The sequence below is a fragment of the Sphingomonas sp. SORGH_AS_0789 genome (genome assembly GCF_031453055.1).
GTDB lineage: Bacteria > Pseudomonadota > Alphaproteobacteria > Sphingomonadales > Sphingomonadaceae > Sphingomonas.
Genome location: NZ_JAVIYV010000001.1, coordinates 2,706,954 through 2,763,196, shown reverse-complemented (window position 1 = coordinate 2,763,196; position 56,243 = coordinate 2,706,954). Strand labels below are relative to the sequence as shown.

General features: G+C 68.1%; 51 protein-coding genes and 3 tRNA genes (1 of these 54 only partly in view). 27 read left to right on the top strand and 27 right to left on the bottom strand.

Features of this window, described 5'->3' with window-relative positions:
* Positions 1-1,436 carry the 5' portion of a DNA mismatch repair endonuclease MutL gene (gene mutL / locus QE360_RS12725; protein WP_309702009.1) on the bottom strand. It extends 352 nt beyond the left edge of the window, so 1,436 of the gene's 1,788 nt are visible here — the first part of the coding sequence; its start codon is at positions 1,434-1,436; its stop codon lies beyond the left edge, outside the window.
* Positions 1,437-1,569: 133 nt separating this feature from the next.
* On the opposite strand from mutL, the gene QE360_RS12720 reads away from it, so the two are divergent.
* From QE360_RS12720 to QE360_RS12685, 8 genes are all read left to right on the top strand, one after another.
* A complete protein-coding gene (locus QE360_RS12720; RefSeq protein ID WP_261267979.1) occupies positions 1,570-2,610 on the top strand; it encodes a rod shape-determining protein in 1,041 nt (346 codons plus the stop codon).
* Between the two features lie 24 nt (positions 2,611-2,634).
* A complete protein-coding gene (gene mreC / locus QE360_RS12715; protein ID WP_309702007.1) occupies positions 2,635-3,504 on the top strand; it encodes a rod shape-determining protein MreC in 870 nt (289 codons plus the stop codon).
* A complete protein-coding gene (locus QE360_RS12710; protein ID WP_309702005.1) occupies positions 3,501-4,025 on the top strand; it encodes a rod shape-determining protein MreD in 525 nt (174 codons plus the stop codon). Before mreC ends, QE360_RS12710 begins: the two co-directional genes overlap by 4 nt.
* Positions 4,026-4,027: 2 nt before the next feature.
* Positions 4,028-6,100 carry a penicillin-binding protein 2 gene (mrdA, locus tag QE360_RS12705; protein WP_309702004.1) on the top strand — a complete coding sequence of 691 codons (2,073 nt, stop codon included), beginning with the start codon at positions 4,028-4,030 and terminating at the stop codon, positions 6,098-6,100.
* On the top strand, positions 6,097-7,209 hold the full coding sequence (rodA, locus tag QE360_RS12700; RefSeq protein ID WP_307099534.1) for a rod shape-determining protein RodA: 1,113 nt from the start codon (positions 6,097-6,099) through the stop codon (positions 7,207-7,209). Before mrdA ends, rodA begins: the two co-directional genes overlap by 4 nt.
* A 116-nt stretch (positions 7,210-7,325) precedes the next feature.
* Positions 7,326-7,401: transfer RNA gene (locus tag QE360_RS12695), tRNA-Lys, on the top strand.
* 77 nt (positions 7,402-7,478) lie between these two features.
* Positions 7,479-7,841 carry a DUF6481 family protein gene (locus tag QE360_RS12690; protein ID WP_307099536.1) on the top strand — a complete coding sequence of 121 codons (363 nt, stop codon included), beginning with the start codon at positions 7,479-7,481 and terminating at the stop codon, positions 7,839-7,841.
* Complete coding sequence (locus tag QE360_RS12685) at positions 7,838-8,509, top strand: spermidine synthase (protein WP_309702001.1); 672 nt, start codon at positions 7,838-7,840, stop codon at positions 8,507-8,509. Before QE360_RS12690 ends, QE360_RS12685 begins: the two co-directional genes overlap by 4 nt.
* A 49-nt stretch (positions 8,510-8,558) precedes the next feature.
* Here the strand turns inward: QE360_RS12685 and QE360_RS12680 are convergent, their stop codons facing one another.
* The 6 genes from QE360_RS12680 to QE360_RS12655 all read right to left on the bottom strand — a co-directional run bounded on the left by QE360_RS12680 (position 8,559) and on the right by QE360_RS12655 (position 14,036).
* A complete protein-coding gene (locus QE360_RS12680) occupies positions 8,559-8,750 on the bottom strand; it encodes a DUF4169 family protein (RefSeq protein ID WP_309704172.1) in 192 nt (63 codons plus the stop codon).
* Complete coding sequence (locus QE360_RS12675; protein WP_309704170.1) at positions 8,750-10,129, bottom strand: phospholipase D-like domain-containing protein; 1,380 nt, start codon at positions 10,127-10,129, stop codon at positions 8,750-8,752. Before QE360_RS12675 ends, QE360_RS12680 begins: the two co-directional genes overlap by 1 nt.
* Before the next feature lie 154 nt (positions 10,130-10,283).
* The gene (locus QE360_RS12670) at positions 10,284-11,327 is read right to left on the bottom strand and encodes a sulfate/molybdate ABC transporter ATP-binding protein (protein ID WP_309701999.1); all 1,044 of its coding nucleotides are present in this window, start codon (positions 11,325-11,327) and stop codon (positions 10,284-10,286) included.
* The gene (cysW, locus tag QE360_RS12665) at positions 11,324-12,169 is read right to left on the bottom strand and encodes a sulfate ABC transporter permease subunit CysW (RefSeq protein ID WP_309696189.1); all 846 of its coding nucleotides are present in this window, start codon (positions 12,167-12,169) and stop codon (positions 11,324-11,326) included. The genes QE360_RS12670 and cysW overlap by 4 nt, the downstream gene beginning before the upstream one ends.
* The gene (gene cysT, locus QE360_RS12660; protein ID WP_309701997.1) at positions 12,166-12,996 is read right to left on the bottom strand and encodes a sulfate ABC transporter permease subunit CysT; all 831 of its coding nucleotides are present in this window, start codon (positions 12,994-12,996) and stop codon (positions 12,166-12,168) included. Before cysT ends, cysW begins: the two co-directional genes overlap by 4 nt.
* A gap of 5 nt (positions 12,997-13,001) precedes the next feature.
* Entirely contained in the window at positions 13,002-14,036 is a 1,035-nt protein-coding gene (locus QE360_RS12655; RefSeq protein ID WP_309701995.1) for a sulfate ABC transporter substrate-binding protein, read from the bottom strand.
* A 205-nt stretch (positions 14,037-14,241) separates the two neighbouring features.
* Between QE360_RS12655 and QE360_RS12650 the strand changes: the two genes are divergently transcribed.
* Entirely contained in the window at positions 14,242-15,681 is a 1,440-nt protein-coding gene (locus QE360_RS12650) for an NAD-dependent succinate-semialdehyde dehydrogenase (protein WP_309701993.1), read from the top strand.
* A 161-nt stretch (positions 15,682-15,842) separates the two neighbouring features.
* Positions 15,843-15,918: transfer RNA gene (locus tag QE360_RS12645), tRNA-Lys, on the top strand.
* 56 nt (positions 15,919-15,974) lie between these two features.
* Here the strand turns inward: QE360_RS12645 and QE360_RS12640 are convergent.
* The 3 genes from QE360_RS12640 to QE360_RS12630 all read right to left on the bottom strand — a co-directional run bounded on the left by QE360_RS12640 (position 15,975) and on the right by QE360_RS12630 (position 20,996).
* On the bottom strand, positions 15,975-16,409 hold the full coding sequence (locus QE360_RS12640; RefSeq protein ID WP_309701992.1) for a hypothetical protein: 435 nt from the start codon (positions 16,407-16,409) through the stop codon (positions 15,975-15,977).
* Positions 16,410-16,448: 39 nt separating this feature from the next.
* Entirely contained in the window at positions 16,449-18,086 is a 1,638-nt protein-coding gene (locus QE360_RS12635) for a S10 family serine carboxypeptidase-like protein (protein ID WP_309701990.1), read from the bottom strand.
* 324 nt (positions 18,087-18,410) lie between these two features.
* The gene (locus QE360_RS12630; protein WP_309701988.1) at positions 18,411-20,996 is read right to left on the bottom strand and encodes a M1 family metallopeptidase; all 2,586 of its coding nucleotides are present in this window, start codon (positions 20,994-20,996) and stop codon (positions 18,411-18,413) included.
* A 141-nt stretch (positions 20,997-21,137) separates the two neighbouring features.
* Here QE360_RS12630 and QE360_RS12625 point away from each other — a divergent pair, with 141 nt between their 5' ends.
* Positions 21,138-22,115 (top strand): nitronate monooxygenase family protein, encoded by a 978-nt coding sequence (locus tag QE360_RS12625; protein WP_309701986.1) that lies wholly within the window; start codon positions 21,138-21,140, stop codon positions 22,113-22,115.
* Between the two features lie 99 nt (positions 22,116-22,214).
* On the opposite strand, the gene QE360_RS12620 is transcribed toward QE360_RS12625, so the two are convergent.
* Positions 22,215-22,676, bottom strand: a complete 462-nt coding sequence (locus QE360_RS12620) for a DUF1465 family protein (protein ID WP_309701984.1) — start codon at positions 22,674-22,676, stop codon at positions 22,215-22,217.
* 75 nt (positions 22,677-22,751) lie between these two features.
* Positions 22,752-22,949, bottom strand: coding sequence for a YdcH family protein (locus QE360_RS12615; protein ID WP_307099560.1), 198 nt, complete (start codon positions 22,947-22,949; stop codon positions 22,752-22,754).
* Positions 22,950-23,156: 207 nt separating this feature from the next.
* Here QE360_RS12615 and QE360_RS12610 point away from each other — a divergent pair, with 207 nt between their 5' ends.
* Positions 23,157-23,312 carry a YdcH family protein gene (locus QE360_RS12610; protein WP_307099562.1) on the top strand — a complete coding sequence of 52 codons (156 nt, stop codon included), beginning with the start codon at positions 23,157-23,159 and terminating at the stop codon, positions 23,310-23,312.
* Between the two features lie 136 nt (positions 23,313-23,448).
* Here the strand turns inward: QE360_RS12610 and QE360_RS12605 are convergent, their stop codons facing one another.
* Both QE360_RS12605 and dksA read right to left on the bottom strand, forming a co-directional pair.
* Positions 23,449-23,814 (bottom strand): PilZ domain-containing protein, encoded by a 366-nt coding sequence (locus QE360_RS12605; protein WP_307099564.1) that lies wholly within the window; start codon positions 23,812-23,814, stop codon positions 23,449-23,451.
* A 197-nt stretch (positions 23,815-24,011) separates the two neighbouring features.
* Positions 24,012-24,473: an RNA polymerase-binding protein DksA gene (gene dksA, locus QE360_RS12600; protein WP_307099566.1), complete on the bottom strand. Its 462-nt coding sequence runs from the start codon at positions 24,471-24,473 to the stop codon at positions 24,012-24,014.
* Positions 24,474-24,929: 456 nt separating this feature from the next.
* Here dksA and QE360_RS12595 point away from each other — a divergent pair, with 456 nt between their 5' ends.
* A complete protein-coding gene (locus tag QE360_RS12595; RefSeq protein ID WP_309701982.1) occupies positions 24,930-25,859 on the top strand; it encodes a PEP-CTERM sorting domain-containing protein in 930 nt (309 codons plus the stop codon).
* 26 nt (positions 25,860-25,885) lie between these two features.
* Here the strand turns inward: QE360_RS12595 and QE360_RS12590 are convergent, their stop codons facing one another.
* On the bottom strand, positions 25,886-26,401 hold the full coding sequence (locus QE360_RS12590; protein ID WP_309701980.1) for a host attachment family protein: 516 nt from the start codon (positions 26,399-26,401) through the stop codon (positions 25,886-25,888).
* A 90-nt stretch (positions 26,402-26,491) separates the two neighbouring features.
* Between QE360_RS12590 and serS the strand changes: the two genes are divergently transcribed.
* The 5 genes from serS (at position 26,492) to tyrS (ending at position 31,600) form a co-directional block, all read left to right on the top strand.
* Positions 26,492-27,769 carry a serine--tRNA ligase gene (gene serS, locus QE360_RS12585; RefSeq protein WP_309701978.1) on the top strand — a complete coding sequence of 426 codons (1,278 nt, stop codon included), beginning with the start codon at positions 26,492-26,494 and terminating at the stop codon, positions 27,767-27,769.
* Positions 27,769-28,533 (top strand): 5'/3'-nucleotidase SurE, encoded by a 765-nt coding sequence (gene surE, locus QE360_RS12580; RefSeq protein WP_309701976.1) that lies wholly within the window; start codon positions 27,769-27,771, stop codon positions 28,531-28,533. Before serS ends, surE begins: the two co-directional genes overlap by 1 nt.
* 25 nt (positions 28,534-28,558) lie before the next feature.
* The gene (locus tag QE360_RS12575; RefSeq protein ID WP_309701974.1) at positions 28,559-29,806 is read left to right on the top strand and encodes a M23 family metallopeptidase; all 1,248 of its coding nucleotides are present in this window, start codon (positions 28,559-28,561) and stop codon (positions 29,804-29,806) included.
* A 112-nt stretch (positions 29,807-29,918) separates the two neighbouring features.
* Positions 29,919-30,320 (top strand): hypothetical protein, encoded by a 402-nt coding sequence (locus QE360_RS12570; RefSeq protein WP_309701972.1) that lies wholly within the window; start codon positions 29,919-29,921, stop codon positions 30,318-30,320.
* A gap of 53 nt (positions 30,321-30,373) precedes the next feature.
* A complete protein-coding gene (gene tyrS, locus QE360_RS12565; protein ID WP_309701969.1) occupies positions 30,374-31,600 on the top strand; it encodes a tyrosine--tRNA ligase in 1,227 nt (408 codons plus the stop codon).
* Positions 31,601-31,791: 191 nt separating this feature from the next.
* On the opposite strand, the gene QE360_RS12560 is transcribed toward tyrS, so the two are convergent.
* The gene (locus tag QE360_RS12560) at positions 31,792-32,232 is read right to left on the bottom strand and encodes a DMT family transporter (RefSeq protein WP_309701967.1); all 441 of its coding nucleotides are present in this window, start codon (positions 32,230-32,232) and stop codon (positions 31,792-31,794) included.
* Between the two features lie 30 nt (positions 32,233-32,262).
* The gene (recG, locus tag QE360_RS12555; protein ID WP_309701965.1) at positions 32,263-34,317 is read right to left on the bottom strand and encodes an ATP-dependent DNA helicase RecG; all 2,055 of its coding nucleotides are present in this window, start codon (positions 34,315-34,317) and stop codon (positions 32,263-32,265) included.
* Between the two features lie 78 nt (positions 34,318-34,395).
* Between recG and QE360_RS12550 the strand changes: the two genes are divergently transcribed.
* Both QE360_RS12550 and mfd read left to right on the top strand, forming a co-directional pair.
* A complete protein-coding gene (locus tag QE360_RS12550) occupies positions 34,396-34,662 on the top strand; it encodes a succinate dehydrogenase assembly factor 2 (RefSeq protein WP_309701963.1) in 267 nt (88 codons plus the stop codon).
* Positions 34,663-34,808: 146 nt separating this feature from the next.
* Positions 34,809-38,276 carry a transcription-repair coupling factor gene (gene mfd / locus QE360_RS12545; protein WP_309701961.1) on the top strand — a complete coding sequence of 1,156 codons (3,468 nt, stop codon included), beginning with the start codon at positions 34,809-34,811 and terminating at the stop codon, positions 38,274-38,276.
* A gap of 91 nt (positions 38,277-38,367) precedes the next feature.
* Here mfd and QE360_RS12540 read toward each other — a convergent pair whose 3' ends face one another.
* The gene (locus tag QE360_RS12540; protein ID WP_309701959.1) at positions 38,368-38,799 is read right to left on the bottom strand and encodes an SgcJ/EcaC family oxidoreductase; all 432 of its coding nucleotides are present in this window, start codon (positions 38,797-38,799) and stop codon (positions 38,368-38,370) included.
* Positions 38,787-40,520 carry a GGDEF domain-containing phosphodiesterase gene (locus QE360_RS12535; RefSeq protein WP_309701957.1) on the bottom strand — a complete coding sequence of 578 codons (1,734 nt, stop codon included), beginning with the start codon at positions 40,518-40,520 and terminating at the stop codon, positions 38,787-38,789. Before QE360_RS12535 ends, QE360_RS12540 begins: the two co-directional genes overlap by 13 nt.
* A gap of 77 nt (positions 40,521-40,597) precedes the next feature.
* On the opposite strand from QE360_RS12535, the gene moaA reads away from it, so the two are divergent.
* The 3 genes from moaA (at position 40,598) to QE360_RS12520 (ending at position 42,620) form a co-directional block, all read left to right on the top strand.
* Entirely contained in the window at positions 40,598-41,629 is a 1,032-nt protein-coding gene (moaA, locus tag QE360_RS12530) for a GTP 3',8-cyclase MoaA (RefSeq protein WP_405052593.1), read from the top strand.
* Positions 41,626-42,405: an NAD kinase gene (locus QE360_RS12525; RefSeq protein WP_309701954.1), complete on the top strand. Its 780-nt coding sequence runs from the start codon at positions 41,626-41,628 to the stop codon at positions 42,403-42,405. The genes moaA and QE360_RS12525 overlap by 4 nt, the downstream gene beginning before the upstream one ends.
* Before the next feature lie 140 nt (positions 42,406-42,545).
* A tRNA-Asn gene (locus tag QE360_RS12520) sits at positions 42,546-42,620 on the top strand.
* 39 nt (positions 42,621-42,659) lie between these two features.
* On the opposite strand, the gene QE360_RS12515 is transcribed toward QE360_RS12520, so the two are convergent.
* From QE360_RS12515 to QE360_RS12505, 3 genes are all read right to left on the bottom strand, one after another.
* The gene (locus QE360_RS12515; RefSeq protein ID WP_309701952.1) at positions 42,660-43,808 is read right to left on the bottom strand and encodes a glutathionylspermidine synthase family protein; all 1,149 of its coding nucleotides are present in this window, start codon (positions 43,806-43,808) and stop codon (positions 42,660-42,662) included.
* Positions 43,805-44,182 (bottom strand): hypothetical protein, encoded by a 378-nt coding sequence (locus QE360_RS12510; protein WP_309701950.1) that lies wholly within the window; start codon positions 44,180-44,182, stop codon positions 43,805-43,807. The genes QE360_RS12515 and QE360_RS12510 overlap by 4 nt, the downstream gene beginning before the upstream one ends.
* Positions 44,183-44,299: 117 nt before the next feature.
* Positions 44,300-44,659 (bottom strand): glycine zipper 2TM domain-containing protein, encoded by a 360-nt coding sequence (locus QE360_RS12505; RefSeq protein ID WP_387431621.1) that lies wholly within the window; start codon positions 44,657-44,659, stop codon positions 44,300-44,302.
* A gap of 122 nt (positions 44,660-44,781) precedes the next feature.
* Here QE360_RS12505 and QE360_RS12500 point away from each other — a divergent pair, with 122 nt between their 5' ends.
* On the top strand, positions 44,782-45,201 hold the full coding sequence (locus tag QE360_RS12500) for a secondary thiamine-phosphate synthase enzyme YjbQ (RefSeq protein WP_309701946.1): 420 nt from the start codon (positions 44,782-44,784) through the stop codon (positions 45,199-45,201).
* Between the two features lie 125 nt (positions 45,202-45,326).
* Entirely contained in the window at positions 45,327-45,908 is a 582-nt protein-coding gene (locus QE360_RS12495) for a CC0125/CC1285 family lipoprotein (RefSeq protein WP_309701944.1), read from the top strand.
* A 441-nt stretch (positions 45,909-46,349) separates the two neighbouring features.
* On the opposite strand, the gene secA is transcribed toward QE360_RS12495, so the two are convergent.
* From secA to QE360_RS12480, 3 genes are all read right to left on the bottom strand, one after another.
* Positions 46,350-49,094: a preprotein translocase subunit SecA gene (gene secA / locus QE360_RS12490; protein WP_309701942.1), complete on the bottom strand. Its 2,745-nt coding sequence runs from the start codon at positions 49,092-49,094 to the stop codon at positions 46,350-46,352.
* Between the two features lie 109 nt (positions 49,095-49,203).
* Entirely contained in the window at positions 49,204-49,464 is a 261-nt protein-coding gene (locus QE360_RS12485) for a hypothetical protein (protein WP_309701940.1), read from the bottom strand.
* Positions 49,465-49,532: 68 nt separating this feature from the next.
* On the bottom strand, positions 49,533-50,039 hold the full coding sequence (locus QE360_RS12480) for an energy transducer TonB (protein WP_309701937.1): 507 nt from the start codon (positions 50,037-50,039) through the stop codon (positions 49,533-49,535).
* 79 nt (positions 50,040-50,118) lie between these two features.
* On the opposite strand from QE360_RS12480, the gene argJ reads away from it, so the two are divergent.
* On the top strand, positions 50,119-51,345 hold the full coding sequence (gene argJ, locus QE360_RS12475; protein WP_309701935.1) for a bifunctional glutamate N-acetyltransferase/amino-acid acetyltransferase ArgJ: 1,227 nt from the start codon (positions 50,119-50,121) through the stop codon (positions 51,343-51,345).
* A 5-nt stretch (positions 51,346-51,350) separates the two neighbouring features.
* Entirely contained in the window at positions 51,351-51,962 is a 612-nt protein-coding gene (locus QE360_RS12470; protein ID WP_309701933.1) for a glutathione S-transferase, read from the top strand.
* A gap of 322 nt (positions 51,963-52,284) precedes the next feature.
* On the opposite strand, the gene trxA is transcribed toward QE360_RS12470, so the two are convergent.
* Together trxA and addA are read right to left on the bottom strand one after the other, a co-directional pair.
* The gene (trxA, locus tag QE360_RS12465; protein ID WP_007404159.1) at positions 52,285-52,605 is read right to left on the bottom strand and encodes a thioredoxin; all 321 of its coding nucleotides are present in this window, start codon (positions 52,603-52,605) and stop codon (positions 52,285-52,287) included.
* A 52-nt stretch (positions 52,606-52,657) separates the two neighbouring features.
* Positions 52,658-56,113: a double-strand break repair helicase AddA gene (gene addA, locus QE360_RS12460; RefSeq protein ID WP_309701931.1), complete on the bottom strand. Its 3,456-nt coding sequence runs from the start codon at positions 56,111-56,113 to the stop codon at positions 52,658-52,660.
* Positions 56,114-56,243: the final 130 nt, after the last annotated feature.

Genomic DNA, 56,243 nt, shown 5'->3' with positions numbered 1-56,243 from the left:
TCCTCGGCGCGCGCCTCCAGCCGGTCGCAGGCGGGTTCGTCCAGCTCGACCACTTCGGGGATCAGCACCGCCTGCGACGCGATCCGCCCACCAGTCAGCGCGGCGCGCATCCGCTCCAGCACCAGCCGCTCGTGCGCCGCATGCTGGTCGACCAGTACGAGGCCATCCTCGGCCTCGGCGACGATATAGGTCTTGGCGACCTGTCCGCGCGCGACGCCCATCGGATATTGGCGCACCTCGGGCGGGGGTGCGAAGGCGGCTTCGGCGCGGGCGAGCGGCGGCGGGGCCGCAAAGCCGGGGCGCGGCGCGAAGAGCGACTGGCGCTCCATGACGCGCGTCTCGGGTGCGGATGCGGCCCAGTTATCGAGCGGCGGCGTGCCCCCGGGCGGAGCGGCGACGCTCTCGCTCTGCCACATCGCCAGCGCCGAGTCGGGCGGGCGCTGGACGCTGCGATGCCCGGCCTCGTCGAGCGCGCGGCGCAGGCCCGACACGATCATCCCCCGGATCAGCGCGGGGTCGCGAAAGCGGACCTCGGTCTTGGCCGGGTGGACGTTCACATCGACTTCGGACGGCGGCATGTCGAGGAACAGCGCCACCACCGCGTGCCGATCGCGTGGCAACATCTCGGCATAAGCGCCTCTGATCGCGCCCATCAGCAGGCGATCGCGGACCGGGCGGCCATTGACGAACAGATATTGGTGGTCGGCGATGCCCCGGTTGAAGGTCGGCAGCCCCGCCACGCCGCCCAGCGACACCGTGTCGCGCACCCAGTCGATCGCGACCGAGTTTTCCGCGAGTGCCCGGTCGGTCAGCCCGGCGACGCGCCCCGGCCGCTCCTCCCCGCCCGGCACGGTCAGCACCCGCCGCCCGTCATGCTCCAGGGTGAAGGCGATGTCGGGGCGTGCCATCGCCAGACGGCGCACCATGTCGAGACAGGCGGCATATTCCGACCGGGGCGAGCGCAGGAACTTGCGCCGGGCCGGGACACGCGCGAACAGGTCCTCGACCAGGATGCGGGTGCCGGGCGGCACGGCCGCGGGGCCGTCGCGCAGCACCTCGCCATTGTCGACCACCCGGCTCCAGCCGTCGCTGCCCGCCGGACGACTCTCGATCGTCACGCGCGCGACGCTGGCGATGGACGGCAGGGCTTCGCCGCGAAATCCGAGGGTTAGGACCGATTCGATCGCCTCGTCGGGCAGCTTGGAGGTGCAATGCCGCTCCAGGGCGAGGGCCATGTCCTCGGCCGACATGCCGCATCCGTCGTCCGCCACCTCGATCCGGCCGACCCCGCCCTGACCCAGCGCGACCGCGATCCGCGTCGCCCCGGCATCGATCGAATTTTCGACCAACTCCTTCAACGCACTGGCGGGCCTTTCCACCACTTCACCGGCCGCGATACGATTGACGAGATGGGGAGGCAGACGCCGTATTGACATGCGGCAAACCCTAGCCCAAGCGACGGCATCCCGCGACCCCGCAAATGACGGTGCAGGTGCCTGTGACGGCTCTTGGCGGCGGTTCGGGATATGAGTCACGCCCACCCGGTCCACAGACGGAACGAAAGCCTCGATGCCCCTCCCCCGCTTCCTGAAATTCATGTCGCAAGACATGGCGATCGACCTCGGCACCGCGAACACCGTGGTCTATGTCCGCGGACGCGGCATCGTGCTGAACGAGCCGTCCGTCGTCGCGGTCGAGACGATCAACGGCATCAAGAAGGTGAAGGCGGTCGGTGACGACGCCAAGCTGATGATGGGCAAGACGCCGGGCAATATCGAGGCGATCCGTCCGCTTCGTGACGGCGTGATCGCCGACATCGACGTCGCCGAACAGATGATCAAGCACTTCATTCTGAAGGTGCACGGCCCCCGCAAATTCGCGCGCTGGCCCGAGATCGTGATCTGCGTGCCGTCGGGTTCGACCAAGGTCGAGCGCCGCGCCATCCGCGACGCCGCCTCGAACGCGGGTGCCAGCCAGGTCTTCCTGATCGAGGAGCCGATGGCCGCCGCGATCGGCGCCGACATGCCCGTCACCGAGCCGATCGGATCGATGGTGGTCGATATCGGCGGCGGCACGACCGAAGTCGCGGTGCTGTCGCTTCGCGGCCTCGCCTACACCACCTCGGTCCGCGTCGGCGGCGACAAGATGGACGAGTCGATCGTCTCTTACGTGCGCCGCAACCATAATCTGCTGATCGGCGAAGCCACCGCCGAGCGGATCAAGCAGGAAGTCGGCATCGCGCGTCCCCCGGCGGACGGCATCGGCGTGACGATCCAGATCAAGGGCCGCGACCTCGTCAACGGGGTGCCCAAGGAAATCCAGATCAACCAGGGCCAGATCGCCGAGGCGCTGTCCGAGCCCGTCGCGACCATCGTCGAGGGCGTCCGCGTCGCACTGGAAAACACCGCGCCCGAACTGGCCGCCGACATTGTCGACCAGGGCATCGTCCTGACCGGCGGCGGCGCACTGCTCGAAGGGCTGGACGAGGTGCTGCGCGACGAAACCGGACTGCCGGTGACGGTGGCGGAGGATCCGCTGACCTGCGTGGCGCTGGGCACCGGCCGTGCGCTGGAAGATCCGATGTACCGCGGCGTCCTGCTGAACGGCTAACCTCCAGCATAAGGGGACCGGCGCATGGCGCCCGCCCGCGACCGTCGCACCGGGTTTTCGCGACGGCGGCAATATGGAGCTTTCCTGGCCTATGTGCTCGCGGTGGCGGGTGCGGTGGTGGGCGTGGTGCTGCTTGTCGCATCCACGTTCAACCCACCCGCCTTCGCCGGCTTGCGCATGACGCTGGGCAGCGTCACCGCGCCCGTCTCCGGCGCCTTCGTCGCGGTCGGCGACGCGGTCGACGACATTCCCCAGGCGATCGGGCGTTATTTCTTCGTCCATTCGGAAAACGAACGGCTGCGCGCCGAACTCGCCCAGTCGCGCCAGCTGCTGCTGACCGCGCGCACCATCGCCTATGACAATCGCCGCCTGCGCACCTTGCTGGCGGTGCGCGACCGGACGCCCGACACCGTCGTCACCGCGCGGCTGGTCAGCTCGACCGGCAGCAGCGGTCGCCGCTTCGCGCTGCTCAATGCGGGGCGGTGGCAGGGCGTCGCGCCCGGCATGGCGGTGCGCGGTCCCGAGGGGCTGATCGGACGGGTGACCGAAGCGGGGCCCGCCGCCGCGCGCGTCCTCCTGCTGACCGATCCCGAAAGCATCGTGCCGGTCCGCCGCACCCGCGACGGCCTGCCCGCCATCGCGGTCGGGCGCGGCGACGGGACGCTCGACATACGCTCGGTCAACACCAATGTCCGGCTGGCCAAGGGCGAGCTGTTCGTCACCTCGGGCACCGGCGGGCTCTATGCCCCCGATATTCCCGTCGCCCGCATCCGCGCCGATGGCGGCGATACGGCGGTGGCGCGGCCCTTCATCCATCCCGACACGCTGGATTTCGCGATCGTTCAGCGCGCCTTCATGCCGATGCCGGTAACGGCGCCGTCGCCCCGGCCGTGACCCTCGACATCAGCAACCCCTTCGACCCCGGACTGCCGCCCGCACGCGCCCGCGCGCTGCCCTGGCTGACCGTGATGGCCGGTTCGCTCCTCGCCATCGTGCCGGTGGTGGCGATCGTACCGTTGCAGCCGCCCATGGGCCTCGTCATGCTGCTCGCCTGGCGGCTGGTTGCGCGGTTCGCGCTGCGGCTCTGGGCGGCCGCGCCGCTGGGGCTGTTCGACGATCTGCTGTCGGGCCAGCCGCTGGGCTCGGCGATGCTGCTCTGGTCGCTGACCTCGCTGGCGATCGACCTGTTCGAGCATCGGCTGGTGTTCCGTGACTTCTGGCAGGACTGGCTGATCGCCAGCGGCGCCGTCGCCTTCTGCCTGATCGCGGGGCGTTTCCTGGCGGTGCCGGTCGGCGCGCAGGTCGATGCGGCGCTGGTCATCCAGATCGCGATCACCATCCTGCTCTTTCCCATGGCGACCCGGCTGGTCGCATGGATCGATCGCAAGCGTGGCCGCAATGAGGTAGGGGCATAGGCATGGAACGCCAGGGGCGGATCATGACCGAGGCGGCACAGGCCTACAGCTTTTCCCGGCGCGCCTTCGTGCTGGGCGCGGCGCAGGGCGCGGTCGGCCTGCTGCTGGCCGGGCGTATGGCCTGGCTGTCGATTGCCCAGAACGAGAAGTATAATCTCCTCTCCGAGAGCAACCGCGTCAACACGACGATGATCCCGCCGCGTCGCGGCTGGCTGATCGACCGGCACGGCCTGCCCATCGCCAATAACCGCACCGATTTCCGCGTCGACATCATCCCCGACCGGCTGGAGGACAAGGACCGCGTGCTGGCGCTGCTCCGCCAGATCCTGCGGCTGGACGACGAGGCGATGAACCGCATCCGCCTCGACCTCGAACATGCCGCCGGGTTCCAGCCGGTGCAGGTCGCCGAGCGGCTCGACTGGGAGCGGTTCGCGGCCGTCAGCGTCCGCCTGCCCGAGCTGCCCGGCGTCCAGCCGACACGGGGCTTCGCGCGCTTCTATCCGGCGGGCGCGGCGGTGGCGCATCTGACCGGCTATGTCGGCACGCCCACCGCCGAGCAGTTCAAGGCGACCCACGACCAGCTGCTCGTCACCCCCGGCTTCAAGCTGGGCAAGGACGGGCTGGAAAAGATGCTGGAGCCGGTGCTGCGCGGCAAGCCCGGCGCCAAGCGGGTCGAGGTGACGGCGCGCGGCAAGGTGGTGGCCGAACTCGCCACCCGCCCCGACACGCCCGGCCGCAACATCCGCCTGACCATCGATGCGGGGCTCCAGGAATTCGCGGCGCGGCGGCTGGGGACCAATTCGGGCTCGGCGGTGGTGCTCGACTGCCGCACCGGCGAGACGCTGGCGATGGTGTCGATGCCCGCCTATGACCCCAACAGCTTTTCGGACGGGATCAGCCATCTGGAATGGGCGATGCTGTCGGAGAACGACCATGTGCCCTTGATGAACAAGGTGACGCAGGGGCTCTATCCGCCGGGCTCGACGGTCAAGCCGATGAACGGCCTCGCGCTGCTGGAGGCCGGGGTCGGCGCCGAGGACCGGGTGCTGTGCACCGGTGCGATGCGGGTCGGCACCGGCGTCTTCCACTGCCACAAGCGCGGCGGGCACGGCGCGCTGAACCTGAAGGGCGCGATCGAGCAGAGCTGCGACATCTATTTCTACGAGATGATCCGCCGCATGGGCTATGACCGGATCGCGCCCATCGCGCGGATGGTCGGGCTGGGCCAGAAATTCGACCTGCCGCTCAGCGCGCAGCGTTACGGCACGGTGCCAGACCCCGAGTGGAAGCTGCGGAAATACAAGAAGAAGTGGACGATCGCGGACGGCCTGAACGCCTCGATCGGACAGGGTTATGTGCTCGCCAACCCGCTTCAGCTGGCGGTGATGGCGGCGCGGATCGCCTCGGGCCGCGCCTTGCAGCCCAGCCTGCTGGCGCATCAGGTCCATCTCGACGCCCCCGCCCTGCCCGTCGCCTCCGAGCATCTGGCGGTCGTGCGCGACGCGATGTTCGGCGTGGTCAACCAGGGCGGCACCGGCGGCGCGGCGCGGATGCTGGTGCCGGGCGTCAGCCTGGCCGCCAAGACCGGCACCGCGCAGGTCCGCCGGATCACCATGGCGGAGCGGCGCATGGGCGTGCTGAAGAACGGCCAGCTGCCCTTCAAGCTGCGCGACCATGCGCTGCTCGTCTGCTTCGCCCCCGCCGACAATCCGCGTTACGCGGCCGCCGTCGTGCTGGAGCATAACGGCCATACCGTGCGCAATCTCGACGCGCCGCTGATCGGGCGCGACATCATGACCTATCTGTTCGACCGCGACCGCGCATTGGCGTCGCTGGCGCAGGACGAGCCCACCTGGGGCGGCGACATCGCCACGCGCATGGCAGCCGAGGAAGCCGCCTATCGCGCGGCACAGGCCCCCAAGCCCGCCTCCGCCGCGACCAAGACCGATGCCGGTGCCCCCACCGCCGCCCCGGCGGTCAAGGCCGCGACCAACGTTTCCGACGCACAGGCCGAGGCGATGGCCGCCAGCAGCAGCGAGCAGCCCGCCGACGATGCCGGGACCACCGACGAATGAGCGGCCCCCGCATCATCCCCGAACCGATCGCACAGCTGCCCTGGCGGGTGATCCTGCTGGTCATGGCGATCGGCTGTTTCGGGCTGGTCGTGCTCTATTCGGCGGCGGGCGGCTCGCTGACCCCCTGGGCCAAGCCGCAGGGCGTGCGCTTCTTCGTGCTGCTCGCGGGGTCGCTGGTGCTGTCGCGACTGCCGCTCGACCTGTGGCGACGCATCGCCATGCCCGGTTATCTGATCCTCGTCGTCGCGCTGGTGCTGGTCGAACTGCTGGGCGCGGTGCGCGGGGGCAGCCAGCGATGGCTGGACGTGGGCTTCATCCGGCTTCAGCCGTCCGAGCTGATGAAGCTGTTCATCGTGCTGGGCGCCGCGCGTTTCTACGAGATGATGCCGCCCGCCGAAACCAGGCGCTTCTCGGGCATATGGCCGGTCGCGGCGATGATCGGCGTGCCCGCCGCGCTGGTGATGAAGCAGCCCGATCTGGGCACCGCGCTGATGATCTGCGCGGGCGGGGCGACCGTCATGTTCCTTGCCGGGGTGCCGCTGCGGCTGTTCATCGGCGGGGCGATCGGGCTGGCGGTGATGGCGCCGCTCGCGGTCAATTTCCTGCTGCACGACTATCAGCGCAACCGCGTGCTGATCTTCCTCGACCCCGAAAGCGATCCGCTGGGCACCGGCTATCACATCAGCCAGTCCAAGATCGCGATCGGCTCGGGCGGTATCTGGGGCAAGGGGTTCCTGAACGGCACCCAGAGCCATCTCGACTATCTGCCCGAGGGGCATACCGATTTCGTCTTCGCCACCATGGCGGAGGAATGGGGACTGGTCGGCGGCTGCTTCCTGATCCTGGCCTTCCTCCTCGTCATCCGCTGGGGCCTGAACGTCGCGCAGGCCGCGCCCAACCGCTTTGCCCGGCTGACCGCGGCGGGGCTGTCCACGACGATCTTCATCTATGTCATGGTCAATCTGATGATGGTCATGGGGCTGGCCCCGGTGGTCGGCATCCCGTTGCCGCTGGTCAGCTATGGCGGATCGTCGCAGATGACGGTGTTGCTGTGCCTGGGCATCTTGATGGCGATCGACCGCGAGAATCGCCGCGCCGCCCGCTGGTGATCGACAAAAAATCGGCCGCACACGCAAAAAGCATTTGCAAAGCCCGACCACGGTGCTAAAGGCGCGCCTCCCGATCACGAGGCGGGCCGCCGGACGGCCAGGTCGACGTGACGAACGGACGCATAGCTCAGTTGGTAGAGCAGCTGACTCTTAATCAGCGGGTCCTTGGTTCGAGCCCAAGTGCGTCCACCAGTTTCTCCAACGGCTCTGCAGCGATGCGGGGCCGTTGTGCTATGGGGCCGTCCGGCCCCCAACGGGATAGATGATTGATGGCAGGATATAAGGTTCCCGGTTTCGCCGATCGCGCATCGGCTTCGCGCGACGCCAAGGCGGCCGCGCTCGAAAAGCTGCGCAACAAGGCCGCGCCCGACCCGGCGGTGGTCGCCGCCCGCGCCGCCGCGCGCGAGGCCAAGGAGGCCGCCGAGGCCGAGCGCCGCGCCGCGCACAAGGCCGCGATCGAGCAGGAAAAGGCCGCGCGCGAGGAAGCCCGCGCCAAGGCGAAGGCCGAGGCCGAGGCCGCTGCGGAGGCCGCCGCTGCCGCCGCGCGCCCGCCAGTGGTCCCGACCGCCGCCGAGCTGAAGGCCGCCCGCGACGCCCGCTACGCCGCTCGCAAGGCGCGCCAGGGCAAATGACCCCGCGCGAGCTGCTCGGCATTGCCGAAGTGCCGGGCGGCGAGCCCCTGCGGCTGTTCCGCCGGGGCAAGGACTTCATGATCGTGCTCGATCGCAACGAGCTGATGAGCACGCGGATGAGCGGCTCCGAGGTGGCGTTGGGCACGATGACCTGCGACCGGCTGGGCGGCCGCGCGGCGCCGCATCTGCTGATCGGCGGCTATGGCATGGGCTTCACCCTGCGCGCCGTCCTGGCCAAGCTGGGGCGCGATGCGCGGATCACGGTGGCCGAGCTGGTGCCCGGCATCATCGAATGGGCGCGCGGGCCGATGGCCGAACTGACCGCCGGATGCCTGGACGATCCCCGCGTGACCCTGGCGATGGGCGATGTCGGCAATGCGATCTATGCGGGGCGCGGGGCTTATGACGCGATCCTGCTCGACGTCGACAACGGCCCAGACGGGCTGACCCGGCCGGACAATGACGGGCTCTATTCGCTTCGTGGACTGGACGAGGCCCGCGTCGCGCTGCGCCCCGGCGGCGTGCTCGCCATCTGGTCCGCCGCGCCCGATCCGGTGTTCACCCGGCGGCTGTCGCGCGCGGGCTTCATCGTCGACGAGGTGAAGGTGCGCGCGCGCGAGAACGGCAAGGGCGCGACCCACACCATCTGGTTCGCCACGCCGCGCTGAACGCCATCGTCGGCCCTGCAAAAGCTGGGCCGACCGTCATCGGCGGGCCCTACGCCCCCTCCCCATCCTCTTCCCGCTTCGCCCCGTCCAGCTCGCGGCGAAGGCGCTCCTGCTCCGCCGCATCCCGCTGTTTCTCGGCCTTGGTCCGGCCGAAGCGCGCGCGGTTTTCCGTCGCCTGCTGTTCGGCCTGCCGCCGGTCGCGGGCCTTGCGCGCCTGACGGAAGTTGACGATCTCACCCATCAGCGCCGCCGCCACCGCCGGAACAGCCCCTTGCGGCTGCTGAGCGCCTCGAACATCTCGTCGGGGCTTTCGGGATCGAGGACCTCGTTGTCGGCCAGCCATTCCTCGACGCTCGACAGGTCGGGCACCTCATAGGCGCGCAACGTCCGCCCCTCGGCTCCGCGCAGCGCCTCGACCGCCGCGATCAGCGTGCCGGTCCGTTGCACCGCCGCCTGCACCTCGGCGGGGCTGGTGCCCAGATGCTCGGCGAGCAGGTCGTCGCGGATCGCCCCGATCCGCCGTCCCGCCGCGCTGTCGGGCTCGACTGCGATCGCTAGGTCGCATTCGGTGTCCAGCCGCATCGAACGGTTGTTGAGATTGGACGAACCCAGCCGGAACACCCGGTCGTCGGCGATCAGGATCTTGGCATGGCAATAGATCGGCTCGCCCCCCGCCGTGAACGGATGATAGATGCGGAAACGCCCGTGCCGGTCGCGCCGCCTGAGCGCCTCGACCAGCCGTGCGCGCGCCGTGTCCATCGCGATCGGCTCCAGCCAGCCTTGCGCGGTCAGCGGATTGACGATGACGAATTCGGGGCCATTCTCTTCGTCCAGCCGCCGCGCGATCGCCTCGGCGACGCGGCGCGACGCGAAATACTGGCTCTCGATATAGACATAGCGCTCCGCCCGCGCGATCTGCGCCAGGAACAGCGCCTCATTCTCGTGCACCGGCGTCTGATCGTCCATCTCGGGCATGGTACGCGCGATGGCGACCGGCTGGTCTAGGAAGTCCGCCTCCAGCCCCTCGGGCCAGCAGCTTTCACCCGGCGAGGCGGGGGCCATGCGCTTGCCGCCCGCCGCATGCCAGCGTTCGCGGAACAGCTCGCCCAGCGCATGCGTCACCGGCCCCTCCACCGCGCTGATCGCGTCGTGCCAGGGCTTGTAGGGCTGGCCGCCGGGCCGCTTGCGACCGGGATCATCGTCACGGTGCTCGCGCGTGTCCCAACGGTCGCTGGTCATGTCGATCCCGCCGCAAAAGGCGAGCTTGTCGTCGATGATGACGATCTTCTGGTGGTGCGAGGCCGCGATCGGGTGATGGCCGTCCAGCTTGGTATGGATCCGCTTGTGCGCCATCCACTTCATCACCGTGAAGAATGTCCGCCCCCGGAACAGCGACTTGATCGCGCCGGTGTCCCAGCGGAGCAGGAAGATTTCCAGCTCGGGGTTCCGCTCGACCAGCGAATAGATGAAGTCGCCGACGGATTCGTTGGGGGCCTCGTCGTGATCGAGGACGATGCGCGCGTCGAAGTCCCATCCGATCAGCAGGATCTGCTTGCGGGCGCCGAGCATCGCGCGGCGGGCCATCCGGAAATATTTCTCCGCATCGATGATGACCGCCATGCGCTCGGCCTGCTCGATCCGCCAGCACTCCTGTCCGACCTTCAAACCCGATCTCCCCGTCTGCCTGCGTCCACGACCATCTCATGCCCACGCCCTGCCAGACTGGCAAATGGCCAAACGGTTGCGATGGCGAAATGGTCCGTGGGAACGGCGATCAGGTCTTTGCGAATATCCGATAGCGGGTCGGGCGCAGGTTCAGCACATCGCCCGTCGCGTCGCTGGCGTCGACGGGCAGGTCGAAGGTCAACGGCTCGGCCAGCCCCGCCATCGTGGCGGTGATCCGACGCGACCGGCCGATCGGACGGCTCGTCTCCACCGTGACGGCCAGCGCATCGGGAGCGCCCGGTTCGACCAGTTCGACATCATGCGGCCGGACATGAAGCTCGCCCGCTCCCTGCCCCTGGCCGGTGTCGGGCAGCACCGTCTGCCCCTGCCCCACCATCGCCGAACCGTTCGACCGGGTGACGGGCAGGCAGTTGGTCTCGCCGATGAAGGACGACACGAAGGCGGTGGCCGGTTCGGCCTGCACCTCATGCGGGGTGCCGACCTGTTCGATCACCCCGCCGCGCATCACGACGATCCGGTCGGCCAGTTCCAGCGCCTCTTCCTGATCGTGCGTCACGAAGATCGAGGTCAGCCCCGTCTCGTCATGGATGCGCCGCAGCCAGCCGCGCAGGTCCTTGCGGACCTGGGCGTCGAGCGCGCCGAACGGCTCGTCGAGCAATAGCAGGCGCGGCTCGATCGCCAGCGCACGGGCCAGGGCCACGCGCTGCCGCTGCCCGCCCGACAGCTGCGCGGGATAGCGGTCGCCGACATCGGGCAGCTGGATCAGGGCGAGCAGTTCGGCGACCTTGGCCGCGATCGCCGCCTTGGCCGGACGGCCCCGCCGTTTCCGCACGGTCAGACCGAAGGCGATGTTCTGGGCGACCGTCATGTGGCGGAACAGCGCGTAATTCTGGAACACGAAGCCGATCCGACGCTCGGCCGCGGGCGTGTCCGTCATGTCATGTCCGTCGAACAGCACATGCCCCTCATCGGCGAAGTCCAGCCCCGCAATTGTCCGCAGCAGCGTCGTCTTGCCCGATCCGGAGGGGCCGAGCAGCGCCAGGAACTCGCCCGCCCGCGTCTCCAGCGACACGCGGTCGAGCGCGGTGAAGCCGCCGAAGCGACGGGAAATATTCTCGACGACGATGCTCAATGCGCGGCTCCCGCCCGGTGGATGCCGAAACGCCATTCCAGCACGGTCTTCACTCCCAAGGTCACCAGCGCGAGCGAGGCGAGCAGAGACGCCACCGCGAACGCGCCGACAAAGTCATATTCATTGTACAGGATCTCGACATGCAGCGGCATGGTGTTGGTCAGCCCCCGGATATGCCCCGACACGACCGACACCGCGCCGAACTCGCCCATCGCGCGGGCATTGCACAGGAGCACGCCGTAGAGCAGCCCCCAACGGATATTGGGCAGCGTGACATGCCAGAAGGTCTGCCACCCGCTCGCCCCCAGCGACCGCGCCGCCTCCTCGTCGTCGCGGCCCTGTTCGGCCATCAGCGGGATCAACTCGCGCGCGACGAAGGGAAAGGTGACGAAGACGGTCGCCAGCACGATGCCGGGCACCGCGAAGATGATGCGGACGCCATGCTCGGTCAGCCACGGCCCCAGCCAGCCTTGCGCCCCGAACAGCAGCACGAAGATCAGGCCCGACACCACCGGCGACACCGAAAAAGGCAGGTCTATCAGGGATATGAGCAGGCTTTTCCCGCGAAAGTCGAACTTGGCGATCGCCCAGGAGGCCGCCACGCCGAACACCGCGTTGACCGGCACCGCAATGGCCGCGACCAGCAGCGTCAGGCGGATCGCGGCGAGCGCGTCGGGGTCCGCGATGGCCGCGACGAAGACCTGCCATCCCTTGGCCAGACCACCCGCGAACACCATGACGAGCGGCAGGAACAGGAACAGCGCCAGAAAGGCGAAGCCGGTGCCGATCAGCGCCCAGCGCGCCACCGGGCTTTCGACGGTGGTGGGGTTGGAACCGCTCATCGCGTCCCCCGCTTGGCGCGCCACGCCTGGAGCAGATTGACGAACAACAGCATCGCGAAGGACAGCACCAGCATCACGCACGCAATGGCGGTCGCGCCGTCATAGTCGAATTGCTCCAGCTGGGTGATGATCAACAGCGGCGCGATCTCCGATTTGAAGGGCATGTTGCCCGCGATGAAGATGATCGAGCCATATTCGCCGACCCCGCGCGCAAAGGCGAGCGCGAAGCCGGTCAGCAGCGCGGGCGCGATGGCGGGCAGGATGATCCGGCGAAAGGTCTGCGCCCGCGTCGCGCCGAGCGTGGCGGCCGCCTCCTCGACATCGCGCCCCAGATCGGCGAGCACCGGCTGCACCGAGCGAACAATGAACGGCAAGCCAATGAAAACCAAGGCAATGGTGACGCCCAGCGGCGTATAGGCGACCTTGACCCCCAGCGGCGCGAGCAGCGACCCGATCCAGCCATTGTCCGCATAAAGCGAAACCAGCGCGATGCCCGCCACCGCCGTCGGCAGCGCGAAGGGCAGGTCGACCGCGGCATCGATCAGCTTCTTGCCGGGAAATTCATAGCGGACGAGGATCCAGGCGATCAGCAGCCCGAACACCGCATTGACCGCCGCCGCCGCCAGCGCCGCGCCGAAGCTGAGCCGATAGGCGGCCAGCGCGCGCGGCGACAGACCGACCGCGGCAAAGCCGTCCCAGCCCATGCCCGCCGCGCGTATGACCAGCGCGGACAGCGGCAACAGGACCACCAGCCCCAGCCAGAACAGGGTCATCCCCATCGTCAAGCCGAAGCCCGGCAAGGCGGATCGGCGCGTCGAAGCCCGCATCCGGATCAGCGCTTCCTGCCGCCGGCATAGATGGCGTCGAACACCCCGCCATCGGCGAAGAAGCGCTTCTGCGCCGCGCCCCAGCCGCCGAAGTCGCGGATCGTGACCATGTCCAGCTTGGGAAACACCGCCGCATATTTCGCCAGCACCGCCTGGTCGCGCGGGCGGTAGAAGTTGCGCGCGACGATCTCCTGCCCTTCGGGCGTGTAGAGGAATTTGAGATATTCGGTCGCGACCTTCTCGGTGCCATGCGCCTTGGCATTGGCGTCGACCACCGCGACCGGCGGCTCGGCCAGGATCGAGATGGAGGGGACGACGATGTCGAACTTGCCCGCGCCCAGCTCCTTCTCCGACAGAAGCGCCTCATTCTCCCACGCGATCAGCACATCGCCCAGCCCGCGTTCGACAAAGGTCGTAGTCGCGCCGCGTGCGCCCGAATCCAGCACCGGCACATGGGCGTAGAGGTCCGCGACATAGCGCTGCGCCGCCGCCTCCGAGCCGCCCGCCTTCTTGCCATAGGCCCAGGCGGCCAGGAAATTCCACCGCGCGCCGCCGCTGGTCTTGGGGCTGGGGGTGATGACCTGGACGCCCGGCTTCACCAGATCGGCCCAGTCGCGAATGCCCTTGGGATTGCCCTTGCGGACCAGGAACACGATGGTCGAGGTATAGGGCGCGCTATTGTCCGGCAGGCGGGCCTGCCAATCTGCCGGAAGCAGCTTGGCCCGCTCGGCGATCGCGTCGATGTCATAGGCCAGCGCCAGCGTCACCACGTCCGCCGACAGCCCGTCGATCACCGAGCGCGACTGCTTGCCCGATCCGCCATGGCTCATCCGGAACGAGACGGCCTGGCCGGTCTTGGCCTGCCATTGTTTGGCGAAGGCGGCGTTGACGTCCTTGTACAGCTCGCGCGTCGGGTCATAGCTGACGTTCAGCAGCTCGACCGAGCCCTTCCCGCCGCCGCTGCCGCCCCCCGAACAGCCGGACAGGCCGATCGCCCCGATCATCAACGCGGCAAGGCTTGCCGAAAATGGTGCTCGCATCTGGACCCGTCCCTTTCGTTTCGGTGCGTAACCTATCTCGATCCCCCCGATAGGAAATGCCGGAAAGCTTGGGACGCACAAAGCCCTGCTTTTGCTCCCTCGATCCCGACAGAAGCCCGGTCCGGCCTCCTTCGCCCTTGCATCGGGCGCGGACAGGGCCGATCTCCCGCCCGCATCATCCCCTTATTCCCTGGAAAGGACGCGCATGACCGCGACTGATTTCGACGTGAAGACCGGCCTGTATATCGCGGGCGAATGGCTGGGCGCGGACGGGCGCGAGACGCAGGCGGTGCTGAACCCCGCCACCGGCCAGCCGCTGGGCGACCTGCCGCTGGCGACCAAGGCGGACATGGACCGTGCGCTGGAAGCCGCCGCGCGCGGTTTCGAGACGTGGCGCAAGACCGCGCCGCAGGAGCGCGCCGCCGTCCTGCTGCGCACCGCCGCGCTGGTCCGCGAGCGTGCCGAGGATCTCGCCCGCCTCGCCACGCTGGAGGAAGGCAAGCCGATCGTCGAGGCGCGCGGCGAGGTGGCCGCCACCGCCGCGCTGCTGGAATTCCATGCGGGCGAGGCGGTGCGCATCTATGGCCGCGTCCTGCCCCGCCCCACCGGCACCCGCTCGCTGGTGCTGCACCAGCCGGTCGGGCCGGTCGCGGCCTTCTGCGCCTGGAACTTCCCGGTCATGAACCCGGTGCGCAAGATCTCGCCCGCCATCGCGGCGGGCTGCTCGGTCATCCTGAAGCCCAGCGAGGAGACCCCCGCCAGCGCGATCGCGATCATGCGCTGCTTCCAGGATGCGGGTCTTCCCGGCGACGTCGCGCAGTTGGTCTTCGGCGTGCCCGACGCGGTGTCGCGCCACCTGCTCGCCTCGCCCGTCACCCGCAAGCTCAGCTTCACCGGATCGGTGCCGGTCGGCAAGCACCTGTTGAAGCTGGCCGCCGACACGGTGATGAAGTCGACCATGGAGCTGGGCGGGCATGGCCCCGTGCTGGTCTTCGACGATTGCGACCTCGACAAGACGCTCGACACGCTCGTCACGCACAAGTTCCGCAATGCGGGCCAGGTCTGCGTCGCGCCCACCCGCTTCCATGTCCAGGAGGGCATTTACGAGCGTTTCGCCAAGGGCTTTGCCGAGCGCGCCGCCACACTGAAGATCGGTGACGGCCTGTCGAGCGACACCCAGATGGGCCCGATGGCCAATCCCCGCCGTCCCGAGGCGATCGGCGCGATGATCGAGGATGCGGTGCGCTCGGGCGCGCGGATGCTGACCGGCGGCGAGGCGAAGGGCGGTGACGGCTTCTTCTTCGCGCCGACCGTGCTGGCCGATGTGTCGCTGGACGCCAAGGCGATGAACGAGGAGCCGTTCGGCCCGATCGCGCTGATCCGCCCCTTCGCCACCACCGAGGACGCCATTGCCGAGGCGAACCGCCTGCCCTTCGGCCTGGGCGCCTATTGCTTCACCGAGAATGGTCGTCGCCAGAACCAGCTGGGCGACGAGATCGAGGCGGGCATGGTCGCGATCAACACCGTGCGGCTCAGCTGGGGCGACGCGCCGTTCGGCGGGGTCAAGGAAAGCGGCTATGGCTCCGAGGACGGTCCCGAGGGCATCGCCAACCACATGATCACCAAGGCGGTCCATATCGCCTGACGCATCCGGCCCGGCACGCTGCGGCGGGCCGGGCCGTTTCGCCGTCATTTCGCTGTCGCAAGAAAAATGTCAAAAACCCTCTTGGCAGGTCGAAAAAGCTCGGCTAACAGCGCGCCACCAGACGGGGACATCGCTTCCCCGCCATGCCGCAGGCCGGCATCGGACGCATAGCTCAGTTGGTAGAGCAGCTGACTCTTAATCAGCGGGTCCTTGGTTCGAGCCCAAGTGCGTCCACCATTTTCCATATTTATCAAGCGCTATAGATGTCTGAGCTTGCCAGCAATTGGCAGCTGCTATCCGCCGCGTGTACTCTCGGTGACGGGCGCAACATTTTCGATGCTACCGTCCGGTCTGATCCGGAAGCGGCCACCGCCGTAGCCCGTTGCCCCTGTAGTCGTGTGAACTTCATACACGATGCCCGGACGCAAAGGCTTCGCCCGAATAACAGGCCATTCTGGTTCGTGGCGACCTTGCAGCGCCGCGCCATACGCGACCGGGAACATGTTGGCGCAATCATCGTCGTAGACCACGCTATCACGCCAGACAGGCATTGACTCGCCCATGGCATAGACCTCGATCAGGCGAACGCAGGAAGGCGAATGGCGACTTCCTGGCGCTATGGCGAACTGGACGCCGCCGGAACCGGATAGAGCCATCACATCATAGCCATAGGAACAACCGCCGAGCATGAGCGCAAAACCTATGGCAATCTGGCCCAGTTTTCGCATTCGCATCCTCAGCGGTCTTCAGTTAGATATCGGTGTATCTCACCGCGCCCCCTGCCCCGAAGGCGGCACCGGCGGGGTCGACGACCTGGCGTCACTCACCGCTTCGTCATACCAGCCGGCCAGATCGGCCTTCATGCTTCGCAGCGCATCGGGGTTCAGATAGGTCATGTGCCCCGCCGGATAGTAGGTGAAGCGCAGGTTCGCCTGCTGCGCGGGCTCCAGCATCATATGGCCCAGGTCGTTCTCGGTGCCGAAGAACGGCGTCGCCATGTCGTAATAGCCGTTCATCGAGAGCACCTTCAGATACGGGTTCGCCCGCATCGCGGCGGCCAGGTCGATCGCGGTGTTGGGGTTGTTCTGCGACCCGTCGGGCGCCTTGTGCTTCCAGTTCCAGGTCCAGCCCGCCGCATCGCGCGCCGACAGGCGATAGGGCAGCTCGGTCTTGTAGCCGAGCGTGGATTGCAGATAATCCTGGAAGGACGCGATATAAGCGCCTGAAATCGCATCCGAAGAGGCGTCCGCCTCCGGCCGTTCGCCCGCCGCGTCGGTGTCGATGCCGAGGTAGCGCGAGTCGAACCGCCCCACCGTCCGCGCCGAACCGCGCAGCAATTCCTTCTGGAAGCGCGGCAGGTCGATGCGCAGGTTCGCGCGCTTAATGAAGTCGGGCGACAGGCCGATCAAGCGGCTCATCTGCTCGGCGATCTGGTCGCGCTCCTGGGGCGAGATGCTCTGCCCCTTGGCCAGTGCGGACATGTACGGCCCCACCGCAAAGGCGCGCGCCTGCGCCACCACGGTCGCCACATCGGCGGGGCGGTCGGGCAGGCGGTTGTGATACCAGGCGGTCGCGGCGTAGCTGGGCAGGTAGTTGAGATAGACTTGGTCCAGCCCCGGCTGGCGATAGCCGTAATTCATGATCGAACTGAGCAGGATAACGCCGTTCAGCGCCATGCCCCGCTCCTGAAGCTCATAGGCCAGCGCGCCCGAGCGCAGCGTGCCATAGCTTTCGCCGAGCAGGAATTTGGGGCTCATCCAGCGGCCATATTTGGTGACGTAGCGCTGGATCGCCTTGGCGAAGACGTCGACATCCTCGTCCACGCCGTAGAATTGCGCGGGCTTCATATCGCCCAGCGGCCGCGAATAGCCCGATCCGATCGCATCGAGGAAGACGAGGTCGGTCTTGTCGAGCAGCGAGTCCGGATTGGGCCCGACATCATAGGGCGCGGGCCGGACGAATTCCGGGCTGGTGGTGCGGATGCGGATCGGCGCGAACGAGCCCATGCGCAGCCAGAAGGAGGGCGAACCCGGCCCGCCATTATAGAGGAAGGTGATCGGCCGCTTGGTGCCGGGCTTCACCCCCTCCAGCGTATAGGCGGTGTAGAACATCGAGGCGGTCGGCTTGCCCTCGATATCGCGGACAGTCAGCGTGCCCGCCGAGGCGACATAGGGATAGGTGCGGCCGCCCAGGGTCACGCTGTCGCGGTGGCGGACCTCGGCTTCGTCGAGCGGCGCGCGGGCCCAGGCAGCCTCGACCTCGGCCTTGGCCGCCGCTTCGTGCGAGGATTTCTTCTCTCCCTCTTCCTGCGCGGCAAGCGGCGCGGTCAGGGCGGTGGCGGCGAGGAAAAGGGCAAGGCTGTTGCGGATCACGAAGCGCTCACGAATGAATGACGGATAAGTCATCGTTTCGTGTTTCGTCGTTCAAGGCAAGCGGGTTGCGCGGGTCCCGCCCCTCCCCTGCCAGACGGCTTGCTCCCCAGGGTCGATCGACATTCAGCGATGCCCTTCCTTCCCTCGCCCCTCGCAGAGGGGAGAGGGTTGCGCAGACTTGGCCTTTGCGAAAGCAAAGGCTTAGTCGGAGCTGGGTGAGGGGTGGGCGCTCGCGAAGCGAGCGCGCGAGCCTTTGGGCTCGCTCAACCCCTCACCCAAGCTGCGCTAGCCAGCAGGCTGGCAAGCTTCGCTAACCCTCTCCCCTGTCCAGGGGAGAGGGGAAGAAAAGGATCGGGATCAGCGTGCCAGCCAGGCCTCGACCGCGGGCTTCAGACGGTCGGCAACCGCCTTGCGCACCGCGATGGACGATATGGCGCGCTTGGCACCGCCGCGCGATCCTTCGGGCAGGTTGGCGGCGGCCCAGGCCTCGATCTTGCCGGGCATGGCGGGATCGTTCGACCCGGCGCCCAGGCCGACGATGAAGGTCGCACGGTTGCTCTCTTCCAGGAAGCTGTCGACCAGCGGCTTGTTCGCCGCCGCCCAGTCGAACGCCATGTCGGGATGCGCCCCCGCGATCGAACGGAGCAACGCCGCGCGCTGCGGCGGGGTGAAGGTGTCGTTCTTCAGGACGCTCAGTGCCCGGCGCGCCGCGCTCTCGTCCTCGGCATAGCCCAGCAGCGAGACATAGCGGTTCTTGACCACGGGATTGCGCTCGGCCTTGGCCAGTTCGTACAGCCGGTCCCACTCGGCCGGGGTGGCGCGGGTGGCATAGGTCGCCAGGATCGGCTGGCGGATCGCCGCCGGGATCGCGTTGGGATCCTTGGCGAGCGCCCCGACATAGCCGCGTGCGCGTGCCGCGACCATCGCGTCGCCGCTGGTCCCCAGCCGCCCGATCAGCGTCTCGCGCAGGTTGGAGACGAGCGCGCCCTCATCGGGCTTGGCCTCGAACCCGATCCGCGCCAGCACCGGCGACAAGAGAGCCGCGATCTTCGCGCGCAGCGGCTTTTCGAGCGGCGTGCCCTCATACAGCCCGTCGAGACGCGACAGCTCGCCCGCCACCGTCTGCCATTCCAGCGGGCTGGCTTCGGGCGACACCTGCGCCATCAGGTCGAACCAGCGACCCAGGCTCTGATAGCCGCCCGCCGCCAGCGCATAATCGTCGCCCAGCGTGCCGAGGCGATCCTCCAGCGCCAGCTTGGCATAGTCGCGCACGATCGCGGCATGGCCCGCATCGTCGTACATCACGCGGGTATAGGAGCCCTTGCCCCGGTTCAGGACCAGCGTCCCGCACCCGCCGACGCTGACCGGAGTCGGCGTCGCGCCGGTGATGATGGCGCTGGTCTCACCGCCGCCGATCGTGGCGATGCGGATGGGCACATGCCAGGTCTGCGGCGCCTTGGATGCTTCGTCCAGGCCGAACCGTCCCTGCGCCAGCATCGCCACCGTCTTGCCGCCCTCGCAGCGCGCGCCCGACAGCGTGACCAACGGTACGCCGCCCTGCAAGGTGAAGTCGTGCGCGATGGTCGCGACATTGGTGCCCGACGCCTTGGACAGTTCCTCCCACAGCTGTTCGGTCACCGTGTTCTGATATTTGTACTTGGCCATATAGGCGCGGATGCCCTTGCGGAACGTGTCGGCGCCCAGCGTCGATTCGAGCATCCCGATCACCGCCTGCCCCTTGAGATAGGTGATGCTGTCGAACGCCTCGCCGATCTGGTCGACCGTCTCGACCTTGCGGATGATCGGATGGGTGGCGCTGGTCGCGTCGATGCCCATCGCCGACTCGCGCTCGCCCGCGATGCTGGCGGCGGCGGCCTTCCAGCTGGGGTTCAGGTCGTTGGACGCCTTGCCTTCCATCCACGAGGCAAAGCCCTCGTTCAGCCACAGATCGTCCCACCAGCGCGGGGTGACCAGATCGCCGAACCACTGATGCGCCATTTCATGCGCGACGACGGTGTGGATGCGCTGGCGATTGCTCTCGGTCATGACCTTGGGGTCGAAGAGCAGCTCATTCTCGAAATAGAAGATCGCGCCCCAATTCTCCATCGCGCCGAAGAACTGGCTGGACCCCGGCCCCGCGATCATGTCCATCTTGGGCAGCGGATAGGGCGTGCCGAAATAATCGTTATAATAAGCGAGCAGCTTCGACGCCGAGGCGAGCGAATAATCGCCCTGGTCGACCACGCCCTTGCGGCTGACGACGCCGATCTGGACGCCGTTCGCATCCACCGTCTTGCGGTCGAGATTGCCCGATCCGAAATAGAGCAGATAGCTCGACATCACCGGCGTCTCGTCGAAGCGATAGAGCTGGCTGCCATCGGCCTGCGGCGTGATCGAGGAGGCGGGCATGTTGCTGATCGCGCGCTGCCCCTTGGGTGCGGTGGCGGTCAGGCGGAACTTCGCCTTGAAGGCGGGCTCGTCCCACATCGGCGCGAAGCGGCGCGCGTCGGGGGCCTCGAACTGGGTCGCCAGCATCCGGTCGGGCGTGCCGTCGGCATTGGTATAGTCGATCGCGAACAACCCGTTGGCCGAGCGGTTGATCGTGCCGGTCCAGGCGAAGCCGACCTTGTGCCGCCCCGTGCTCGCCGCCTGCGGCAGCGTCAGGGTGAGCGTCTGCGCATCCTTGTCGAGCGCGAAGGGCACCGGCTTGCCGTCGAAGGTGGCGCGGGTGATGGTCAGCTCGGCGGCGTTGAGGACGATGGTCGCGGTGGCCTGGCGGACATCGACATCGACCGTCTCCTCGCCCGAGAAGCGCATCGCCTTGGCATCGGGACGGATCGAGATGTCGTACAGCACGGGTGCCACCGTTTGCGGCAGCTGGCCCGCCGCCAGCGCCGGGGTGGAAACGGTCAGGGCAAGCAGCGCCGAGAGGGCAGACTTCATTACGATCAAGGCCTTTCCATAGGGATCGGCAAATCTCTACGCGCTCACCCGCGCAAAGCAAATGACGCTCATGTCACATAGTCTCATGGGCCGGGATGCGGGAGCACTGGACAGCCTTTACGCTTACGTTATCGTCAAGCCATGACCCAGTCTCGCTCCCCCCTGCCCCCTGCCCTGAGTCGCCTAGCTCTGCCCGTGATCGGGTCGCCGCTGTTCATCATATCCCATCCGGATCTGGTGATCGCCCAGTGCAAGGCGGGGATCGTCGGCTCCTTTCCCGCGCTGAACGCACGCCCCGCCAGCCAGCTCGACGAATGGCTGCACCAGATCACCGAGGCGCTGGCCGCGCATGACCGCGACCATCCCGATCGCCCCGCAGCCCCCTTTGCGGTGAACCAGATCGTCCACCGCTCCAACATCCGGCTGGAGGAGGATTTGGCGGTGTGCGCCAAGTGGAAGGTGCCGATCGTCATCACTTCGCTGGGCGCGCGCGAAGATGTGAATGCGGGCGTATCGGCCTGGGGCGGGATCACGCTGCACGATGTGATCGACGACCGTTTCGCGCGAAAGGCGATCGAAAAGGGCGCGACCGGGCTGATCGCGGTGGCAGCCGGCGCAGGCGGCCATGCGGGGCGCCTGTCCCCCTTCGCGCTGGTCCAGGAAATCCGGCAATGGTTCGGCGGCCCGCTGGCGCTGGCGGGGGCGATCGCCACCGGCGACGCGGTGCTGGCGGCGCAGGCGATGGGCGCGGACTTTGCCTATATCGGCTCGCCCTTCATCGCGACGGTCGAGGCGCGGGCGGCGCAGGCCTATAAGCAGGCGGTGGTCGACGGCCATGCGCGCGACATCGTCTATTCGAGCCTTTTTACCGGGGTCCATGGCAATTATCTGCGCGCCTCGATCGTCGCGGCGGGGCTGGACCCCGACCATCTGCCGGACGGCGATGCGGCGCATATGGACTTCGGCGGCGGACAGGCCGCCAAAGCCTGGCGCGACATATGGGGCGCGGGCCAGGGGATCGGCGCGGTCGATGCGATCGTCCCCGCCGCCGATCGGATCGCGCAGCTTCGCCGCGAATATGATGCCGCTCGCGAGAGACTGCTAGGCGGTTCCGCCTGACCGCCATCGATATTCATATTCATGCCCCCTTCTCCCCCTCTCCCCTGGACAGAGGAGAGGGGAGAGGGGGAGAAGAAGCAATCCTGAATGTCGGTCCGCCTAGAAGGCAAGGTCCAGCCGGGCATGCAGGGCGCCGACCGGGCTGGTCGAGGGAGGCTCTTCGTCCGCCATCTGGTCGAGCCGGTCCAGCCGCCGGTGGAGGTCGAGGCTGGCATGGATCAGCATCCGCGCGCGAGTCGGCAGGCTGGCCACGACCGCATCCTCCGACTCGGGCGACGCGCCCAGCCGCCGGACGGGCTCGCGCGCTTGCGCCCAGCTGATCTCCCCCGCCTCGACCGCGCGCTGGGTCAGGACCCAGGCGATGACGTGCATCATCCGTGTCGTCACCTTGAGCGACTCGCAGGAAAAGGCGACGCGCGCGATCGGGTCGAGTGTGCCGCGTTCGTCGCGCCCCGCCTCGTCGAAATAGCCGCGCGCCGATTCGGCCAGCAGCATCGCCTCGGCATAGAGGCTGTCGATCAGCCGTGACTGAAACTGGGACCGGAAAGCCGCGCAAAGCATGGCGCCATCGCTCGCACGACCGCCAAGGATCGGACAAGCCCCGGCAACCCGGCCCCTTGTCCCGTTACGATGCGGTCAGGCGATGATGTCGGGGATCAGGCGATCCTCCAGTTCGGCCAGCTCGTCGCGCAGCCGCAGCTTGCGCTTCTTCAGGCGCGCGATCTGCAACTGGTCGGGGGTGGCGGATTGCAACAGGGCCGAAATCGCATCGTCGAGATCGCGATGCTCGACACGCAACATGTCGATGCGCGCGCGTGCCAGCGTGACGTCCATCCTGCCCCCTTTTCGACGCGACCGACGCAGGGTTGCGCGTCGATCCGCCCCACCTCTAGCAAGGCCGGGCGATGCGCGCGAGAGGCCTTCGCATCGTCGCACGGATCGGCTCGCTTGGTCGATTCTGACAAAATTGAGGGGGGACAGACGCGCATTTTGGTGTTTTACTTCCTGCCCCAAAGCAATGGATCAGGAGGTTGAAGCCCTATGCATACGGCGCATCAAACGGCCCTGGAGACCAAGCACGCGACGCTGGACCGGCGAATCAGTGCCGAGACGCAACGCCCCGTGCCCGACGCGATGATCCTGGCGGATCTCAAGAAACAGAAGCTGAGGCTGAAGGAAGAGATACAAGGCCTGTAACCCTGACCGGCCGCGCGGGTCATGCCGACCCGCCGCGGCCCTTTCGGCGCACCGACCGCGCCGTCACGATAGGCCATGGCGATCATCGTCGAGCCCGACGCCCGGAGGCTTCCCGCCACCGCCCGTCACCCAACGCTCAATAGGTAAAGGGTCGCGTCCGCCCGGCCATGTTGGGCTTGGCATATTCCGGCGTCGAGGTGCCGCCGCCCACCGGCTTGCGGACCAGCTTCGGATCGATCGGCCGGTCGAAAGCTACCCCGACCCGCCCCTGGGTACACCAGGCGACCCGCCCCGCGACCAGGCCGATACCGCGCAGGTCGAACTGGATCGGCGTGCCGATCTCCACCGCGACCGGCAGTTCGGCCATCAAGCCGCCCTCGGAGATGTTGCGCACCCGGACTTCGCGCGTCGCCGGATCGTCGCCCAGCGTCATCGCCGCCATCAGCAACAGGCTATCGCGACGTCCGTTGCGGTGGCCTTCGTCCAGTTCGTCTTCCGCCATGTCAGCCCTGCTGTCAGGCGTACGGCCATCGCGTCCCTGTCGATGCCCGTGGCGCCCGTATGTCTCTCGCGCCGTCATGCGATAACCGCATGCCGATTGCCAAGCCGTTAATGCGAAAAACCGGCTGGATGCGCCCGCGCCCACCGCGCCCGAACGGCCCCAACTTTCGCAAGCGAAGCCGGAGCCGCCATCACGCCTCAATCGTCGCGCGAGACCTTTTCGTTGCGCTCATGCCGTTCCTGCGCCTCGACCGTCATGGTCGCGATGGGCCGCGCTTCCAGGCGGCCCAGGCTGATCGGCTCGCCGGTCACTTCGCAATAGCCATATTCGCCCTCGTCGATCCGACGCAGCGCGGCGTCGATCTTGGAGATCAGCTTGCGCTGGCGATCGCGGGTGCGAAGCTCGATCGACCAGTCGGTTTCGCTCGATGCGCGATCGGTCAGATCGGGTTCCCGCAGCGAATCCACCTGAAGCTGCGACAGGGTTCCCTGCGCCTCGCGCTGGATCGATTCCTTCCAATCGATCAGCTTGCGCCGGAAATAGGCCTGTTGCTTCAGGCTCATGAACGGCTCGTCCGCGCTGGGACGATAGTTTTCGTCGAGATCGTTGGCCACATCCGGGCCTGTGGAGTCCGTCACGTGATTAAACACCGTCGCCATACCACTCTCCCAAAGGGCCCGTCGGTGCGACACCCCGCACCGCGTCCCCGGGGCCGCCCCCTGATGGTCGAGAGCGCCTATAGTCGGTGCCACCGTCTGCCGCAAGCGACCGGCATTTCATCGAAGTTCGAATTTATATAATAAAGTTGCAAACTTAACGCGAGATGCACGAAACCATCGATTGCAAAGGATTTTCCAGACCCGAACATCGAAAATACGGGCGCGATGCGACAGGGCGATCGGACGGCTGCGCGCGCGCCAACCGACCGCCGGGAACCTGCTGCATGACATGCCCGCGAATCCCATAACTGAACGTAGCTGGGCATAAGAGGCTTGGAGCTTAAGTCTTTGTTGGTCACTATGATGACAGGATAGGGTGCAAAAGCCGTGCGGACGGTCGGGAGAACCGGATGCCGCCATATTGTGCCGTTTGAGGAATTGTGGATGTCAGTGCGAATGGCCTTGGCGAAGCTGACGGCATGTGCCGCCGGTGGCGCAGTGATCGGCGGCGGTGCCGTCCACATGGTCGAAAGTCCCAAGCGGCCGCCGCTGGTCAAACAGACCAAGGTGAAGAAGCGGATCGTCCATCGCCGGCCCAAGGCGCCGCCGCGTCGCATCGTCACCCGCCGCACCGTCACCACCACCACGCCGCCGCCGACCATCGTGACCGTCACGACCCAGGCGCCGCCAATCCCCATCCCCCTGCCCGATGCCGGTCCGGCGGTCACGTCCGGCGGCGGCTATGTCCCGGCGGTGATCGGCGGCTGGGGCGGCGGCGGCGGTTGGGGCGGCGGCTTCGGCTTTGGCGGGGGCTTTGGCGGCGGCGGATCGAGCGGCAACATCGTGATCTCGTCGACCAGCAGCGGCGGGTCGAGCTCCACCTCCTCGGCCTCGGGCGGTTCGGGTGGCTCGGGCGGGTCCTCCTCGTCCACCTCCACCGGCGGGGTCAGCAGCACCTCGTCGTCCGGGAATGTGTCCAGCACGTCCTCGTCCGGGAATGTCTCCAGCACCTCGTCGTCGGGCAACGTGTCCAGCACGTCGTCGAGCGGCAACGTCTCGTCGACCAGTTCCTCGTCGGGCAATGTCAGTTCATCGACGTCGAGCGCGTCGAGCGCGTCCTCGGCATCCTCCGCCTCGTCGGCATCGTCCGGGGGCTATGCGTCGAGCAGCAACGGCTGGTCCTCGAACGGTTCGTCGGCCAGCTCCGCCTCCTCGGCCTCGAGCGCATCGTCCGCCTCCAGTGCCTCGTCGGCCAGCAGCGCGTCGTCGTCGGGCAACGGCAAGCCGCCCTATACGCCGGTGCCCGCGCCGCCAATGATCCTGCTCTTCGGCAGCGCGGCGGCGGCGCTGGTCATCCGGCGACGGCTGGCCGCCAGGGCGGGCTGAGCCGCGCCGCCGCCGGGGACGGTCGGTTACGCCTTTTGCAGCGCGGCCTCGATCTCCGGCACCGGATGGCCGGTCAGGTCCTTGGCCAGTTCGCCGACCAGACGGTCGCTGACTTCCTTGTGATAATGTTTGCGCAACTCGCCCAGCGTCTTGGGCGGCGCGACCACGATCAGCGATTCGAACTCATTGGCCAGCGCGCGGCGCTTCAGCATGTCGGCGGTCTCCGCCGCGAAGCGATCCTCCTCCTGCTGGTGATAGTCGGTTTCGCCCATCGACCCGCGCGAGGCGGCAAACTGCGCGCCCTGTCCCCCGCCACCGGCCTGGTTCGATCCGCCCTGCGCGATGGCGGGCGCGCCGGGGCCGCTCTGGGTCGAGGAGGCCGAGCCCGCGCGGTCGGTCTTCTGGTCGCGATCGGCGGGGTTGGGATGCTCCACGGCATGCTCGACCTTCAGATTGGGATATTCGGCATCCCCCTCGTTGCGGAAGAACAGGCTCTTGCGACCATCGACGACCAGTACGAAACTGTTATGCGGCACCTGCATCGCGTCTCTCCTTGATTGCGCAGCAAGGTTAACGCGGACGCGTCGCCACGGGTTGCGTGACGGCGGAGCCGGGGCCATAGCCTCCGCCCCATGCACGACATTCGCCTGATCGGGGCCGACCCCGCCGCCTTTGACGCCGCACTCGCCAAGCGGGGCGCCGCCCCCCTGGCCGACTCGCTGATCGCGATCGACGAGCGCCGCCGCGCGATCATCGCCGAGGCGCAAGCCGCGCAGACCCGCCGCAACGACCTGTCCAAGCAGATCGGCCAGGCCAAGGCGGCGCGCGACGAGGCGCGGGCCCAGGCGCTGATGGACGAGGTCGCGGCGCTGAAGGCGAAGCTGCCCGAGCTGGAGGAGCAGGAACGCGCCGTCGAGGCGGAGCTGAACACCGCGCTCGCCGCCATCCCCAACCTGCCCGCCGCCGACGTGCCGCAGGGCGCTGACGAGAATGACAATGCGCTGGTCCACCAGAAGGGCGAGCCCACCAGCTTCGCCTTCGAGGCGCGCGAGCATGACGCGATCGCGCCCGCGCTGGGCATGGATTTCGAGACCGGCGTGGCGCTGTCGGGCGCACGCTTCACGCTGCTGCGCGGTCCCATGGCGCGGCTGTCGCGCGCGCTCGGCCAGTTCATGCTCGACCGGATGACCGAGCAGCACGGCTTCGAGCTGGTGCAGCCGCCGCTGCTGGTCCGCGACGAGGCGGCGTTCGGCACCGGCCAGCTGCCCAAGTTCGCCGAGGACCTGTTCCGCACCACCGACGGCCGCTGGCTGATCCCCACCGCCGAGGTGTCGCTGACCAATATCGTGCGCGAGGCGATCCTGAGCGAAGCGGAGCTGCCGCTGCGCTTCACCGCGCTGACCCCGTGCTTCCGCTCGGAAGCGGGGGCGGCGGGGCGCGACACGCGCGGGCTGATCCGCCAGCACCAGTTCGATAAGGTCGAGATGGTGTCGATCACCACCCCCGACCAGTCGGATGCCGAGCATGAGCGGATGACGGCGGCGGCCGAGGGCGTGCTGGAGGCGCTGGGCCTGCCCTATCGTCGGATGCTGCTGTGCACCGGGGACATGGGCTTCTCGGCGGCGCGCACCTATGACCTGGAGGTCTGGCTGCCCGGACAGGCGCGGTATCGCGAGATTTCGTCCTGCTCGACCTGCACCGATTTCCAGGCGCGGCGGATGATGGCGCGCTATCGCCCGACCGAGGGCAAGGGCACGCGCTTCGTCCATACGCTCAACGGATCGGGGCTGGCGGTCGGCCGGACGCTGGTCGCGGTGATCGAGAATTACCAGCAGGCCGACGGCTCGGTGGTGGTTCCCGAGGCGCTTCGCCCCTATCTCGGCGGACAGGCGGTGCTGGAGCCGCGCTGATGCGCATCCTGCTGACCAACGACGACGGCTATCACGCGCCGGGGCTCGCCGCGCTGGAGCGGATCGCGGCGACCTTGTCCGACGATGTCTGGATCGTCGCGCCCGCCGAGGACCAGTCGGGGACCAGCCGCTCGCTGACCCTGACCCGGCCGATGCGGCTGCGCCAGTTCGGCGAGCGGCGTTTCGCGGTGACGGGGACGCCCACCGACTCGGTGCTGATGGCGCTGGGCGAGGTGATGGCCGATCACAAGCCCGACCTGATCCTGTCGGGGGTCAATCGCGGCGCCAATCTGGGCGAGGACGTGCTCTATTCCGGGACGGTCGCCGCCGCGATGGAGGGCGCGCTGGCGGGTATCCGCTCGATCGCGCTCAGCCAGCGCTATCCGCATCAGGGCACGGGCGATGCGGTGTCCTTCGCCACCGCCGAGGCGTGGGGCGAGCGGGTGCTCCGGCCGCTGCTGTCCCGTGATTTCGGGCCGCGCACGCTGGTCAACGTCAATTTCCCGCCGGTCGCGCCCGAGGCGGTGAAGGGCATCCGCGCCGCCCGCCAGGGCCTGCGCGACTATGGCCGCGCCAGGCTGGAGCGGCGCAGCGATCCGCGCGGCTATGACTATTACTGGCTGGCGCTGGGCCGCCTGCCGCACCAGCCGGGGGACGATACCGATCTCGACGCGATCGCGGACGATCATATCGCGGTCACGCCGCTTCATCTTGATCTGACGCATCAAACATCGCTTGCTATGCTCGACGCGGCATATCGCTGACACAGTGCCTGGGGGGGAACGGGGCGTGGATCGGAGTTTGAGACTATCGGGGGGTGTGGTCGGAATCGGCCTGTTACTGTCGGGCTGCATCCCGAACATGGAGCCGCCGGTCGGCCCCGCCACACCCGTCGCCCAGCCCACCGCGCTGCCAGCAGCCCAGCCCCCTTCCGTCGAGGTTCGCCAGCTGCCGCCGCGCCAGCCTGTTCCGGTCCGCCCGACCGCGGCCGTGCCGACCCATGCGACCGGCACGCGGCCGCCGATCCGGCGATCGGTGCCGGTCCGCCCGGCCGTTCGCCCACCCGTCGCGTCAACGCCGGTCCAGCCCGTGCCGACCCCGGTGCAGGCGCACGCGCCCTCGCCGCCTGCCCCGCGTCCCAGCTGGGAACTCCATCCAGTCACGCCCGATGCGCAGGTGATCGAGGGGTCGACCTATATCGTCAAGCCGGGCGATACGCTGCGCGTCGTGGGCGACCGGACCGGCGCGGGGACCGAGGCGATCGCGCGCGCCAACGGCCTGCCCCCGCCCTATGTGATCCGCACCGGCCAGAAGCTGATCATCCCCGCCGGGCGCTTCCACTTGGTCCGCCCCGGCGAGAGCGGCATCGCGATCGCGCGCGCTTACGGCGTGCCCTGGTCGCGGATCGTCGAGGCCAATGCCTTTGCCGAGCCCTATGTCCTGCGCGCCGGGCAGCGCATCCTGATCCCCGGCAATCCGGTCAGCGCGCCGCTCAGCAGCGCGGCCGAGCGCGCCGCTGCCTTTACCCTGGACGTCGACGACATCCTGACCGGCGGCGAGCCCGCGCTGGCGAGCAACCAGGCCCCCGCCCGGCCCAGCCCGACGCCGCGCCGTGTCCTGCCGCCGACCGCCGTGGTGGCCGCGCCCGCGCGGCTCAGCTCGGGCTTCTCCTGGCCGGTCGAGGGCCGCGTCGTCAAACGCTTCGGCGCGGGGCCCAGCGGCGAGCGCAATGACGGGATCAAGATCGCGGTGCCCGCCGGCACGCCGATCAAGGCGACGGCGGACGGCGTGGTCGCCTATGTCGGTGACGGTATCGCCGCGCTGGGCGGGCTGGTCATCGTCAAGCATGGCGGCGGCTGGACCAGCGTCTATGGCCATGCCTCCAAGCTGCTCGTCCAGCGCGGGCAGAGCGTGAAGCGCGGGCAGACACTGGCGCTGTCGGGGCAGAGCGGCTTTGCCGAACGGCCCGAGTTGCATTTCGAACTGCGGCGCGGGCGCACCCCGGTCGACCCGCTGAGCCAATTGCCCGGACGCTGACCCCTCTTATCCGAATCCTGAACGCTGCCTAACGGCCGGTTCAGGATTCGGAACGCCACGACCTGTCATAGGTTGAAAACGACATGGGGCCGGTGCCCCCGGGAGTTGGCGTATGAAGAAGATGTTCCGGATGCTGGCCATGATAGGCCTGTCGGTGGCGGGTGTCGCGACCACGACCGCGCTGCCGCTCTCCAGCGCGCAGGCCCAGTCCTGGCGCGATGACGGGCCGCGCCGGGATCGCGACCGCGACCGCGCCGAGTGGCGCCGCGACGATCGGCGGGACTGGCGGGACGACCGGCGCGGCGAACGCCGTGGCTGGCGCGATGATCGCGGATGGCGGGGCGACGACTGGCGCGGCCGTCGCGAGGCGCGCGTCCAGCGCGAGATGGACCGGGCCCGCCGCACCCCCGGCTATGTCGATCCGCGCTCGCAGGGCGACTATACCGATTACAACGGTCGCGGTTATCGCCCCTGCCGCTATGTCCGCCAGAATGGCCGGACGCTCTGTCGCTAAGCCCTTCGTCGGAGGGTGACGAATGCGGATCGGCGGTGTAACGAGCCAGCCCTATGGCATACACGTCCGATCTGCTTCGCACCCTGGATGAACGGGGTTACGTCCACCAGATGACCGATGCCGCCGCGCTGGACAAGCTGGCGGCGTCGGAGGTGGTGCCCGGCTATATCGGCTTCGACCCCACCGCGCCGTCGCTGCATGTCGGCAGCCTGGTGCAGATCATGCTCCTGCGCCGGATGCAGCAGACCGGGCACAAGCCGATCGTGCTGATGGGCGGCGGCACCGGCAAGATCGGCGATCCCAGCTTTAAGGACGAGGCGCGCAAGCTGCTCGGCGAGGACGGGATCAAGGACAATGTCGCCTCGATCAAGCGCATCTTCGAACGCTTCCTGACCTTCGGTGACGGGCCGACCGATGCGGTGATGGTCGACAATGCCGACTGGCTCGACAAGCTGGAGTACATCCCCTTCCTGCGCGAAGTGGGGCAGCATTTCTCGGTCAACCGGATGCTGTCGTTCGACTCGGTGAAGCTGCGGCTCGACCGCGAACAGTCGCTCAGCTTCCTCGAATTCAACTATATGATCCTCCAGGCCTATGACTTCCGCGAACTGGCGCAGCGTCATGGCTGCCGTCTCCAAATGGGCGGGTCGGACCAGTGGGGCAATATCGTCAACGGCATTGAACTCGCCCGCCGCATGGACGGGACCGAGGTGTTCGGCGTGACCACCCCGCTGATCACCACGGCGGATGGCGGCAAGATGGGCAAGACCATGGCCGGGGCGGTCTGGCTGCACGAAGACCAGCTGCCGCACTTCGATTACTGGCAGTTCTGGCGCAACACCGACGACCGTGACGTGGGCCGCTTCCTGCGCCTGTTCACCGACCTGCCGCTGGACGAGATCGCACGGTTGGAAAAGCTGGAAGGTGCGGAGATCAACGAGGCCAAGAAGATCCTCGCCAACGAAGCCACCGCCATGTGCCGGGGCCGCGCGGCGGCGGACGAAGCGGCGGAGACGGCGCGGCGGACCTTCGAGGAAGGCGCGGCGGGTGCGGCTTTGCCGAGCTTTGCGGTCGCGGGCGGATCGATCACCATCGTCGATGCGCTGATCGGCCTGGGCTTCGCCAAGTCCAAGGGCGAGGCACGCCGCCTGATCGCGGGCGGCGGCGCGCGTATCGATGGCGAGAAGGTGGCGGACGAGAATGCCGTCATCGCGGTCGGCGGCGAGCCGGTGAAGCTGTCGTCGGGCAAGAAGAACCATGGGCTGCTGACGGCGGGGTGATTCCTTTGGCCTTCGACTTCGCTCAGGCTGAACGGGGGTTGAGGTCCTAAACCCCTCAACAACCTGTTCCCCGGCGGAGGCCGGGGCCCAGTTTCTACGTCGCCGAAGAAGCGGGATAACAATGCGTGGGAGGCACCTTCCTTCCAACGCCTGGCAACTGGACCCCGGCCTCCGCCGGGGTACGGGCCCCCTCACCCCCGCCGGACCACCACCGCCCCCGCAATCACCAGCGCAACACCGATGACCTTCCCCAAAGTCACCGGCTCCACCCGCACCCCGAACAGCCCGAAATGGTCGACGATCAGCGCGGCGACGAGCTGGCTGGCGATCGCCGCCGTCAACGCCACCGAAATCCCAAGCCTCGGCGCGGCATAGGCCAGCACCGCCACGAACCCCGCGCCATAGAAGCCGCCCAGCCAGGCCCAGCCAGGCGCCCCCTTCAGCGCCGCCGGACTGGTCCGATCCATTACCGCCCAGGCGACCGCCAGCACCACCGTCCCGATCAGGAACGAGGTCAGCGCCGCCAGCACCACCGACCCCGACACCTTGGCGAGTTCGGCATTGGTCGGCGGCTGGATCGCCAGACCGATACCGGCGATCAGGACCAGGACGAGCGGAAAGACAGCAGCCATCCGCGCTCAACGCCAGCCAAGCCGCTTCGTTCAGCCCGAGCGCAACAGCGCCACGCCCGCATCCCGCTCGAACAGATAGAGCGCGGTCCGCGCCGCCTGGCCGCGCGGCGCCTCCAACCCGCCGTCGCGGTCGATCAGCAGCCGCGCATCGTCCTGCGCGCATTGCATCAGGTCGGCCATATTCTCCGGCGTCGCGAGCCGGAACGCCATTTCCCCCGATTGCCGCGTGCCGAGCAGTTCGCCCGCCCCGCGCAGCCGCAGATCCTCCTCGGCGATGCGGAAGCCGTCATTGGTCTCGCGCATCAACGCGAGCCGCGCCCGCGACGTCTCCGACAGATGCGAACCGCGCAGCAACAGACAGCGCGACAGCCCCCCGCCCCGCCCGACGCGCCCGCGCAGCTGGTGCAGCTGGGCCAGGCCGAAGCGGTCGGCATGTTCGATCACGATCAGCGTGGCGTTGGGCACGTCCACCCCCACCTCGATCACCGTCGTCGCGACCAGCACGCCCAGCCGCCCGCCCGCGAACGCTTCCATCACGGCGTCCTTCTTGGCGGGCTTCATCTTGCCATGGACGAGGCCGACCCGCTCGCCGAACCGCGCGCGCAGGCTCTCGGCGCGCATCTCGGCGGCGGCGAGGTCGGACTTCTCGCTTTCCTCGACCAGCGGGCAGACCCAATAGGCCTGACCGCCATCGGACAGATGCCGGCCGAGCGCGTTGACCACCTCGTCCAGCCGGTCCTCGGACACCACGCGCGTCTCGATCGGCTGGCGACCCGGCGGCATCTCGTCCAGGCGGCTGACATCCATTTCGCCATAATTGGCCAGCGTCAGCGTGCGCGGGATCGGCGTCGCGGTCATCGCCAGCAGATGCGGCGGCGCCTTGCCCTTGGCGGACAGCATCATCCGCTGCGCCACGCCGAAGCGATGCTGTTCGTCCACCACGACCAGCGCGAGGTCGCGGTACGTCACCGTTTCCTGGAATATGGCGTGGGTGCCGACCAGGATGTCGATCTCTCCCGCCGCCAGCGCCATCAGTGTGGCCTCGCGCGCCTTGCCCTTGTCGCGGCCCGTGAGCACCGCGATCTCGACCGGCAGCCCGGCGAGCGTCTTGCGGAGCGTCTCATAATGCTGGCGCGCGAGGATTTCGGTCGGGGCCAGCATCGCTGCTTGCGCCCCCGCCTCGACCGCGATCAGCATCGCCATCGCCGCGACCAGCGTCTTGCCCGCGCCCACATCGCCCTGGAGCAGCCGCAGCATCGGCGCATCCTGCGCGAGATCGCCCTCGATCTCGCGCACCGTCCGGCTCTGCGCGCCGGTCAGCGTATAGGGCAGCTTGAGTATGTCCCGCAGCCGCCCGTCGCCGTTCAGCGCCCGACCGCGCCGCTTGCGGGTGTCGGCGCGAACCAAGGTCATCGCCAGTTGGTTGGCGAACACCTCGTCATAACCCAGCCGCTCGCGCGCCTTCGCATCGGCGGGGTCTGCATGGATGCGGGCAAGCGCCTCCCTCCAGTCGGGCCAGCCGCGCTGCGCCTTCAGCCCCGGCTCGATCCATTCGGGCAGGTCGGGCGAACGCTCCACCGCCTGCGCCGCCAGCGCGCCCAGCCGTCGGGAGGTGATCCCCTCCGACAGCGGATAGATCGCCTCGCGCTCGCGAAACCCCTCGGCGCTGTCGCCCAGGTCGGGATGGACGATCTGCAAATCCTGGCCGTACAGGTCGAGCCGCCCCGACACGACCTTGGTCTCGCCGATGGGAAGCAGTTTCTTCACCCAGCCCGAATTGCCGCCGAAATAGACGAGCGCGACGCTGTTGCCGCGCGCATCCTCGGCGCGCACCCGCGTCGGCCCACGCGGAGAGGAGGAAACCCGGTGCTCCTTCACGATCAGCGGGATGGCGATCACCCGCCCCGCGTCCGACACCATCAGTTCGTCGCGGGGAAAGCGGTCGATATGCCCGGTCGGCAAATGAAAGGCGACATCGACCACGCGCGCGATGCGCAGGCGTTCGAGCGGCTTGGCGAGGCCGGGCCCGACGCCTTTCAGCGACGTGACCTCGGCGAACAGCGGATTGAGGATATCGGGACGCATGACTAGATGGGTCTGTATAGCCTCTGCTTCGCGCGCCGCCAGAGCGTGCGGAGCCTATTCTCGTTGGATCGGAATCCCATGGACCACGAAACCCGTATCAAGCGCCTTCGCTTCCGCGCATGGCATCGCGGCACCAAGGAAGCCGATCTGATGATCGGCGGCTTCTTCGACGCGCATCATGAGACGCTCAGCCTCGAAGAGCTCGACTGGTTCGAGGCGCTGCTGGAGGAACAAGATGTCGACATCATGGCCTGGGCCATCGGCACGCAAGCCTGTCCCCCGCAATGGGACGGCCCGGTGATGCAGCGGATGCGCGCGCTGAATTTCGTGCCGATCGCCCGGTAACATCGTCGCCCCAGCGCAGGCTGGGGCCTTTGGCGGCTGTTCTTCCCTTGCCGTACGAGATCCCGGCCTTCGCCGGGATGACGGATGAAGGGGAAATTTCCCGCGACACGCGTTTGGCCCTTTGCTTTTCCCAGCTTCGGAACCCCATGCCCGATATCAAGACGATCCTGACCGCCAAGAGCCCGCTGACCCTGTCGGGCGTTCCGGCGGGGTTCCTGCCGGTGCTGCTGGCCGACCTGTCGCGCGCCGCGACGACCCGCGCGGTATTCATCTGCGCCGACGAAGCGCAGATGCGCGAGCTAGCCTCGACCGCGCCCTATTTCGCGCCCGAGCTGGAAATCTTGCAGATCCCGGCTTGGGACTGCCTGCCCTATGACCGTGCCTCGCCGACCTTGCGGGTCATGGCGGAGCGGATCGCGGGGCTGCACCGGCTCCAGGCCAAGCCGAAGACGCCGCAGCTGGTGCTGACCACCGCCAATGCCGCGACCCAGCGCGTATTGACGCCGTTCCGCATCCGGCAACTGGTCGCCCGCCTCGCGCCCGGTGAGCGGATCGGGCTGGAGAAACTAGCGACGCTCCTCCAGGCAAACGGCTATGTCCGCACCGAGACGGTGCACGACCAGGGCGAGTTCGCGGTGCGCGGCGGGCTGGTCGACCTGTTCCCCAGCGGCGAGGAACAGGCGCTGCGGCTCGATTTCTTCGGCGACGAGATCGAGAGCGTCCGCACCTTCGACCCCGCCGACCAGCGGACCACGGGGCGGATCGAGGGTTTCACCCTGCTCCCCGCGTCGGAAGCCTTGCTCGACGAGGAATCGATCAAGCGCTTCCGTACCCGCTACCGCGAAACCTTCGGCGCGACCGCAACCGGCGATCCGCTCTATCAGGCGGTGTCCGAGGGGCGGCGCATGGCGGGGATGGAGCATTGGCTGCCGCTGTTCGAGGAGAAGCTGTCGACGCTGTTCGACCATCTCGGCGACGGCGCGGTCGTCGTGCGCGACAATGGCGTCGCAGCGGCGGCGAGCGGCCGGTTCGACGCGATCGCCGACTATTACGAGAACCGCAAACGCGCGGAAGCCGCGCAGCCGGGCAGCTTCCGACCCCTGCCCGCCAAAGCGCTCTACCTGACGGACAAGGAATGGGAGGCGGGGCTGGAGGCGGCGACCGCGCACCTCGTCTCGCCCTTCCACGAGCCCGAAAGCGCCACCGTGCTCGATTTCGAGGTGGACGGCGCGCGCGACTTCGCCCCCGAACGCGCGGCCCATGCCAATATCTATGAGGCGGTGGTCGATCATGTCGAGGCGCTGCGCAAGGAAGGCCGCAAGCCCGTCCTCGCCAGCTATTCCAATGGCGCGCGCGAACGGCTCGGCAGCCTGTTGAAGGATCATGGCCTGAAGGGCGCCAAGGCCGCCGAGAGCTGGCAGGAAGCGCTGGGCATCGCCGATACGGCGAAGAGCTTCGGCGTGGCGCTCGTCGTCCTGCCGCTCGACCATGGCTTTACCGCGCCGGGCATTGCGGTGCTGACCGAGCAGGACATGCTGGGCGACCGGCTGGTCCGGCGGCAAAAAAGGCGCAAGTCGGCCGACGCCTTCCTGGCGGAACTGGCGACCCTCTCGCCCGGCGATCTGGTGGTGCACTCGGATCACGGCATCGGCCGCTATGAGGGGCTGACCTCGATCCCCGTCGGCAAGAGCCCGCACGACTGCGTCGCGCTCTCCTATGCGGGCGGCGACAAGCTGTACGTGCCGGTCGAAAATCTCGAAGTCCTGACCCGTTACGGCTCGGGCGAGGACGGCGCGACGCTCGACCGCCTCGGCGGCGAGGCGTGGCAGCGGCGTAAGTCGAAGATGAAGGAGCGCATCCGCGAGATCGCGGGTGAACTGATCGCCACCGCCGCCGAACGCGCGCTGCGCCCCGGCGAAGTGGCCGAGCCCGACAGCGCGGGCTATCCGGCGTTCGTCGACCGTTTCCCCTATGAGGAGACCGACGATCAGGACCGGGCGATCGACGATGTGCTGGGCGACCTGACCGCGGGCAAGCCGATGGACCGGCTGATCGTCGGCGATGTCGGCTTCGGCAAGACCGAGGTCGCGCTGCGTGCCGCCTTCGTCGCGGCGATGGCGGGGATGCAGGTGGCGGTGGTCTGCCCGACCACGCTGCTCGCGCGCCAGCATTACAACAATTTCGTGGCTCGGTTCGAGGGCTTCCCGATCAAGATCGGCCGCCTCTCCCGCCTGGTCACCGCGACCGAGGCCAAGAAGGTCAAGGACGGCGCGGCGTCGGGCGATATCGACATCGTCGTCGGCACCCATGCGCTGCTGGCGAAGAATGTCGAGTTCAAGCGGCTCGGCCTCGTCATCGTCGACGAGGAACAGCGGTTCGGCGTGACGCACAAGGAGCGGCTGAAGGCGCTGAAGGCAGATGTCCATATGCTGACGCTGACCGCCACGCCGATCCCGCGCACGCTGCAAATGGCGATGTCGGGCCTGCGCGAGCTCTCGGTGATCCAGACGCCGCCGGTCGACCGCCTCGCGGTGCGCACCTATGTCATGCCCTGGGACCCGGTGGTGCTGCGCGAGGCACTGCTGCGCGAACATTATCGCGGCGGGCAGAGCTTCCTCGTCACCCCGCGCGTCGCCGACCTGCCGGATATCGAAGAGTACCTCCGCAAGGAGGTGCCCGAGGTCCGCTATGTCGTCGCGCACGGCCAGATGTCGCCGACCGAGGTCGAGGAGCGCATGTCGGCCTTCTACGACCGCAAGTTCGAGGTGCTGGTTTCGACCACCATCATCGAAAGCGGCATCGACATTCCTTCCGCCAACACGATGATCGTCAACCGCGCCGACCGCTTCGGCCTCGCCCAGCTCTACCAGCTGCGCGGGCGCGTCGGCCGGTCGAAGACGCGCGCCTATGCCTATATGGTGACGCCGCCCGAGCGGATGATGACCGAGGCGGCGGAGAAAAGGTTGAAGGTGCTGTCCGACCTGGATTCGCTGGGCGCCGGCTTCCAGCTGGCCAGCCACGACCTCGACATTCGCGGGGCGGGCAACCTGCTCGGCGACGAACAGTCGGGGCATATCAAGGAGGTCGGTTACGAACTCTATCAGTCGATGCTGGAAGAGGCGATCCTGGAGGCCAAGGCGGGTGGCGCGTTCGAGAAGAAGCGCGACTTCTCGCCCCAGATCACCGTCGATGCACCGATCCTGATCCCCGAGGACTATGTCCCCGATCTCGACCTGCGCATGGGGCTGTATCGCCGCCTCAACGACCTGGAAAAGCACAGGGAAGTCGAGGAATTCGCCGCCGAGATGATCGACCGCTTCGGCCCGCTGCCCGAGGCGACCGACAATCTGATCCAGGTCATCAAGATCAAGCTGAACGCCAAGACGGCCTGCATCGCCAAGATGGACGTCGGCCCGCGCGGAGTGCTGATCAGCTTCCACGACAACCGTCCGCCCAATGTCGACGGTCTGTTCGCCTATGTCGAGCGGCTGGGCGACCTCGCCAAGCTGCGCCCCGACGGCAAGCTGGTCCTCAACCGCGCCTGGCCCGACGCCAAGGCTCGGCTGCACGGCGCGCTGCAACTGTCCAAGGGATTGGCGAAGGCGGCGGGGTAGATACCGTCGCCCCAGCGCAGGCTGGGGCCTTTCTCGACGAGGTCCGACGATCGCGAGAGGCCCCAGCCTGCGCTGGGGCGACAGCATGTGCCTAGCTGCTGTGATCGGCGACGATCTTCCAGCCATCGGAGCGGTGCTCGAAGACCAGGGTGGTCATCCCGCTCTCGTCCTTGGCACCGCCCGTCAGCATCCAGCGCGCGAACAGGATGCGCCGCTCGCCGATCCGCTTGCATTCGAGAAAGGCGAAGCGCAGCTGTCCTCGGCTGTTGCCCCCGGCTGCGAAGCTCTTCCGGTAGTTGTCGGCGATCGCGGCCTTTCCGCGGATCAGCCCCTTGCTGCCGACGAAAACCGCATCGGGAGCATAGATCGCCATGAAGCGGTCCAGATCGCCCGCATTCCATCCCGCCGCGCTCGCCACCATCGTCGCGCGGATCGCCGCTTCCGCCGGATCGACGGCGGGGGCCGCCGCATGGGCGGCCATCGGGGCCAGCGCGACCGCCGCCATCACCATCACTTCGCGCATTCCATCTCCTCCTCGACCATCGCGAGCAGATCGGGCCCATCGAGCGGCGCGGCGCGCAGGAAACCCTGATAGGTCTCGCAGCCCAGACGGCCGAGCAACTGCGCCTGCTCATGCGTCTCGACCCCCTCGGCGATGATGCCCATGCCCAGTTGCGTCGCGATCCCGATCACCCCGCGCACCACCACCCGGTCGCGCTGCGATCCGTCGACCTCGGCCACCAGCGCGCGGTCGAGCTTCAGATAGTCGATCGGCAGGCTGGTCAGATAGGCGAGGCTGGAATAGCCGGTCCCGAAATCGTCGATCGCCACCCGGACGCCCGCCGCGCGCAGCGTGTCGAGCACGACCGCCGCACGGTCGAGTTCGCTGATCAGCCCCGTCTCGGTGATCTCCACGGTCAGCCGGTCGAGCGGAAAGCCGCTTGCCGCCACCCGATCGAGGAACAGCCGGGCAAAGCCCGAGCGGCCGACATCGGCAGCGGTGATGTTGATCGACAGGCGCAGCTTGGCCAGCGGCGTGGGCCAGCATGCCGCGCGCTGCAACGCGATCTGCTGGATATGGTCGGACAGCGCCAGCCCCAGATCGGCGCGCTCGGCCGCCGCGAACAGGGGATCGGCCCCCAGCGGCCCCAGCGTCGGATGCCGCCAGCGCGCCAGGGCCTCGACGCCGGTGATCCGTCCGGTGGCGATCGCGACCTGCGGCTGGAAGACGATGTCGATCTCTCCCCGCTCGATGGCATGGTGCAGATCGGCGCCCAGCACGTCGAGCGGCGCGGCATCGCCCGGATGGGCAAAGCGCAGCATCGCCCCGTCGCTCGCCCGCGCCTTGCGCAACGCCTCGCCCGCGCGGGTCAGCAGCATGCCGGGGTCCTCGCCGGGGCGATGCTCGGCCAGGCCCAGCCGCACGCCCAGCCGGATCGGCACCGCCCCCGCCTGGAACGGCAGCGCGAGCAGCGCCTCCAGCGTCTCGGCGATGGCGCGCCCCTCGCCCGGTGGCGCGATCCCCGCCATGACGAACTCGGCGCCGCCCGACCGCGCGACGATCGCCCCGTCGCCAAATGCCTCGGCCGCCGCCGCCTGGATTCGCGCCTCCACCCCGCGCAACAGCATGTTGCCCGCCGGACGCCCATGCGCGGCATTGACCAGGTCCAGCCGCGACAGCGATATGACGATCGCGACGCAAGGATGACCGCGACCGATGGTGTCGGCGATCCAGCGATGGATCTCCCCCACCTCGCCATCGGCATGGCTTCGCCGCCGCCGCACGTCGAGCGTGCGCCGCGCGTGCCGATCCGCCATCTTCAGCGCGGCGCGGATCATCGCGTCGTCGGCCCCCGGCGTCAGCATATGGGTCGCCCCCGCAGCCAGAAAGGCGTCCAGCGTCATGCCGTCGCCATCGGGAACCGCGACCAGCATCGCCGCCCCCGTCGCCGCGACCACCGCGCCAAGCGCCTGCGCCGCGCGAAGTCCCGCATCCCCGTTCCACCGCGCATCGATCAGCGCGATGCGCGCCTCGCTCGTCAGGAAGGACCCGATCAGCGTGTCGCCGCCGGGCGGATCACCGTCGCGCGGCGCCATCGACCAGATCGCCCAGCCCGCGCGGATCACCGCCTCGTCCAGCGTGGGCACGGCTTTGCCGGATGCCGGGTCGCCGGGGTGGAACGAAAGCGCAAAGACCGCCGTTCCCCCCATGTGGGCGTTAAATCCGAATTCATCCTGCGTCATGAACGCATCCTATCCCCCGGCATCGGCATCACCAACGCCTATCCGTCTTGTCGACGTCCCGTCATGGGTCTAGCGATATGACCATGGGTTGCGCCTCCGCCTCACCCGGTGGGTCCTCGCGTGGGTCCCTTGTCGACCAGCATGGCCGAACCATCCGCTATCTGCGGATTTCGGTCACCGACCGGTGCGACCTGCGTTGCCGCTACTGCATGGCCGAGCAGATGACCTTCCTGCCGCGTGCCAAGCTGCTGACCCTGGACGAAATCGCGATCATCGCCGAGCGGTTCATCGCGCGCGGCGTGACCCGGATCCGCCTGTCGGGCGGCGAGCCGCTGGTCCGGCGCGACGTCGCCGATCTGGTCCGGCGGCTGGGCAGCCATGTCGGGCAGGGCCTGGACGAACTGACCATGACCACCAACGGCACCCGGCTGGCGGATCATGCCGGGGCGCTGGTCGATGCGGGCGTGCGGCGAATCAATGTCAGCCTGGACAGCCGCGATCCCGAACGGTTCCGCTACATCACCCGGCACGGCGACGTCGCGCAGGTGATCCATGGCATCCTGTCCGCGCGCGACGCCGGCCTGTCGGTCAAGATCAACATGGTCGCGCTCAAGGGGCTGAACGACGACGAGATCGGGGCGATGCTCGCCTGGTGCGTGGCCGAGGGCCTCGACCTGTCCTTGATCGAGACGATGCCGCTCGGCGCAATCGACGAGGATCGGGTCGACCGCTTCCTGCCGCTGATCGAGATATTCGACCGGCTGTCCTCGCAATTCCCGCTCGTGCGCGCCGGGCATCGGACCGGGGGCCCCGCACGATATTGGCAGGTCGAGGGCACCGGCACGCGGCTGGGCCTCATCTCCCCGCTCACCGCCAATTTTTGCGACGGTTGCAACCGGGTGAGGCTGACGACCGAGGGCAAGCTGTATATGTGTCTGGGCCATGAGGATCAGGTGGATTTGAAGGCGGCCCTGCGCGAGGGCGGGCTGCGCGCGCTGGACGAGGCGATCGATGCGGGTCTGGCGGCCAAGCCCGCGCGGCACGATTTCCGGATCGAGGCGGGATCGGCCCCGGCGGTGTCGCGTCATATGAGCGTGACCGGCGGATGACGACTCCCGTCCGGCGGGCGCTGGTCGCCTCGCCCACCGCCCCGGCGCAGGCCGCGGTCGCCGACCTGCAGAACAGCGCCGACTGGGTCGATTTCGACGAAGCCGATTATGTCATCGCGCTCGGCGGCGACGGCTTCATGCTCCAGACGCTGCACCGGATGCTCGAGCGGCGGCGTGGCCCGGTGCCGGTGTTCGGCATGAACCTGGGCACAGTCGGCTTCCTGATGAACGAGTGGCGCGGCTATGGGCTGGAGGACCGGCTGTCCCGCGCCAAGCCGTTCCGCGTCACCCCGCTGAAGATGACCGCGACCGGGATCGACGGCCGGGTCCACACGCTGCCCGCGATCAACGAGGTGTCGCTGCTGCGCGAGACGCGCCAGACCGCCAAGCTGGAGGTCATGGTCAATGGGCGCATCGTCCTGCCCGAACTGGCGTGCGACGGCATCTTGGCCGCCACTCCGGCGGGGTCGACCGCCTATAATTTCTCGGCGCAAGGGCCGATCCTGCCGCTCGGCTCCGCGCTGATCGCGCTGACCCCGATCAGCCCTTTCCGTCCCCGGCGCTGGCGCGGAGCGATCCTGCCCGACAAGGCGCGCATCTCGATCCGCGTGCTCGATCCCGGCAAACGCCCCGTCTCGGCGGTGGCCGACCAGCGCGAGGTGCGCGACGTGGCGCAGGTCGATATCTGCATGGACCGCTCGCGCGAGTTGACGCTGATGTTCGATCCCGAACACGCCCTCGATGATCGCATCACGATGGAGCAGTTCGTCGCCTGACGGGCGACGGGGGGAGCAGTTCGTCGCCTGACCCGCATTTTATCCACAGCTTTGACGGCGGGGCTTACGCGATACCGTCAAAAAAGGGGTTGCGGCTTTTTTCGAGCCCTTTATAGGACCCCTCCACAGCGCCGGAACATTCCCTGATAGCTCAGCGGTAGAGCTCTCGACTGTTAATCGAGCGGCCGTAGGTTCGAATCCTACTCAGGGAGCCACCGGCGCTGTCTTTCCCCAGACAGCGCCAGCATGACGGATCAGCCGTCGATCACATGCGGAACGAACCGCGCCGTGTTCGAGGTGATCAGCCCGTCCTCGCGGATACCCATCCCGACCGCCGCGCCGTCGACCACCCAGCTGCCAAGAACCGGAAAACATACCGGCGCCGTCTCCGGCAGGCGATAGAGCGACTGGTACACATAGCCCTCCTCGCCATATTCGCCCTTCGTCTCGGCGATGATGTCGCCCGCGCGGCGGATCGAGACATTGGCGCCTTCGCGCGACAGGAGCGGCTTGGCCACCGCATCGCCGTCGGGGATCGTGAAGCTGGCGGGCAGCAGGTTGGGATGGCCCGGAAACAGGTCCCATAGCACCGGCAGGATCGCCTTGTTCGACCAGATCATCTTCCAGATCGGTTCGATCCATAGCGTGTCGCCGCGCGCCAGATTGTCGAGCAGATGCGGCGCGAAGTCCTCATGGACCAGCCATTCCCACGGATAGAGCTTGAACAGCGCCTCGATCCGCATGTCGCCTTCGTCGACAAAACAATGGTCGTCATGGTGCCAGCCGATCCGCTCCATCAGGATCGGCACGGTCGTAATTCCCGCCGCCTCGGCGGTATCGCGCAGATAGGCCGCCGTGATCGCGTCCTCGCCCGCCAGATCGGCGACATGGGCGACGTGCAGCGTGGCGGGCAGATCGGGGGCGATCTCCGCCCAGCGCGCGACCAGCGCCTCGTGCAGGCTGTTGAACTGGTCCAGCCGGGGGAAGCATTCCTCCTTCCACGCCCATTGCACCACCGCCGCCTCCAGCAGCGAGGTCGGCGTGTCGCAGTTGAACTCGAACAATTTGGGGGCGTCCTGCCCGTCGAAGCCCAGGTCGAACCGGCCGAAGTTCAGCCCCGGCGGCTCGGCGTCCCAGGCTTCGCGGATCGGATCGTGGAACACCGGCGGAATGCCGAAGCGCGAGAGCAAGGCGGGCTCGCTGACCACCGCCTCGCCCGCCGCCAGGAACAGCCGATAGAGTTCGGTCGTCGCCGCCTCGATCCGGTCGACCTGCGCGCGGGTGAAGCGGTAGCAGGCGCTCTCGTCCCAATAAGGGCGCTCCCTGCCCTCGTGCCAGATCAGGCCGAGCGCCTCGACCTTGGCCTGCCAGTCGGGGCGTGGCGTCAGGCTCTGGCGGATCATGCGTGGATGCTGCCGAAATGGCTGGCCGAGGATCCGAACCCGCCACGACTGACCGCCGCCGCACGGGTCATCGCGCTGCCCGCCGGGGCCCTCACATAGCGGCCGCCGGGCGCAGCGCGGAAGCTGCCGCCCGTCGCGCGCTCGCCATAATAGGGAATGGAGCGGCCGCGGCCCAGAAAATACCAGAAGGCCCCGCCCCCGCCGCCCACACGGTGCTGGCGGCATCGATCGTCGGGAAGGCGCGTGCCCTGCGCATCGGTGCAGATGGCGGTGTCGTTATCGGCGGTCCAATTGTCGTCCGCCTTGGACCGATTGCACCCGCTGGCCAACAGAACCGCCGCGAGCGCCGTCGTATATCTCAGATCGAAAGCCATGAATTCCCTCCCTGCGGCCATCATGGGCCAGCAGGGCCGGTCTTGGCTAGCGCTACCGCGAGCGCATCGGCGCGAATGCGGTGGCGGCGACCGTCATGGCCGCCGCCACCGCATCGATCAGCGGCAACGGACCTTGCCGCGATCGATCGACCGCCCGAGCAGCGCGCCGCCGCCCGCGCCGAGCAGCGTGCCCAGCGTGCCGCCGCCGATGACATTGCCCAGCACGCCGCCGCCGACCGCGCCGATGACCAGCCCGGTGGTGCCGTCATTGCGCTTGCAATAGGTGCGGCCATCGCGACCCCGGAAGATCTGGTCGTCCCGGGTCAGGCGCCGTTCGCGGTGATTGCCGCGACGATAGTCGCGCGACGCATCCCAGTCGTCGCGGTCGCCATGCCAGCGATAATCGCGTTCCTGCGCGACGGCGGGCGTGGCGGCGATGGGGGCGGCAACGGTAACGACGGCCAGAGCGGCGAGCATGGCTTTCACGGCAGGTCTCCTTATCCTCGAGCCCGCACAACGCACATCAACGTCACCCGTTCAATTCGGCCCGTCCCGGGCGGAGGCTGGCATCGATCCGCACGCTGGGGCATTGAGGATGGATGCGCCAAGCCACCACGATATTGACCGTCGACACCCATGGCCAGGGCCTCACCGACATCACGCGGAGCGTCACCGCCTGGGTTCGCGAGCAGGCCATGGACGAAGGGCTGCTGACCCTGTTCTGCCGCCACACCTCGGCCTCGCTCATCATCCAGGAGAATGCCGCGCCGGAGGTCCGGACCGACATCCTCGCCTATTTCGCGCGCATCGCGCCCGAGGACCGGCATGCCTATGCCCATGACGACGAAGGACCCGACGACATGCCCGCGCACCTGCGCGCCATCCTGACCGGGGTGCATCTGTCGGTGCCGCTGATCGGCGGGCAGCTGGCGCTGGGGACGTGGCAGGGCATTTATCTGTTCGAACATCGCCGCGCGCCCCATCGTCGGCAAATCGCCATCCATATTGCCGGTCTGTGACGCACAATTCATCGCGGGAGCCAAACCGTTCATCGACCGTTCTGCCGGGATAGGGTAAACCGATTCCAGCTACAGGGCTGTTGCCGTCCGGCCCGGCCGTGCGGCAAGGAAAGGAAGAAGTGTCCATGCAATTCGGTCGGAAGATCGCGCTCGCGCTGATCGGCGCCAGCACCCTGATGGTCGCGGGATGCGCGACCGAAACCACTTACCGCCCGGCGACGGGAACGGGCTTCTACCGCACCGGCTATTCCGATCAGCAGCTGGAACCCGGCCGCTTCATCGTCAGCTTCGCCGGCAACACGGTGACGTCGCGCGACACGGTGGAGCGTTATCTGCTGTTCCGCGCCGCCGAGCTGACGCTGGCCAATGGCTATGACTATTTCGTGATGGCCGACCGCGACACGCAGCTGCGGTCGCGCACCTATTCGACCCCCGGCGCGTTCGGGCCGGGCTTTGGCGGCTGGGGCGGCGGCTGGTGGGGTCCGTCGTGGCGCTATTATGGCCGCGGCTTCGGTTGGCGCAGCTGGGACCCGTTCTGGGGTGATCCCTTCTTCGGCAACAACATGGATATCAACACGATCGACCGCTACGAGGCGACCGCCGAGGTCGTGATGCGCAAGGGGCCGATCCCGCGCGACAATCTGCGCGCCTTCGATGCGCGCGCGATCGTCAACACGATCGGGCCGACGGTGGTGATGCCCAAGTAAAACGGGCCGATCGCGACCAAAATGGGGCGGCTGCCTGCCGGGCGGCCGCCCTTTTTTGTGCCTCGGGGACACCCGCCCGCCAGCCCGGCGAATGCGGGTTTCGATCGAAGCAGGCCCCAGCCTGCGCGGGGGCGGATCGACATTCAGTATTGCTTCTTTTTGCCCTCTCCCCTGGACAGGGAAGAGGGTTAGCGAAGCTGGCTAGTGCAGTTGAGCGAGCCCGAAGGTTCGCGCGCTCGCCAAGCGAGCGCCCACCCCTCACCCAGCTCCGACTAAGCCTTTGCTCTCGCAAAGGCCAAGTCTGCGCAACCCTCTCCCCTCTGCGAGGGGCGAGGGATGGAAAGGCGTCGCTGAATGTCGATCGGCCCTAGGGTGACGAGGCATGAAAAAGGCGGCAGGCCGAAGCCCACCGCCCCTCTTTTCATTCGGCGGGAGGACGGATCAGACCGTCACCGCGCCGTGGCAATGCTTGTACTTCAGGCCCGAACCGCAGGGGCACGGCGCGTTGCGGTTCACGCGGCCTTCCCACTGGGCCGGGTCGGTGCCCAGGTCCATGCCCTCGGGCTGCGGGATCTGCATCGGCGGCATTTGCGGCTGGAGCAGGCCGCGCGCGGCGGCGTCCCAGTCGTTGCTATTGTCCTCGCCGGTGAACGGATCGAAGTGCGAGGTGATAAAGTCGGGCAGCTCGGGGAGTTCGGGCGGCGCTTGGATCTGGAACTGGGCATAGGCGATGGTGCGCGTCACATCCTCGCGGATATTGTCGAGCATCCGCTGGAACAGCGAAAACGCCTCGTGCTTATATTCGTTGATCGGCGTCTTCTGCGCATAGGCGCGCAGGTGGACGACCTGGCGCAGCGCGTCGAGCGTCGCCAGATGCTCCTTCCAGTGATGGTCGAGATTCTGGAGCAGGATCGACTTCTCGACACTGGTCCAGGTCTCGGGCTCCAGCTCCTTGGCCTTGGCCTCGACCATCGCGTCCGCCTCTGCGGTCACGCGCTCCAGCACGATTTCGGGGTCGATCGCTTCCTCGGCCAGCCAGGCGTCGATCGGCGGCTCCATGTTGAGCAGGTCCTTGAGCTGCTGCTTCATGCCCGCGACGTCCCACTGCTCGGGATAGCTGTTGGGCGGGCAGGCGGTGCCGACGATCGCGTTCACCGTCTCGGCGCGCATGTCGGCGACGACCTCGCCCACCGTCTCGGCATCCATGATGTCGGCGCGCTGCTCATAGATGACCTTGCGCTGGTCGTTCATCACGTCGTCATATTCGACGACCTGCTTGCGGATGTCGTAGTTGCGCGCCTCGACCTTCTTCTGCGCGGTCTCGATCGCCTTGGACAGCCACTTGCTGCCGATCGCCTCGCCATCCTCGATATTGCTGCGCATCATCTTGGCGAACAGCGTGTCGGGGCCGAAGATGCGCAGCAGATCGTCGTCCAGGCTGAGATAGAAGCGCGACAGGCCCGGATCGCCCTGGCGACCCGAACGGCCGCGCAGCTGGTTGTCGATGCGGCGGCTCTCATGCCGCTCGGTGCCGAGCACGAACAGGCCGCCCGCCTCCAGCACCTTCTGCTTCTCCTCGGCGATCTCGGCGCGGATGCGGGTCGCGGCGGCGTCATAGTCCGGCGTGCCCTCGACCAGATCGGGATGCTCGTCGAGCATCCGGAATTCGAGGTTGCCGCCCAGCTGGATGTCGGTGCCGCGACCCGCCATGTTGGTCGCGATGGTGACGGCGCCCAGACGACCCGCCTGCGCCACGATATGCGCCTCCATCTCGTGATAGCGGGCGTTCAGCACCTTGTGAGGCACGCCCTCCTGCACGAGGAACTCGCTGAGCAGTTCGGACTTCTCGATCGAGACGGTGCCGACCAGTACCGGCTGGCCCTTGGCGGCGTGGTCGCGAATCTTCTTGGCGATCGCCAGGAACTTGTCCTGGGTGTTCTTGTAGAACTCGTCCTCCTCGTCGACGCGCGCGATCGGCAGGTTCGTCGGGATGGTGACGACGTTGATCTTGTAGATGTCGTAGAATTCGCCCGCTTCGGTCGCGGCGGTGCCGGTCATGCCCGAAATCTTCGGGTACATGCGGAAGTAATTCTGGAAGGTGATCGAGGCCATGGTCTGGTTCTCGGGCTCGATATTGACGCCCTCCTTGGCCTCGACCGCCTGGTGAAGCCCCTCCGACCAGCGGCGCCCGTCCATCATGCGGCCGGTGAACTCGTCGATGATGACGACCTTGCCGTCCTTCACGATGTAATCGGTGTCGCGCTTGAACATCATGTTCGCGCGCAGCGCCTGATTCAGATGGTGGACGACCTGGGTATTCTCGAAATCGTAGAGATTCTCACCCTGGAGCAGCCCGGCCGCCTCCAGCAGGCGCTCGGCGCGCTCGGTGCCGTCCTCGGTCAGGATGATCGACTTCTGCTTCTCGTCCTTCTCGTAATCGTCGGCCGTCAGCTGCTTCACGATCGCATCGACGCCGATATACAGCTCGGACTTGTCGTCGGTCGGGCCCGAGATGATCAGCGGGGTGCGCGCCTCGTCGATCAGGATCGAGTCGACCTCGTCGACGATCGCGTAGTTGAAGGGGCGCTGCACCATCGACGAGCGCTCATACTTCATATTGTCGCGCAGATAGTCGAAGCCGAACTCGTTGTTCGTGCCATAGGTGATGTCGGCGTCATAGGCCGCGCGGCGCTGGCCGTCGTCTAGGTTCGGGATGATGGTCCCGGTGGTCAGGCCGAGGAAGTTGTAGACGCGGCCCATCGTCGCGGCGTCGCGGCTGGCGAGGTAATCGTTGACGGTGACGACGTGCACGCCCTTGCCGGGCAGCGCGTTCAGATAGGTGGCGAGCGTGGCGACCAGCGTCTTGCCCTCGCCCGTGCGCATTTCGGCGATCTCGCCGCGATGCAGTACGATGCCGCCGATCATCTGCACGTCATAGTGACGCTGGCCCAGCACGCGCTTCGCCGCCTCGCGCACGGTCGCGAACGCCTCGGGCAGCAGGCTGTCGAGCGTCGCGCCCTGATCGAGCTGCTCGCGGAACTTCACCGTCTGCGCGGCGAGCTGCGCGTCGGACATCGCCTCCATTTCGGGCTCGAACGCCGCGATCTTGGCGAGGGTCGGCTTGAGCGACTTGACGTAGCGGTCGTTGGACGAACCGAACAGGGACTTGGCGAGGCCGCCGAACATAAGCGATTTCCTGACTGAAATATCGTGAGATGGGCGCGCCGCCAACGGAAGGCCGGGCGCGCGCGACTGCAATGGCAAGGAAGGGGGTCGGCCGGAGCCGACGCCGGGGCTATTCGCGCCGACGGCCCATGAAGATCGCGGCGACCGGCCGCGGCGCGGTCGCCCGGAACAGCGCAAGCGGCTGAGCACTGACGACCAGCGTGGCCAGCGCCTGCACCGGCCGGGTCGCGGCGCGCGCGACGGCGGCCTGCTTGGCGGCCGCCACGATGCTGCATTCGGCCACGACACCCCGCGCCTCCTGCCCACGCGCGCTCGCACCCACGCCGGTCAGCGCGGACAAAAGGGCGGAAAGGAGCAGAAGCAGGTTCATGCGAGGCTTGTCTTAGGCAGATACGCGCGGCGCGTCCATCCGTTGCATGGTCCGGCAAGCCTTGACAGTCATCGCGCGTCCGTCGGCAGGCGCGGCAGCTCCCAGCGGACATTGAAACCGCGATAGATGCCGAGCACCGCCTGCCCCTTCTCATCACGGGCGGGTCGAAACCGGACATGGCCCACGACCATGGTGCAGGTCGCTTCGTCGAGGACCGCATGACCGCTGCTCTCCAGAACCTCGCATCGGGTCGGGCGCCCGTCCGGATCGACCAGGACCGCAAGGCTCGAACGCCCCTCCCACCCCTGACGCATCGCCTCATCGGGATAGGAATCGGGTCCGAAAGCGGCGGCCGGATTGCCCAGGATGCGCGGCGGGACGGCCGGAACCGGAAGATCGCGGGGTAAGCTCCCCAGACCGCCTTGCCGGCTGCGTTCATAAGCCCATTCGATCGAGAACGACGTCAGGACGAACAACACTATGGCAAGCACGCCGACCAGCGCCAGCACGCCGTTTCGCAGCCCGCGCCCTGCACCCCACATATCGCCCGTCCCCCCGATCCCGACGATCGCCATCAAAGCCGCCGCCCCGATCCGGGTCAAGCCGATGGAAGCGCTTGCCCCTGACCCCCGCTCGGTTATGTAGCTGGCCCCCATGAGCACCGCCACCTCGCCCCTCGCCCAGCCCTTCCCCGCCCTGCCCGCGATCGACGGCGTGACGCTGCGCGTCGCCCGCGCGCGGTACAAGAATTGGGATCGCTGCGACCTGACCTTCGTGACGCTGCCCGAGGGGACCAGTGTGGCGGGCGTGCTGACCACCAGCAAATGCCCCAGCCCGGAAGTCGAATGGTGCCGCAAGGCGCTGGTGCTGGGCCAGGCCCGCGCGCTGGTCGTCAATGCGGGCAATTCCAACGCCTTTACCGGCCATCGGGGCCGCGCCGCCGTCGAGGCGATCGCCGCGCGCACCGCCGCCGCGATGGAGTGCCAGCCCTCGGACGTGTTCATCGCCTCGACCGGCGTGATCGGCGTGCCGCTGCCCATCGACAAGGCCGAGGCGGGCCTGGACGCCGCCTTCACCGCCGCGCCCTGCGGGTGGGAGGACGCCGCCGCGACGATCATGACCACCGACACCTTCGCCAAGGGCGCGACGACCACCGCCATGGTCGATGGCCGCACGGTGACGCTGGCGGGGATCATCAAGGGATCGGGCATGATCGCGCCCGACATGGCGACGATGCTGGGCTTCATCTTCACCGACGCCGCGGTCGAACCCGAATTCCTGCAACGCGCGCTGAACGCCGCCAATGGCCGCAGCTTTTCGTGCATCACGGTCGATGGCGACACCTCGACCAGCGACACGGTGCTGGCCTTCGCCACGGGCAAGGCAGGCAATGCGCCGCTGGCCGATGACGACAGCGACGGCGCGGATGCCTTCCGCGCGGCGCTGGCCGATCTGTGCCACCAGCTCGCGCTGCTGGTCGTGCGTGACGGCGAGGGCGCGAGCAAGCTGATCGAGATCCGGGTCGAGGGCGCCGAGAGCGACCGTTCGGCGCACCGCATCGCGATGTCGATCGCCAACTCACCGCTGGTCAAGACCGCGATCGCGGGCGAGGACGCGAATTGGGGCCGCGTCGTCATGGCGGTCGGCAAGGCAGGCGAACCGGCCGAGCGCGACAAGCTGTCGATCCGCTTCGGCGAGACGCTGGTCGCGCGCGAGGGCCTGGCGGTCGAGGGCTATGACGAGGCCCCGGTCGCCGCGCATCTGAAGGGACAGGAGATTGCGGTCGGCGTCGACCTGGGCCTGGGCGACGGCGCGGCAACGGTTTGGACCTGCGATCTGACGCACGGCTATATCTCGATCAACGCCGATTATCGGAGCTGACGCCCATGCTGACCATCTGGGGCCGGATCAACTCGCACAACGTCAAGAAGGTGGTCTGGCTGGCCGAGGAAATGGCGCTGGCCTATGACCGGCGCGATGTCGGCGGGCCATTCGGCATGGATCAGGCGTACCGGGCGCTCAATCCCAACGCTCTGATCCCGACGATCGAGGATGACGGCTTCGTCCTGTGGGAGTCGAACAGCATCCTGCGCTATCTGGCGGCCAACCATGGCGGCGAGGCTTTCTATCCGGTCGATCCGCAAGCGCGGGCCTCGGTCGAGCGGTGGATGGACTGGGGCTTCACCTGGGCCGATGCGATCCGGCCGATCTTCTTCCAGATGATACGCACCGCCCCCGAGGCGCGCGACATGGCGCTGATCGAACGGAGCGTGGCGCGAGCGGCGGGGCTGTCGGCGATCCTGGACGATGTGCTGGGGCGGCAGGACTGGCTGTCGGGGTCTGCGTTCGGCATCGGGGATATTCCCGTCGCGGCCTATGCGAATACGTGGTTCCAGCTGCCGGTCGAGCGGCCCTCGCGGCCCAATCTGGAGCGCTGGTATGCGGCGTTGCAGGACCGCGCGCCGTTTCGCGATGTGGTGATGATCCCGCTGAGTTGATCGGCGGCGGGCGATGGTCTCGGTGAGACCCCATGCCCTCCCCCATCCCCTCCCGTTTACGGGAGGGGAGTGCCTTTTCGAGCCGCGCTGGACATAAAAAAAGCCCCCCCGCAGGCGGAGGGGTTTGGGGAGGGGAAGGCCGCGAGCTTCAGTCTCGGTGAGACCTCTGGCCCTCCCCCATCCCCTCCCGCTTGCGGGAGGGGCGTGCCTTTTCGAGCAGTGCCGGACAAAAAAGCCCCTCCCGCAGGCGGGAGGGGTTTGGGGAGGGCATGGGGCCTCGCAGAGACCGTCCCATGCCCGTTCAGTGGGCGCTATGGATTGCTTACAGCGCGCCTTCGAGCCAGGCCTTGATCCGGCCCTTGGGCTCGGCGCCGACCTTGGTCGCGGCGGCGGCACCGCCCTTGAACAGGATCATCGTCGGAATACCGCGCACGCCATAACGGCCGGGGGCGTCGGGATTGTCGTCGATGTTCAGCTTGGCGATCGTCACCTGCTCGCCCAGTTCCTCGGACAGTTCCTCCAGCGACGGGCCGATCATCTTGCACGGTCCGCACCATTCGGCCCAGAAATCGACCAGCACCGGCTTGTCGGAGTTCAGGACGTCCGCCTCGAAGCTGGCGTCGGTGATCTGCTTGGTTGCCATGTTCACTACACTCCTTGAATTGTCACCCATCTAGGGCGCGGGCCTCGGTGGCTCAACCACCGAGCGGCAAGCTTTGCTCCCGGTCGCGATAGCCGGGCTTGTGCGCGGCGAGCAGCGTGTCGGGCACCGGGACGAGCCGGGGCCCCGCCGTATAGAGCAGCGCCACCGACACGCGCTTGCCGGGAAAGATCACTTCCAACGCGGCGGCATAGCCCGCCATCTGCGCCAGATGGAACGCCGGCACGTCGTCGATGCCCCCCGGCGCGCGCCGCCCGGTCTTGTAATCGATCAGCCGGACCTCGTCGCCGTCGATCAGCAGCCGGTCGACCCGCCCCGACACGACCAGGCCATTGGCCAGCGTCGCGGCGATCGGCGCCTCCGCCAGCGATCCCGGCCCGAACAGCGGCGCATAGGCCGGATCGTCCAGGATCGCGAACACCGCCTGCGTCACATCGGCGCGCAGGCCCGCATCCTCGACCCCGGCGGCCTGCGCGAGCCAGCGCTCCGCCGCGCCGCGCCGCGCATCCGGCGCGACCGGGGGCAGGCGTTCGAGCAGGCAGTGGATCAGCCGCCCGCGCTCCGCCGCCGCGCGCATCGCGGGGGTGGGTGGCGGATCGGCCACCATATCCTCGCCCAGTTGCGACGGCGCGAGCGGGCGCGGCGGGCGCGACTCCTGCGGCGCGGGCCGGTGAACCCAGTCGGGCAGCGCGACGTCTTCGCGCCGGGCCGCGACGACCGCACCGGGGCGCGGCGCGACCGGCTCCTGCGGCCTGCGGCCCAGGAAGACGCGCGATTGGCCGTCGCCCGGCTCGACCTCCGGCACGCCCAGCGCGGTCATGGCGCGGGCACAGGTCGCGTACCAGCTGTGCATCGGCGGCACGCCCGCCGCGCGCTTGCCCAGCGCGCCCGCCACCACCAGCTGCTCCTCCGCCCGCGTCGCCGCGACGTAGAAGAGCCGCCAATGCTCGGCCAGTTCGCGCGCGGCGATCTCGGCGGCCACCGCGTCGAGCGGCCCGCCGCGTTCCTCGGCGCGCGGCGGAAAGACGGGGATGGGCTGCGCCCCCGGCTCGGGCGTCCAGCGCAGGATCGAACGCGGGCTTGCAGTCGGGTCGGCGGTGGCATCGGCGAGGATCACCAGCGGCGCCTGCAACCCCTTGGACCCATGCGCGGTCATCACCCGCACCGCGTCCAGCGGCGCGGAGGGGTCGCGCACGATCTCGACATCGCCCCGGTCGAACCAGTCGAGGAAGCGTTGCAGCGAGGGCGTCGTCGTACTCTCGAAGGTCAGCGCGGCGCCCAGCAGCTCCTCGATCGGGTCGCGCGCCTCGGTCCCCAACCGGCGGATCAGCTTGCGCCGACCGTCGAGCGGCCCCGACAGCAATTCCTCGAGGAACTGATAGGGCGTCGACACGTCTGCGCGCGCCAGCATCTGGCGAAGCGGCGCCAAGTCCTCGGCGGGCAGCGTCCGGGTCAGATGCGCCCATAGCGCGCCGCGCGCCCGGTGCCCCGCCGCCATCAGCCGCTCCTGCGACCAGCCGATCAGCGGCGACACCAGCAGCGCGGCCAGCGACAGATCGTCCTCGGGCTGCAACACGAAGCGCACCGCCGCCAGCAGGTCCTGAACCGCCAGCGGCGCGTTCAGCCGCAGCCGGTCGACGCCCGCCACCGGCACCCCCTCGGCATAGAGGCGCGCGACGATCAGCGAGGCGAGGTCGCCGCGCCGCTTGACCAGGATCATGATGTCCTGCGGCTCCAGGCGGCGGCCCTTGCTCTCCAGCATCACGCCATCGTCCAGCCAGCCGCGCACGGCGCGCGCGATGTCGGTGGCGACCTTGCGCACCGCATCGTCGATCCAGCCTTCCTCGTCCTCGTCGCTGCCCCCCGCCGCGACCGGCGGCCACAGGGTGATGCGACCGGGGCCCTTCACCTCGCTGGCGTGGCGCTCGACCTCATGCCCCATCCCCATGCCGGGTTCGCCCAACGCCTCGATCGCCGCATCGACGAACTCGAGGATCGGCGTGGTCGAGCGGAAGCTGTGGGTCAGCGACAGCTGGTTGAACGGCAAGCCGCGTTCGTCCTCGGGCCAGTCGTCATCGCCCGCCACCTCGTCCGCACGCCGCGAGAAATGCAGCTCGGCCGCCTGGAAGTTGATCGGGTCGGTCCCCTGGAAACCGAAGATCGCCTGTTTATGGTCGCCGACGGTGAACAGCGTCCGCGTCGAGGGCGCATAAAGGCCACGCCCGACGAAGAACTCGTCGGCCAGCGCGCGGACGATCCGCCACTGGTGCGCATTGGTGTCCTGCGCCTCGTCGATCAGCACATGCTCGGTCACCTGGTCGAGCTTGTAGCGGACCCATTCGCCGATGCCCGGCCGCTCCAGCAGATCGACGGTGGTGCGGATCAGGTCGTCGAAATCGACCGCGCCGATCGCCCGCTTGGACAATGTATAGGCCCGCGCATAGTCGCGCCCCACGGTCAGCGCATCGGCGAGCAGGTCGGCATGACGCGCGCGGGCGGCGAGGCCCAGCAGGTGACGGCACGCCTCGCCCAGTTCGCGCGCCATATCCTCATAATCGGGATCGGCATCAGTCAGCTTCTTGGAGGCCTTGCGCGGCTCGCCCTTGGCGGTGAAGACCGTGCCCATCAGTTCCTCGAGCAGCGCGACCCGCCCCGCCCGATCGCTGCCGATCCAGCGCTCCATCGCCGCCGCCGCCTTCTCGCCGGTCGCGGTGCCCCAGGCGCGGTTCGCGCCCGCCAGCCGGATGACGGCATCCTCGTCGATATCCTCGACACCGTCCGCGATAGCCTCGTCGATATCGCCCGAAGGCAGGTCGAGCGCACGGCGCAGCCAGGGCTGGATGCCGGTGGGCAGCGCCTCCAGCGCACCGGGCGCGCGTGCGCAGGCCGCAAGGAACGCCTCCGCCCCGCCCTCACCCAGCCGCAGCGACAGCGCGCCGACCGTCTCGACCGGGCCGACCCGGCCTTCGCGCTCGGCGGTCTCCAGCATCCGCGCCAGCGCCTCGCGCGCCAGCACCGCCTCTTCGCGCGCCTCCAACGGGCGGAAACCGGGGGCGAGGCCCGCCTCGACCGGAAAGGCCGCCAGCAGCCCCTGGCAAAAGCCGTGGATCGTCTGGATACGCAGGCCGCCGCCCGGTGCGTCGAGCACGCGCGCGAACAGCGTCCGCGCCCGCTCGCGCAAGTCGGGGGTCGCGGTTTCGCCCAGCGCCTTCAGATCGGCGAACAGCTCGGTCTCGGGCATCCGTACCCAGGCGGCGAGGCGGCCGTTGATCCGCTGCGCCATCTCGGCCGCGCCCGCCTTGGTGAAGGTCAGGCACAGGATCGCCTCGGGCGCGACGCCGCGCAGCAACAGGCGGAACACGCGCGCGGCCAGCACCTGGGTCTTGCCGGTGCCGGCCGATGCGGACAGCCAGACATGCGCGGCGGGGTCGCTGGCGGCGGCCTGGTCGCCCTTCAGCGGGGGCAGGTTCGCCATGGGCCGCGCGCTCATGCGAACTTGCCTTGCCGGTTCGCGGACGGAGAAACAGTTTTGCCCAGAGTTGAGGCCATCCCTTGCACTTCGACTTCGCTCCAGTGCGAACGTAAGATAGGATATAGGGCGACGATCCCTCTCGCTCCGT

Excerpts from the sequence above, each read along its gene's own strand:
- mrdA (WP_309702004.1), top strand. The coding sequence starts at position 4,028 with ATGGAACGCCAGGGGCGGATCATGACCGAGGCGGCACAGGCCTACAGC.
- QE360_RS12540 (WP_309701959.1), bottom strand. The coding sequence starts at position 38,799 with ATGCGCGAAGTGATGGTGATGGCGGCGGTCGCGCTGGCCCCGATGGCC.
- moaA (WP_405052593.1), top strand. The coding sequence starts at position 40,598 with ATGACCATGGGTTGCGCCTCCGCCTCACCCGGTGGGTCCTCGCGTGGG.
- cysT (WP_309701997.1), bottom strand. The coding sequence starts at position 12,996 with ATGCGGGCTTCGACGCGCCGATCCGCCTTGCCGGGCTTCGGCTTGACG.
- QE360_RS12630 (WP_309701988.1), bottom strand. The coding sequence starts at position 20,996 with ATGAAGTCTGCCCTCTCGGCGCTGCTTGCCCTGACCGTTTCCACCCCG.
- QE360_RS12515 (WP_309701952.1), bottom strand. The coding sequence starts at position 43,808 with ATGATCCGCCAGAGCCTGACGCCACGCCCCGACTGGCAGGCCAAGGTC.
- QE360_RS12480 (WP_309701937.1), bottom strand. The coding sequence starts at position 50,039 with ATGGCGATCGTCGGGATCGGGGGGACGGGCGATATGTGGGGTGCAGGG.
- QE360_RS12560 (WP_309701967.1), bottom strand. The coding sequence starts at position 32,232 with ATGGCTGCTGTCTTTCCGCTCGTCCTGGTCCTGATCGCCGGTATCGGT.
- QE360_RS12525 (WP_309701954.1), top strand. The coding sequence starts at position 41,626 with ATGACGACTCCCGTCCGGCGGGCGCTGGTCGCCTCGCCCACCGCCCCG.
- rodA (WP_307099534.1), top strand. The coding sequence starts at position 6,097 with ATGAGCGGCCCCCGCATCATCCCCGAACCGATCGCACAGCTGCCCTGG.
- QE360_RS12625 (WP_309701986.1), top strand. The coding sequence starts at position 21,138 with ATGACCCAGTCTCGCTCCCCCCTGCCCCCTGCCCTGAGTCGCCTAGCT.
- recG (WP_309701965.1), bottom strand. The coding sequence starts at position 34,317 with ATGCGTCCCGATATCCTCAATCCGCTGTTCGCCGAGGTCACGTCGCTG.
- QE360_RS12595 (WP_309701982.1), top strand. The coding sequence starts at position 24,930 with ATGGCCTTGGCGAAGCTGACGGCATGTGCCGCCGGTGGCGCAGTGATC.
- QE360_RS12470 (WP_309701933.1), top strand. The coding sequence starts at position 51,351 with ATGCTGACCATCTGGGGCCGGATCAACTCGCACAACGTCAAGAAGGTG.
- serS (WP_309701978.1), top strand. The coding sequence starts at position 26,492 with ATGCACGACATTCGCCTGATCGGGGCCGACCCCGCCGCCTTTGACGCC.
- QE360_RS12550 (WP_309701963.1), top strand. The coding sequence starts at position 34,396 with ATGGACCACGAAACCCGTATCAAGCGCCTTCGCTTCCGCGCATGGCAT.
- cysW (WP_309696189.1), bottom strand. The coding sequence starts at position 12,169 with ATGAGCGGTTCCAACCCCACCACCGTCGAAAGCCCGGTGGCGCGCTGG.
- secA (WP_309701942.1), bottom strand. The coding sequence starts at position 49,094 with ATGTTCGGCGGCCTCGCCAAGTCCCTGTTCGGTTCGTCCAACGACCGC.
- QE360_RS12510 (WP_309701950.1), bottom strand. The coding sequence starts at position 44,182 with ATGGCTTTCGATCTGAGATATACGACGGCGCTCGCGGCGGTTCTGTTG.
- surE (WP_309701976.1), top strand. The coding sequence starts at position 27,769 with ATGCGCATCCTGCTGACCAACGACGACGGCTATCACGCGCCGGGGCTC.
- trxA (WP_007404159.1), bottom strand. The coding sequence starts at position 52,605 with ATGGCAACCAAGCAGATCACCGACGCCAGCTTCGAGGCGGACGTCCTG.
- addA (WP_309701931.1), bottom strand. The coding sequence starts at position 56,113 with ATGAGCGCGCGGCCCATGGCGAACCTGCCCCCGCTGAAGGGCGACCAG.
- QE360_RS12685 (WP_309702001.1), top strand. The coding sequence starts at position 7,838 with ATGACCCCGCGCGAGCTGCTCGGCATTGCCGAAGTGCCGGGCGGCGAG.
- QE360_RS12590 (WP_309701980.1), bottom strand. The coding sequence starts at position 26,401 with ATGCAGGTGCCGCATAACAGTTTCGTACTGGTCGTCGATGGTCGCAAG.
- QE360_RS12570 (WP_309701972.1), top strand. The coding sequence starts at position 29,919 with ATGAAGAAGATGTTCCGGATGCTGGCCATGATAGGCCTGTCGGTGGCG.
- QE360_RS12485 (WP_309701940.1), bottom strand. The coding sequence starts at position 49,464 with ATGAACCTGCTTCTGCTCCTTTCCGCCCTTTTGTCCGCGCTGACCGGC.
- QE360_RS12675 (WP_309704170.1), bottom strand. The coding sequence starts at position 10,129 with ATGGCGGTCATCATCGATGCGGAGAAATATTTCCGGATGGCCCGCCGC.
- mfd (WP_309701961.1), top strand. The coding sequence starts at position 34,809 with ATGCCCGATATCAAGACGATCCTGACCGCCAAGAGCCCGCTGACCCTG.
- QE360_RS12605 (WP_307099564.1), bottom strand. The coding sequence starts at position 23,814 with ATGGCGGAAGACGAACTGGACGAAGGCCACCGCAACGGACGTCGCGAT.
- QE360_RS12655 (WP_309701995.1), bottom strand. The coding sequence starts at position 14,036 with ATGCGAGCACCATTTTCGGCAAGCCTTGCCGCGTTGATGATCGGGGCG.
- dksA (WP_307099566.1), bottom strand. The coding sequence starts at position 24,473 with ATGGCGACGGTGTTTAATCACGTGACGGACTCCACAGGCCCGGATGTG.
- QE360_RS12640 (WP_309701992.1), bottom strand. The coding sequence starts at position 16,409 with ATGCGAAAACTGGGCCAGATTGCCATAGGTTTTGCGCTCATGCTCGGC.
- QE360_RS12615 (WP_307099560.1), bottom strand. The coding sequence starts at position 22,949 with ATGGACGTCACGCTGGCACGCGCGCGCATCGACATGTTGCGTGTCGAG.
- argJ (WP_309701935.1), top strand. The coding sequence starts at position 50,119 with ATGAGCACCGCCACCTCGCCCCTCGCCCAGCCCTTCCCCGCCCTGCCC.
- QE360_RS12610 (WP_307099562.1), top strand. The coding sequence starts at position 23,157 with ATGCATACGGCGCATCAAACGGCCCTGGAGACCAAGCACGCGACGCTG.
- QE360_RS12650 (WP_309701993.1), top strand. The coding sequence starts at position 14,242 with ATGACCGCGACTGATTTCGACGTGAAGACCGGCCTGTATATCGCGGGC.
- QE360_RS12635 (WP_309701990.1), bottom strand. The coding sequence starts at position 18,086 with ATGACTTATCCGTCATTCATTCGTGAGCGCTTCGTGATCCGCAACAGC.
- QE360_RS12535 (WP_309701957.1), bottom strand. The coding sequence starts at position 40,520 with ATGACGCAGGATGAATTCGGATTTAACGCCCACATGGGGGGAACGGCG.
- mreC (WP_309702007.1), top strand. The coding sequence starts at position 2,635 with ATGGCGCCCGCCCGCGACCGTCGCACCGGGTTTTCGCGACGGCGGCAA.
- QE360_RS12720 (WP_261267979.1), top strand. The coding sequence starts at position 1,570 with ATGCCCCTCCCCCGCTTCCTGAAATTCATGTCGCAAGACATGGCGATC.
- QE360_RS12680 (WP_309704172.1), bottom strand. The coding sequence starts at position 8,750 with ATGGGTGAGATCGTCAACTTCCGTCAGGCGCGCAAGGCCCGCGACCGG.
- QE360_RS12505 (WP_387431621.1), bottom strand. The coding sequence starts at position 44,659 with ATGCTCGCCGCTCTGGCCGTCGTTACCGTTGCCGCCCCCATCGCCGCC.
- QE360_RS12620 (WP_309701984.1), bottom strand. The coding sequence starts at position 22,676 with ATGCTTTGCGCGGCTTTCCGGTCCCAGTTTCAGTCACGGCTGATCGAC.
- tyrS (WP_309701969.1), top strand. The coding sequence starts at position 30,374 with ATGGCATACACGTCCGATCTGCTTCGCACCCTGGATGAACGGGGTTAC.
- QE360_RS12690 (WP_307099536.1), top strand. The coding sequence starts at position 7,479 with ATGGCAGGATATAAGGTTCCCGGTTTCGCCGATCGCGCATCGGCTTCG.
- QE360_RS12495 (WP_309701944.1), top strand. The coding sequence starts at position 45,327 with ATGCAATTCGGTCGGAAGATCGCGCTCGCGCTGATCGGCGCCAGCACC.
- QE360_RS12500 (WP_309701946.1), top strand. The coding sequence starts at position 44,782 with ATGCGCCAAGCCACCACGATATTGACCGTCGACACCCATGGCCAGGGC.